54 protein-coding genes and 1 tRNA gene (1 of these 55 only partly in view) are annotated in these 56876 nt (G+C 61.4%); 28 read left to right on the top strand and 27 right to left on the bottom strand.

Annotation, left to right across the window (positions count from 1 at the left end):
* A protein-coding gene (locus tag AC1DWZ_RS10525; RefSeq protein ID WP_477168840.1) for a pseudouridine synthase crosses the window boundary here: on the top strand, positions 1–59 show its final stretch. Its footprint begins 1732 nt before the window's first position; 59 of the gene's 1791 nt are visible here — the last part of the coding sequence; the start codon falls outside the window, past its left edge; it ends in the stop codon at positions 57–59.
* Positions 40–603, top strand: coding sequence for a 16S rRNA (guanine(966)-N(2))-methyltransferase RsmD (rsmD, locus tag AC1DWZ_RS10520; protein ID WP_477168839.1), 564 nt, complete (start codon positions 40–42; stop codon positions 601–603). The genes AC1DWZ_RS10525 and rsmD overlap by 20 nt, the downstream gene beginning before the upstream one ends.
* Here rsmD and AC1DWZ_RS10515 read toward each other — a convergent pair.
* A complete protein-coding gene (locus AC1DWZ_RS10515) occupies positions 591–1736 on the bottom strand; it encodes an MFS transporter (RefSeq protein ID WP_477168838.1) in 1146 nt (381 codons plus the stop codon). The two genes, rsmD and AC1DWZ_RS10515, sit on opposite strands and share 13 nt — an antisense overlap.
* Before the next feature lie 41 nt (positions 1737–1777).
* Positions 1778–3619, bottom strand: a complete 1842-nt coding sequence (mutL, locus tag AC1DWZ_RS10510) for a DNA mismatch repair endonuclease MutL (protein ID WP_477168837.1) — start codon at positions 3617–3619, stop codon at positions 1778–1780.
* Between the two features lie 119 nt (positions 3620–3738).
* On the opposite strand from mutL, the gene AC1DWZ_RS10505 reads away from it, so the two are divergent.
* Complete coding sequence (locus AC1DWZ_RS10505) at positions 3739–4194, top strand: VOC family protein (protein ID WP_477168836.1); 456 nt, start codon at positions 3739–3741, stop codon at positions 4192–4194.
* 157 nt (positions 4195–4351) lie between these two features.
* On the opposite strand, the gene AC1DWZ_RS10500 is transcribed toward AC1DWZ_RS10505, so the two are convergent.
* Positions 4352–5332 (bottom strand): NAD-dependent epimerase/dehydratase family protein, encoded by a 981-nt coding sequence (locus tag AC1DWZ_RS10500; protein WP_477168835.1) that lies wholly within the window; start codon positions 5330–5332, stop codon positions 4352–4354.
* 6 nt (positions 5333–5338) lie between these two features.
* Entirely contained in the window at positions 5339–6697 is a 1359-nt protein-coding gene (locus tag AC1DWZ_RS10495) for a nucleotide sugar dehydrogenase (RefSeq protein WP_477168834.1), read from the bottom strand.
* Between the two features lie 157 nt (positions 6698–6854).
* Here AC1DWZ_RS10495 and AC1DWZ_RS10490 point away from each other — a divergent pair, with 157 nt between their 5' ends.
* Together AC1DWZ_RS10490 and cueR are read left to right on the top strand one after the other, a co-directional pair.
* The gene (locus AC1DWZ_RS10490) at positions 6855–9005 is read left to right on the top strand and encodes a heavy metal translocating P-type ATPase (protein ID WP_477168833.1); all 2151 of its coding nucleotides are present in this window, start codon (positions 6855–6857) and stop codon (positions 9003–9005) included.
* A complete protein-coding gene (gene cueR, locus AC1DWZ_RS10485) occupies positions 9002–9430 on the top strand; it encodes a Cu(I)-responsive transcriptional regulator (RefSeq protein ID WP_477168832.1) in 429 nt (142 codons plus the stop codon). Before AC1DWZ_RS10490 ends, cueR begins: the two co-directional genes overlap by 4 nt.
* Before the next feature lie 3 nt (positions 9431–9433).
* On the opposite strand, the gene AC1DWZ_RS10480 is transcribed toward cueR, so the two are convergent.
* Complete coding sequence (locus tag AC1DWZ_RS10480) at positions 9434–10108, bottom strand: hypothetical protein (RefSeq protein WP_477168831.1); 675 nt, start codon at positions 10106–10108, stop codon at positions 9434–9436.
* Positions 10109–10523: 415 nt separating this feature from the next.
* Here AC1DWZ_RS10480 and AC1DWZ_RS10475 point away from each other — a divergent pair, with 415 nt between their 5' ends.
* The 6 genes from AC1DWZ_RS10475 to AC1DWZ_RS10450 all read left to right on the top strand — a co-directional run bounded on the left by AC1DWZ_RS10475 (position 10524) and on the right by AC1DWZ_RS10450 (position 16339).
* Positions 10524–11648: an ABC transporter substrate-binding protein gene (locus AC1DWZ_RS10475; RefSeq protein ID WP_477169494.1), complete on the top strand. Its 1125-nt coding sequence runs from the start codon at positions 10524–10526 to the stop codon at positions 11646–11648.
* Between the two features lie 94 nt (positions 11649–11742).
* Positions 11743–12663: an ABC transporter permease gene (locus tag AC1DWZ_RS10470; RefSeq protein WP_477168830.1), complete on the top strand. Its 921-nt coding sequence runs from the start codon at positions 11743–11745 to the stop codon at positions 12661–12663.
* Between the two features lie 3 nt (positions 12664–12666).
* A complete protein-coding gene (locus AC1DWZ_RS10465; protein ID WP_477168829.1) occupies positions 12667–13479 on the top strand; it encodes an ABC transporter permease in 813 nt (270 codons plus the stop codon).
* Positions 13480–13486: 7 nt separating this feature from the next.
* Positions 13487–14608, top strand: a complete 1122-nt coding sequence (locus tag AC1DWZ_RS10460; RefSeq protein ID WP_477168828.1) for an ABC transporter ATP-binding protein — start codon at positions 13487–13489, stop codon at positions 14606–14608.
* Positions 14609–14663: 55 nt separating this feature from the next.
* Positions 14664–15893, top strand: a complete 1230-nt coding sequence (locus AC1DWZ_RS10455; protein WP_477168827.1) for a polyhydroxyalkanoate depolymerase — start codon at positions 14664–14666, stop codon at positions 15891–15893.
* Positions 15890–16339 (top strand): YcgN family cysteine cluster protein, encoded by a 450-nt coding sequence (locus AC1DWZ_RS10450; RefSeq protein ID WP_477168826.1) that lies wholly within the window; start codon positions 15890–15892, stop codon positions 16337–16339. Before AC1DWZ_RS10455 ends, AC1DWZ_RS10450 begins: the two co-directional genes overlap by 4 nt.
* Before the next feature lie 11 nt (positions 16340–16350).
* On the opposite strand, the gene AC1DWZ_RS10445 is transcribed toward AC1DWZ_RS10450, so the two are convergent.
* On the bottom strand, positions 16351–16773 hold the full coding sequence (locus tag AC1DWZ_RS10445) for a DUF1178 family protein (protein ID WP_477168825.1): 423 nt from the start codon (positions 16771–16773) through the stop codon (positions 16351–16353).
* Between the two features lie 177 nt (positions 16774–16950).
* Between AC1DWZ_RS10445 and AC1DWZ_RS10440 the strand changes: the two genes are divergently transcribed.
* Positions 16951–17523, top strand: a complete 573-nt coding sequence (locus AC1DWZ_RS10440) for a class I SAM-dependent methyltransferase (RefSeq protein WP_477168824.1) — start codon at positions 16951–16953, stop codon at positions 17521–17523.
* On the opposite strand, the gene AC1DWZ_RS10435 is transcribed toward AC1DWZ_RS10440, so the two are convergent.
* Positions 17423–17773, bottom strand: a complete 351-nt coding sequence (locus tag AC1DWZ_RS10435; protein WP_477168823.1) for a SemiSWEET family sugar transporter — start codon at positions 17771–17773, stop codon at positions 17423–17425. The two genes, AC1DWZ_RS10440 and AC1DWZ_RS10435, sit on opposite strands and share 101 nt — an antisense overlap.
* Positions 17774–17779: 6 nt before the next feature.
* On the bottom strand, positions 17780–18190 hold the full coding sequence (locus AC1DWZ_RS10430; protein WP_477168822.1) for a DUF4170 domain-containing protein: 411 nt from the start codon (positions 18188–18190) through the stop codon (positions 17780–17782).
* Between the two features lie 173 nt (positions 18191–18363).
* Here AC1DWZ_RS10430 and AC1DWZ_RS10425 point away from each other — a divergent pair, with 173 nt between their 5' ends.
* The 7 genes from AC1DWZ_RS10425 to AC1DWZ_RS10395 all read left to right on the top strand — a co-directional run bounded on the left by AC1DWZ_RS10425 (position 18364) and on the right by AC1DWZ_RS10395 (position 26737).
* Positions 18364–19101 carry a hypothetical protein gene (locus tag AC1DWZ_RS10425; protein ID WP_477168821.1) on the top strand — a complete coding sequence of 246 codons (738 nt, stop codon included), beginning with the start codon at positions 18364–18366 and terminating at the stop codon, positions 19099–19101.
* An 8-nt stretch (positions 19102–19109) separates the two neighbouring features.
* The gene (locus AC1DWZ_RS10420) at positions 19110–19613 is read left to right on the top strand and encodes a DinB family protein (RefSeq protein WP_477168820.1); all 504 of its coding nucleotides are present in this window, start codon (positions 19110–19112) and stop codon (positions 19611–19613) included.
* Positions 19614–19706: 93 nt separating this feature from the next.
* On the top strand, positions 19707–21692 hold the full coding sequence (locus AC1DWZ_RS10415; protein ID WP_477168819.1) for an oxidoreductase: 1986 nt from the start codon (positions 19707–19709) through the stop codon (positions 21690–21692).
* A gap of 11 nt (positions 21693–21703) precedes the next feature.
* Positions 21704–22642, top strand: a complete 939-nt coding sequence (locus tag AC1DWZ_RS10410) for a bifunctional Delta(1)-pyrroline-2-carboxylate/Delta(1)-piperideine-2-carboxylate reductase (protein WP_477168818.1) — start codon at positions 21704–21706, stop codon at positions 22640–22642.
* Positions 22643–22812: 170 nt separating this feature from the next.
* Entirely contained in the window at positions 22813–23754 is a 942-nt protein-coding gene (locus AC1DWZ_RS10405) for an ABC transporter permease (RefSeq protein ID WP_477168817.1), read from the top strand.
* Positions 23755–23766: 12 nt separating this feature from the next.
* Complete coding sequence (locus tag AC1DWZ_RS10400) at positions 23767–24615, top strand: ABC transporter permease (RefSeq protein ID WP_477168816.1); 849 nt, start codon at positions 23767–23769, stop codon at positions 24613–24615.
* A 25-nt stretch (positions 24616–24640) separates the two neighbouring features.
* Complete coding sequence (locus tag AC1DWZ_RS10395; protein ID WP_477168815.1) at positions 24641–26737, top strand: dipeptide ABC transporter ATP-binding protein; 2097 nt, start codon at positions 24641–24643, stop codon at positions 26735–26737.
* 113 nt (positions 26738–26850) lie between these two features.
* Here the strand turns inward: AC1DWZ_RS10395 and putA are convergent, their stop codons facing one another.
* Positions 26851–30021, bottom strand: coding sequence for a bifunctional proline dehydrogenase/L-glutamate gamma-semialdehyde dehydrogenase PutA (gene putA, locus AC1DWZ_RS10390; RefSeq protein ID WP_477168814.1), 3171 nt, complete (start codon positions 30019–30021; stop codon positions 26851–26853).
* A gap of 195 nt (positions 30022–30216) precedes the next feature.
* On the opposite strand from putA, the gene AC1DWZ_RS10385 reads away from it, so the two are divergent.
* Complete coding sequence (locus tag AC1DWZ_RS10385; RefSeq protein WP_477168813.1) at positions 30217–31092, top strand: alpha/beta fold hydrolase; 876 nt, start codon at positions 30217–30219, stop codon at positions 31090–31092.
* A gap of 11 nt (positions 31093–31103) precedes the next feature.
* Here AC1DWZ_RS10385 and AC1DWZ_RS10380 read toward each other — a convergent pair whose 3' ends face one another.
* From AC1DWZ_RS10380 to AC1DWZ_RS10335, 10 genes are all read right to left on the bottom strand, one after another.
* Entirely contained in the window at positions 31104–31457 is a 354-nt protein-coding gene (locus AC1DWZ_RS10380; RefSeq protein WP_477168812.1) for a hypothetical protein, read from the bottom strand.
* A complete protein-coding gene (locus tag AC1DWZ_RS10375) occupies positions 31454–31861 on the bottom strand; it encodes a hypothetical protein (RefSeq protein WP_477168811.1) in 408 nt (135 codons plus the stop codon). Before AC1DWZ_RS10375 ends, AC1DWZ_RS10380 begins: the two co-directional genes overlap by 4 nt.
* 117 nt (positions 31862–31978) lie before the next feature.
* On the bottom strand, positions 31979–32779 hold the full coding sequence (locus tag AC1DWZ_RS10370; protein WP_477168810.1) for a creatininase family protein: 801 nt from the start codon (positions 32777–32779) through the stop codon (positions 31979–31981).
* A 10-nt stretch (positions 32780–32789) separates the two neighbouring features.
* A complete protein-coding gene (locus tag AC1DWZ_RS10365) occupies positions 32790–33800 on the bottom strand; it encodes a sterol desaturase family protein (RefSeq protein ID WP_477168809.1) in 1011 nt (336 codons plus the stop codon).
* A gap of 109 nt (positions 33801–33909) precedes the next feature.
* Entirely contained in the window at positions 33910–34836 is a 927-nt protein-coding gene (locus AC1DWZ_RS10360) for a hypothetical protein (RefSeq protein WP_477168808.1), read from the bottom strand.
* Between the two features lie 88 nt (positions 34837–34924).
* A complete protein-coding gene (gatB, locus tag AC1DWZ_RS10355; protein ID WP_477168807.1) occupies positions 34925–36400 on the bottom strand; it encodes an Asp-tRNA(Asn)/Glu-tRNA(Gln) amidotransferase subunit GatB in 1476 nt (491 codons plus the stop codon).
* 5 nt (positions 36401–36405) lie between these two features.
* The gene (gene gatA, locus AC1DWZ_RS10350) at positions 36406–37878 is read right to left on the bottom strand and encodes an Asp-tRNA(Asn)/Glu-tRNA(Gln) amidotransferase subunit GatA (protein WP_477168806.1); all 1473 of its coding nucleotides are present in this window, start codon (positions 37876–37878) and stop codon (positions 36406–36408) included.
* Between the two features lie 10 nt (positions 37879–37888).
* A complete protein-coding gene (gene gatC, locus AC1DWZ_RS10345) occupies positions 37889–38176 on the bottom strand; it encodes an Asp-tRNA(Asn)/Glu-tRNA(Gln) amidotransferase subunit GatC (RefSeq protein WP_477168805.1) in 288 nt (95 codons plus the stop codon).
* Between the two features lie 90 nt (positions 38177–38266).
* The gene (locus tag AC1DWZ_RS10340; protein WP_477168804.1) at positions 38267–38938 is read right to left on the bottom strand and encodes a LysE family translocator; all 672 of its coding nucleotides are present in this window, start codon (positions 38936–38938) and stop codon (positions 38267–38269) included.
* Positions 38939–38940: 2 nt separating this feature from the next.
* A complete protein-coding gene (locus tag AC1DWZ_RS10335; RefSeq protein WP_477168803.1) occupies positions 38941–39411 on the bottom strand; it encodes an Lrp/AsnC family transcriptional regulator in 471 nt (156 codons plus the stop codon).
* A gap of 157 nt (positions 39412–39568) precedes the next feature.
* Between AC1DWZ_RS10335 and AC1DWZ_RS10330 the strand changes: the two genes are divergently transcribed.
* Complete coding sequence (locus AC1DWZ_RS10330; protein WP_477168802.1) at positions 39569–40111, top strand: hypothetical protein; 543 nt, start codon at positions 39569–39571, stop codon at positions 40109–40111.
* A 338-nt stretch (positions 40112–40449) separates the two neighbouring features.
* Entirely contained in the window at positions 40450–43155 is a 2706-nt protein-coding gene (locus AC1DWZ_RS10325) for a PAS domain-containing sensor histidine kinase (RefSeq protein WP_477168801.1), read from the top strand.
* A 7-nt stretch (positions 43156–43162) separates the two neighbouring features.
* Here AC1DWZ_RS10325 and AC1DWZ_RS10320 read toward each other — a convergent pair whose 3' ends face one another.
* From AC1DWZ_RS10320 to glmU, 3 genes are read right to left on the bottom strand one after another with little or no spacing between them, the layout of a single operon-like run.
* The gene (locus tag AC1DWZ_RS10320) at positions 43163–43597 is read right to left on the bottom strand and encodes a cupin domain-containing protein (protein WP_477168800.1); all 435 of its coding nucleotides are present in this window, start codon (positions 43595–43597) and stop codon (positions 43163–43165) included.
* A gap of 23 nt (positions 43598–43620) precedes the next feature.
* Positions 43621–45441 (bottom strand): glutamine--fructose-6-phosphate transaminase (isomerizing), encoded by a 1821-nt coding sequence (glmS, locus tag AC1DWZ_RS10315; protein ID WP_477168799.1) that lies wholly within the window; start codon positions 45439–45441, stop codon positions 43621–43623.
* Positions 45442–45486: 45 nt separating this feature from the next.
* Complete coding sequence (gene glmU, locus AC1DWZ_RS10310; protein ID WP_477168798.1) at positions 45487–46866, bottom strand: bifunctional UDP-N-acetylglucosamine diphosphorylase/glucosamine-1-phosphate N-acetyltransferase GlmU; 1380 nt, start codon at positions 46864–46866, stop codon at positions 45487–45489.
* A 166-nt stretch (positions 46867–47032) separates the two neighbouring features.
* On the opposite strand from glmU, the gene gph reads away from it, so the two are divergent.
* A complete protein-coding gene (gene gph, locus AC1DWZ_RS10305) occupies positions 47033–47710 on the top strand; it encodes a phosphoglycolate phosphatase (RefSeq protein ID WP_477168797.1) in 678 nt (225 codons plus the stop codon).
* Here the strand turns inward: gph and AC1DWZ_RS10300 are convergent.
* Positions 47704–48516, bottom strand: a complete 813-nt coding sequence (locus tag AC1DWZ_RS10300) for a DUF3108 domain-containing protein (protein ID WP_477168796.1) — start codon at positions 48514–48516, stop codon at positions 47704–47706. The genes gph and AC1DWZ_RS10300 overlap by 7 nt on opposite strands.
* A gap of 189 nt (positions 48517–48705) precedes the next feature.
* Here AC1DWZ_RS10300 and AC1DWZ_RS10295 point away from each other — a divergent pair.
* The 4 genes from AC1DWZ_RS10295 (at position 48706) to AC1DWZ_RS10280 (ending at position 52289) form a co-directional block, all read left to right on the top strand.
* A tRNA-Val gene (locus tag AC1DWZ_RS10295) sits at positions 48706–48780 on the top strand.
* Between the two features lie 283 nt (positions 48781–49063).
* The gene (locus AC1DWZ_RS10290; protein WP_477168795.1) at positions 49064–51166 is read left to right on the top strand and encodes a VTT domain-containing protein; all 2103 of its coding nucleotides are present in this window, start codon (positions 49064–49066) and stop codon (positions 51164–51166) included.
* Positions 51167–51178: 12 nt separating this feature from the next.
* Positions 51179–51865, top strand: a complete 687-nt coding sequence (locus tag AC1DWZ_RS10285; RefSeq protein WP_477168794.1) for an endonuclease/exonuclease/phosphatase family protein — start codon at positions 51179–51181, stop codon at positions 51863–51865.
* A gap of 133 nt (positions 51866–51998) precedes the next feature.
* Entirely contained in the window at positions 51999–52289 is a 291-nt protein-coding gene (locus tag AC1DWZ_RS10280; RefSeq protein ID WP_477168793.1) for a DUF1488 family protein, read from the top strand.
* A 6-nt stretch (positions 52290–52295) separates the two neighbouring features.
* On the opposite strand, the gene AC1DWZ_RS10275 is transcribed toward AC1DWZ_RS10280, so the two are convergent.
* The 4 genes from AC1DWZ_RS10275 to AC1DWZ_RS10260 form a co-directional block, all read right to left on the bottom strand.
* Positions 52296–54218, bottom strand: coding sequence for an AsmA family protein (locus AC1DWZ_RS10275; RefSeq protein WP_477168792.1), 1923 nt, complete (start codon positions 54216–54218; stop codon positions 52296–52298).
* 133 nt (positions 54219–54351) lie between these two features.
* Positions 54352–54567 carry a CsbD family protein gene (locus AC1DWZ_RS10270; RefSeq protein ID WP_477168791.1) on the bottom strand — a complete coding sequence of 72 codons (216 nt, stop codon included), beginning with the start codon at positions 54565–54567 and terminating at the stop codon, positions 54352–54354.
* 65 nt (positions 54568–54632) lie between these two features.
* Entirely contained in the window at positions 54633–55136 is a 504-nt protein-coding gene (locus AC1DWZ_RS10265) for a Dps family protein (RefSeq protein ID WP_477168790.1), read from the bottom strand.
* A gap of 118 nt (positions 55137–55254) precedes the next feature.
* Complete coding sequence (locus AC1DWZ_RS10260) at positions 55255–55530, bottom strand: hypothetical protein (protein WP_477168789.1); 276 nt, start codon at positions 55528–55530, stop codon at positions 55255–55257.
* Between the two features lie 212 nt (positions 55531–55742).
* On the opposite strand from AC1DWZ_RS10260, the gene AC1DWZ_RS10255 reads away from it, so the two are divergent.
* Positions 55743–56864: an ABC transporter ATP-binding protein gene (locus AC1DWZ_RS10255; protein ID WP_477168788.1), complete on the top strand. Its 1122-nt coding sequence runs from the start codon at positions 55743–55745 to the stop codon at positions 56862–56864.
* Positions 56865–56876: the final 12 nt, after the last annotated feature.

Below are 56876 nucleotides of genomic sequence, written 5' to 3'. Positions count from 1 at the left end.
CGAAGGGTAGTGGGCCGAAGGGCAAACCAGGTTCCGGTAATGCGCGTCGATTCAGGTAGTCATCGCGGCACAAGGCTGGCAGTCCCGGAAGGCAGTGATGTACGCCCGACCTCGGACCGGGCGCGTCAGGCGATTTTCAACATCCTCGTCCATGGTCACGATGCCGTGGCCGAGGCCAAGGTGCTGGATGTTTTTGCCGGCTCCGGTGCCCTGGGGTTGGAGGCGCTGTCGCGTGGTGCCGCGTCGCTCATCGCGATCGAAAAGGATCGTGGCGCCGCCGACTGCATTAAACTGAACGTCGCCGCCTGCCACGAAGCCCAACGCACGACGATCGTGCTGGGGGACGCGCTCAACCCACCGGAAGCGCATCGCCACGCGCGCTTCACGCCGGCCAATCTCGTGTTTCTCGATCCGCCTTACGGCCAGGATCTGATCGTCCCGGCGCTGACCGCCCTTGACCGCCGTGGCTGGATCGCCGGCAACGCACTTATTGTGGTGGAGATGGCCGGCCGCGACGCCTTTACCCCGCCCCATGGCTTCGATCTGGTCGATGAACGCCGTTACGGTAAAGCCCGCATCGTCTTCCTGCGTCACGACGCCTGAATTTTACGCGGCAGCAGGAACAATGCGAGGCCAGCGACATTCACGCCGGCTGCCAGGATGAAGGCGATCGACGCCCCCAATTGATCCCAGGCCAGTCCCATCGCGGCCGAGCCTGTGAAGATGGCGATACCGGCGGCCAGATTGAAGACACCGAAGGCCGTGCCGCGGAGATGCGGCGGCGCATAGTCCGCGACCAGCGCCGAGAAGATACCTTGCGTGAAGGCAAGGTGCAGGCCCCAGAGCCCGGCACCGACCCATACCAAGAGCGGCCCCGTCGCCAACGCCATGGCGCCGTGCGACAGGATCAATAGGGCAAAGCCCAAGGCGATCACACGGTTGCGGCCAATGCGGTCCGACCAGATGCCGGCAAACGGCGTCAATGGTACCGACACCAAGTTCATGACCACCAGGGTCATAGGTGCCCAGGCGGCATCGACGCCGACATCCTGGGCGCGCAGGATTTGGAACGCTTCGGAAAAGCGCGGCAGCAGCAACAGGAACAGGAACGCCATCGCCAGCCAGAATGGCCCACCGAGAAGGCGCAGTTCGCTCAGCCGCAAGGGAAAGGGGCGTTTCACGCGCGGCTCGGTTGCGGCGGGTTCCCGCACACCCACCAGCATCACTGAAACGGAGAGCAATGCCGGCACGACCGCCCACCACAGGACCGGCGTCACGTCGCCAGCATAAAGCTGCAACAGCAGAATGGCCGCCAACGGACCAAGGACGGCACCTATATTGTCCATCGCCTGCCGCACGCCATAGGCATAGCCGCGATGTTCCGGCGCCACCCAATCGGCAATGAGCGCATCGCGCGGTGCCCCACGGACACCCTTGCCGAATCGATCGGCAAAGCGGCCGACGAACACCATGAAAGGCGTCGCTGCCACCGGAAAGATCGCCTTGGAGCAGGCGCTCAAGGCATAGCCGAAGGCCGCGATATATTTGCGGCTCTGCCAATAATCGCTGAGTGCGCCGGAAAATATCTTGGTGGTCGATGCCGTCGCTTCCGCCAACCCGTCGATGATGCCGACCAGGAAGATGCTGCTGCCCATCGCATTGACCAGGAGCAGCGGCAGCACCGCATGCACGATCTCGCTCGACCCATCCATCAGCAGGCTGGTGAGCCCCAGCATCCAGATCGTTCCAGGAAGCCGGGGCCGGCGCAAAGCCTCGCTCATCGACGCCCGAACAGCCGCTCGATATCGGAGAGCTTCAATTCGACATAAGTCGGGCGGCCATGGTTGCATTGCCCCGAATGCGGTGTCGCCTCCATCTGGCGCAACAGCGCATCCATTTCGGCAGGCAGCAGTTGCCGCCCGGCGCGTACCGAGCCATGACAGGCCATGGTGCCGCAAATGTCCTCAAGCTTTTCCTTGAGGCTCAAGGCAGCGCCGAGCTCGGCGATTTCTTCGGCAAGATCCCGCACCAGGCCTTTGACATCGCTCTGTCCAAGGAGGGCCGGTACTTCGCGCACGGCGATGGCATCATGGCCGAATGCCTCGATGGCGAGGCCCAATTCTTCCAGCTCTGCGCTGCGGGCAAGCAGCGCACCCACCAGCTTCGCCGGCAATTCCACGATCTCAGGGATCAGCAGTGCCTGGCGTTGCACGCCAGTCCCCGCCAGCGCCACCTTCATGCGCTCCAGCACCAGGCGTTCGTGGGCGGCGTGCTGGTCGACGATCACCATGCCGTCCTTGGTCTGCGCCACGATATAGGTGCCGAAAATCTGCGCCCGCGCGATGCCCAGCGGGTAATCCTGCTGAGGCACATTATCCTGCGTCAGATAATCCTGGGGCACATGCGCCATGCCGGAGGGGCGCGCCATTTCCGGTGATAGGGGTGCAAAAGCCGCCATCGCCTGCTGCACCACGCCGGCATTGAAGCGATTGACCTGGCCGTTGCCACCATGCATCGCCTGATAAGCAGTCGGCAGTGGCGCGGAAACGCCCGTCATGGTGCCGAAGGAAGCGATGGCTGCCCTTGCAACGGTCGTCGAAGCACGATGGCCGGCGGCATCCATGGCGCGGCGGATGGCGCCGACGATAAGACCGCGCACCAGGGCCGGATCCTGGAAGCGTACTTCCGCTTTGGCTGGATGCACGTTCACATCGACGAGATCCGGCGGGCATTCCAGGAACAAAGCCACCAGCGGATGCCGGTCGCGCGCCAGGAACTCCTGATAGGCACCACGGATGGCGCCCTGCAGCAGCCGGTCGCGCACCGGCCTGCCATTGACGAAAAGATATTGTGACGCTGCCGTGGCCCGGTTGAGCGTCGGCAGACCGGCAAAGCCGGTGAGGTGCAGTCCCTCCCGCTCAACGGCCAGCGCCACGGCGTTCTCGGCAAAATCGCGCCCCATCACATCGCCCAGGCGCTTCAAGCGCGCGGCGTCCGGCGTTTCCATGAGATCGGCCTGCGCGGCGTCGAGGCGCAAAACTTGTCTGCCGTCGTCAGTGAGTGAAAAGGCGATATCGGGATGCGCCATGGCGAGGCGCTCCAGGATTTCGACCACGGCATTCTGTTCCGAGCGTGCGGTCTTGAGAAATTTGAGACGCGCCGGCACCGCATAGAAGAGATCGCGCAATTCGACCCGCGTGCCGGATGTCAGCGCGGTTGGTTCAGGTCCCTGCTTCTCGCCACCTTCGACGCGGATGATCCAGCCTTCCTCGGCACCCCGTGCGCGGCTGGCGATGGACAGGCGTCCGACGGCGCCGATCGAGGGCAAGGCTTCACCACGGAAGCCGAAGAAGCCGATATGGACCAGATCGTCGTCGGGCAATTTCGAAGTGGCATGCCGTTCGATCGCCAGCGCCAGCTCCTTGGGCGCCATGCCATGGCCATCATCGGTGACGCTGATGAAGCTCTTGCCACCTTCGCGCAGTTCGACGGCGACGCGGTTGGCACCCGCATCGACGGCATTCTCGACCAACTCCTTCACCACCGAGGCGGGTCGTTCAATGACCTCGCCGGCAGCGATCTGGTTGACGAGATTGGCTGGCAAAAGGCGAATCGGCATGGGCAGCAGTCTAGCACCATGCCGCTGACAGGTTGTACTGTGACGATCCCAGACTTGCCCCGCGGTCCCGGCAATGGCTGAATGGCCCGCAACCTCACCAGAACCGGATAGCCAACGCCATGGGTGCTGCTCATCAGGAATTTCCCGCGGCCGACGATTATGGCCGTGGGCTCAAGGGCTTCGGGGTCAATCTGCTGGTCCGTGACGTCATGCGCACGGTCGCTTTTGCGCGCGAAATCCTGCTGGCTGAAACTGCCATAGCCGATAAGGATTTTGCAGTCCTGCGCCACCGGGTGAACGGCCATGTGCTGGCGGAATGGATGCTGCATGCCGACGGCACCTATCACAGCAACCCGCTCCTCGGCCTGCTGCCCGAAAGCGGTGTGCGCGGGGCGGGGGCGGAACTGCGACTCTATCACCTCGACCCCGATGCCGCTGTCGCTCGCGCCAAGAAGCTTGACTATGTCGTGCTTATGGAACCCGCAGACAAACCCCACGGCATGCGCGAAACCTATATCCTGGACCCGGACGGTTACTGCTGGGTGGTGAGCTTGCCGCTGGCGAAGAGGGCATAATCGCAAGGGTCGAGACTGGCATACCCCCCTCCCCAACCCTCCCCCTCAAGGGGGGAGGGAGCTTAGACCCAGATATCGCAATCAACTCGTTCTAGTCCTCTCCCCCCTTGAGGGGGAGAGTTAGAGAGGGGGTGTGGATCGATCAGTCTCTCCACTCTCAAACCTTCGCGTAGTCCCGGTACCAGGCAACAAATTTCTCCAGCCCCTCGGCCAGGGAGGTCTTCGGCTCGTAGCCGAGATCGGCGCGGCTCAAGGTGAGATCGGCCCAGGTTGCCGGCACGTCGCCCGCGGCTGGCGGTTGGATGTTGCGCACAGCCTTCTGCCCGCAAGCCTGTTCCACCAGATCGATCAGGTGATTGAGGCTGACGGGCCGGTCGCTGCCGAGATTATAGAGACGGTGCGGCATCGCCTGGATGCGATCAGGCGGCCGGTCGAGGGACGCGAGCACGCCGGCCACGATATCGTCGATATAGGTGAAATCGCGCTCCACACTGCCATCGCCGAATACCTCGATCTTCTCACCCGCCAGGATCGCCTGGGTGAAGCGATAATAGGCCATGTCCGGCCGGCCCCAGGGACCAAAGACTGTGAAGAAGCGGAGGCCGGTCAGCGGCAGATGATAAAGCTGGGCATAGGAAATGCTCATCAGCTCATCGGCGCGCTTGGTGGCGGCGTAAAGCGAGGTCGGGCTGTCGACCGGATCGTCGATGGCAAACGGCACGCGCCGGCTCTTGCCATAGACCGAGCTGGAGCTGGCATAAACCAGATGCGCCAAGTTCGGCAGGTGGCGACCGAGTTCGAGAATGTTGAGATGGCCCGAAAGATTGGGCCCGACATAGTCCGTCGGATGGTCGATCGAATGCCGCACACCTGCCTGGGCCGCCAGATGAATGATCCCCGTGATCTCGTCGCGCTGCCGCTGCACAGCAGCGTGGAGTGCCGGCGCACGGCCAAGGTCGGCAAACACATAGCGGAACGCTGGATGCCGCTCCAGCCGATGCAGCCGCGCCTGCTTCAATTTGGTGTCGTAATAGGCATTCATATTGTCGACGCCCAGCACGCGCTCACCACGCTCCAGCAGAGCTTCAGCGACATGGTAACCGATGAACCCGGCAACGCCGGTGACAAGAATGGTCATGGCGGCTCAGGCCTTGACGACGTTCCGGCCGCGCCAGCCGGCACGCGCCATGGTGTTGCGGGTATCCACAATAAGTGACGCTTGCTTGCCGACGCGCTTGAAATCGATGGCATCATGGTCGGTCACGATGAGGACGACATCGGCGCGTTTCAAGTTGGCATCCGACAGCGCCTTCGAGCGGCGGCCGGCAAGATGCGGATGTTCCCGCGACGGCTTGATCTGGGTGATAATCGGATCGTGATAATCGACCTTGGCACCCTGCGCTTCCAGAAGCTCGATCAAGGTCAGCGCCGGACTTTCCCGCATGTCGTCGACATTCTTCTTATAGGCAAGACCGATGACGAGAATATGCGCCCCTTTGAGCGCCTTCGCCGCGCGCGCGTTCAAGGCTTCGCCGAGTTTCTCCACGACATAATGCGGCATGAAGGTGTTTATCTCGCCCGCCAGTTCGATGAAGCGGGTGGTGATGCCGAATTCCCGCGCTTTCCAGGTGAGATAAAAGGGATCGATCGGAATGCAGTGCCCACCCAGACCTGGGCCAGGGTAAAAGGGCATGAAGCCGAAAGGCTTGGTCTTGGCGGCGTCGATCACTTCCCAGACGTCGATACCCATGGCATCGAAGATGACCTTTAGTTCATTGACCAGAGCGATGTTGACGGAGCGGAAGATGTTTTCGGTAAGCTTCACCGCCTCGGCAGTGGCCGGACTGGACGCAGGCACTGTCTTCACGACAGCAGCATCGTAGAGCGCCAAGGCAAGCGAGAGCGCGGTAGCACCATCTCCGCCGACGACTTTGGGAATAGCCGCCGTGCCATATGTTTCGTTGCCCGGATCCTCACGTTCCGGCGAGTAGGCCAGGAAGAAATCGCGACCGCTTTTCAGGGCCTTGGTTTCGAGCGCCGGACGCACCACTTCATCGGTGGTGCCGGGATAGGTGCTGGATTCGAGCACCACCAACTGCCCGGCCTTGAGATACTTGCCAATGACCGCAGCCGTGTCGGCGACATAGCTCAAATCCGGTTCGCGCTGCTTCGAGAGCGGCGTGGGTACACAGATGATGATGCAATCCATGGATTTCAGGCCGCGGAAATCGGCACTGGCCTTGAGCGAGCCGGCCTTCACCAGCGGCGCGATGCGGCGCGCTGAGATGTGCCGGATATAGGAGCGGCCGGCATTGAGCTTCGTCGTCTTCCCCTCATCGACATCGAAGCCGGTGACGGCAAAGCCCTTTTCAGCAAAGAGGCACGCAAGCGGCAGGCCGACATAGCCAAGACCGATAATGCCGATCTTGGCGGTCTTGCCGGCGATCCGATCGCTGAGCTTTTTGGCCACTGCGTTCGGGCGGGATTTTCGCTGTTCTGCCATGACTTAGCTGCTTTCCGATTGTGTCGCCGCACCCTAGCAAAGGGCGCCGTCCCAGTCACATCCTTTGGCACATCCTTTGGCACACCCTGTTTCGCCTTGACCTTCCCATGATTGGAAGGACCATATGTAATTGGCGCCAGGATGAAGGAGTAGCTTGATGACCGCCAGCGCCACTGAACTGAGATTGGGTATTACAGGCATGACCTGCGCCGCCTGCGCCACACGCATCGAGAAGGTGCTGCGGCGGATGCCTGGCGTTGCCACCGCCGACGTCAATTTGGCCAGCGAAGAAGCTGTCGTCACGGGAAGCACCGATATCACCCGCGACGCCGTGGCCAAAGCCGTGGAGAAGGCCGGTTATGGCGTCCGCGCCGAGGATGCGCGTGCAAAGCCCGACCATGAGGCCTGGTTCCTGCTGCTGGGCGCCACCCTCACCCTGCCGTTGCTGGCGCCGATGGTCCTGGAATTGACCCTGGGCGGCATGTGGATGCTGGATCCGTGGATTCAGCTGGCCCTGGCGCTGCCGGTGCAGTTCGGGCTCGGCCTGCCGTTTTATCTCGGTGCCTGGCGCGCCATTCGCGGCTTCAGCGGTAATATGGATCTGCTGGTGGCGATGGGGACCAGCGCTGCCTTCGGCCTCAGCCTCTACATGATGGCGATAAACCCGCACCATCTCTATTTCGAATCCGCCGCCGTCATCATCGTGCTGGTGCGGCTCGGCAAATGGCTGGAAAAGCGCGCCAAGCGCCGCACCCTTTCCGCGCTCAGTGCCTTGAATGCCTTGTGGCCGGCCCAGGCGCGCGTGCGCCGCAATGGTGTCGAGAGTGACATCCCATTGCAGCAATTGGCAGCCGGCGACATCGCCCTCGTCCGTGCCGGCGAACGTGTCCCGGCCGACGGCAAGATCATCGCCGGCGACAGCGAGATCGATGAATCCCTCATCACCGGCGAGAGCCGGCCACGGCCGGTGGCTACCGGCGACCGCGTCATCGGCGGGTCGGTCAACGGCATGGGTGCCTTGGAGGTTGCCGTCGCAGCCGTCGGTGCCGAAACCACCTTGGCGCGCATCATTCGCATGGTGACGGCGGCTCAGGGTGCCAAGGCACCCATCCAGCGCCTGGCGGATCGCGTTTCGGCGATCTTTGTACCGATCGTGCTGGTGATCGCAGCGCTCACCTTGGGTGGCTGGCTGCTGCTGGGGGCCGGTATCGAGACGGCACTTATCAACGCGGTCGCTGTCCTGGTCATTGCCTGCCCCTGCGCACTCGGCCTGGCGACACCGACGGCGATCATGGTGGGCGTGGGGGCCGGTGCCAAGCGCGGCATTCTGATCCGTGATGCCGCCGCCTTGGAGATTGCCGGCGACATTACGATCGTTGCTTTCGACAAAACGGGCACGCTCACCGAAGGCAAGCCACGCCTGCAGGCGATCGAGCTCATCCCGGGCAATGACGAGAAGACAGCCCTGCACCTCGCCGCCGCTTTACAGGCAGGCAGCACCCATGCGCTGGCCGACGCGCTGCGCCGGGCTGCGGATGGCCAGGACCTGCCCCGTGCCACGGATGCGAGGGTCGTCGCCGGGCGCGGTGTCGTGGGCATGATCGACCAGCATCAATACGCGCTGGGAACGGCCAAGATGATGCAGGACAATGGTCTTGGCATCACACCGCTCGCGGAAACTGCCGCGAGACTGGCGGCGGAAGGCGCCAGCGTTTCTTATCTTGCTGAGACGGCACCGCAGCGGCGTCTCATCGCCCTCTTCGCCTTTGCCGACCAGCTGCGGCCAAGTGCCAAGCCAGCCATCGACGCGCTGCGCCATCTCGGCATCAGGACCCTGATGCTGACCGGCGACAACCAGGGTGCCGCTGCCAAGATCGCCTCCGAACTGGGGCTCGACGATGTCCGCGCCGAGTTGCTGCCGGACGACAAGACACACGCTATCGCAGCGTTGAAAGCAGATGGTGCCAAGGTTGCGATGGTTGGCGACGGCGTCAACGACGCGCCGGCGCTGGCCGCCGCCGACCTCGGCCTCGCCATGGCGACGGGTACCGACGTTGCCATTGAGACGGCGGGGATCGCATTGATGCGCGGCGACCCGGCATTGGTGCCGCAGGCCATCGGCCTGGCACGCGCCACATGCCGCAAGATCAAGGAAAACCTCGCCTGGGCCTTCGTCTTCAACCTGCTGGGCTTGCCGCTGGCGGCGCTCGGCTATCTCAGCCCGATCCTCGCGGGTGGGGCCATGGCCCTCTCCTCGGTGGCCGTTGTCACCAATGCCCTCACCCTCAATCGCTGGAGGCCGCAATGACCGATTCCCTCAACATCGGCGCTGCCGCCAAGGCCAGCGGCGTGTCAGCCAAGATGATCCGGCATTATGAGAGCATCGGTCTGTTGCCGCCGGCTGAGCGCAGCAACGGCAATTACCGGCTCTATGGTCACCACGATGTCCACAATCTGCGCTTCATTCAGCGCGCGAGATCGCTGGGCTTTCCGCTGGAGACGATCCGCGAATTGCTGGCGCTTTGGCGCAACCGGCAACGCTCCAGCTCACAGGTCAAGAAGCTCGCCCTAACCCATGTTGCCGGATTGGAGGCCAAGATCGCCGAAATGCAGGAGATGGCAGCTGCCTTGAAGCACCTTGCCCATAACTGCCACGGCGACGACCGGCCTGATTGTCCGATCCTGGATGGGCTGGCGTCAGGTGATGGCGGCCGTAAAGCTGGCTGCCACTAAGCCTCAGAAGCGGATCACCCGCTTGAGCAAGGGCAAAGGCGCATCGGTTGCTTCCTTGCCGATGCGGAAGATCAACGTTCTGCCTTTGCCAACCAGGCGATAGACGCCACCCTGGGCCAGCATCTCGTGATCGGCCGTCAGATCGGCAATGCCGTTGACGACCTTGACCGACCATTTGACCTTCTTATCGCGCCAATCTTCGATGGTGACTTCCGTCAAATCCGGCGCGATCACAATCGGCTGGCGCGTATCCATGCGAAACTTCGCCTCGGCTGCCACCGGGTCGCCTGAGATCGTCTTGTCGTCGCGAAATGCCAGCGCGGCACTCTGATTGGCCTGCTCAGGCGACAAGGCCAGCGCTATCGGATCGCAGGAGAGCTTCGTCCGGGCGACACTGCCGCCAGCGACCTCGGATTGCGCCTGGCCGATGATCACCTTGCCGCCACGGATATTTTCGCGCTGGCAGGAATTGAGATAGGAGATGATGAGGCCTTCATCGGATTTGAGCGTGATCGTCTTGCCCGCGCGCAGCAGATCAAGCGGCTCGACACCGGCGACCTTGCCGCTGGTGTCTTCGACGATTGCCACGGCCGCGTCTTCGGCATGCGCTGTCTGCCCGGCCGTCAGGACCCACAGCAAGGCACCGGCAACAGAGACCGTCATTCGAACCGCGCGCATGGTGACCATCCACTCTTTCATAGCCGGGCCAATCTTCCATAGTCGAGATGGCGAGATCGCCCACATCTAATCTCTGCAACCGCCCCGGCAAAGTGACGTCGGTCACCGCCAGGCGTCAACGGCCTGCCCCAACGAGTTCCACAGCTTTCCAGTTTGGCGTAACGGCTTAGATCCCGTTTGGGAAGAATCCTGACCGTTCGGAAAGCATATAACAGTCCGGGCCACTCAGAAATATCAGTGCCGCTACCTCGCCATCACAACATCTTTACGCCGAAACAGAGGTGATTTGAGAAGCATAGTTGCGGCGGTGCCAGGGCAATGGCAAGATCACCTGTACACAGCATGCAAAGAACGCTGGAAAATAATACCGGCGCATAACAAGCAAAATGAAACCGGGACAGGAGGGCGTTGCGTGATGGACAGGCAAGAGTTGATGGGCAAACAGGATTTTCTCAGTGCCATGAAGGCGGGCCGCATGTCGCGGCGCGATATTCTGCAGATGCTGACGGCCGCCGGCCTCACCATGACCATGCTGCCAGTCGGCCGCGCCAAAGCCGCCGATGGCGAAGCGATCTACTTTACCTGGGAAGGCTATAACGATCCGGGTTTCCACCCCGGCTACACCGCGAAATATAGCGCCGAACCGGAAGGCCCGGTGTTCGGCGACGTTGAAGAGGCCCTCACCAAGGTCAGGAGCGGCTTCAAGGTCGATCTGGTGCATCCCTGCAATCTCGATCTCAAGCGCTGGCGCGATGCGGACGTGTTGCAGAAGATCGACACCAGCCGCCTCTCCAATTGGGGCAATTTGTTCGACAGTTTGAAGAAGCTGCCTTATGCGCAGGATGAGCAGGGTGGTCAGTTCTTCATCCCGGTCGATTGGGGCAATACCTCGATCCTCTACCGTCCCGATCTCTTCGATGCGAAGGAAGAGAGCTGGAACATGCTATGGGACGAGCGCTATTCAGGCCAGATTTCCATGTCGGCCGACGCCACCGAAGCCGTCGCCATCGCTGGTATCGTGATCGGCGCCAAGGATCCGTTCAATCTTACCGACGACGAATTGGCCAAGGCCAAGGAATTGCTGGTGAAGCAAAAGCCGCTGGTGCGTTTCTATTGGGACAGCAACTCGGCGGTCGAGCAGGCGCTGGCGTCCGGCGAACTCGTGGCTTCGACCGGCTGGAACAGTTCAGTGGTGACCCTCTCCGGCCAAGGCGTAAACATCAAGTTCGCCAACCCCAAGGAAGGCATCATGAGCTATTGCTGCGGCCTGGTCCTGACCAAGGACGCACCGCATCTCGACAAGGCCTATGACCTCATTGACGCCATGATTGCCCCGGAAGCCGGCAAATGGCTGATCGAGGCGCAAGGCTATGGCCACTCCAACGCCAAATCCTTCGACCTCGTTGAAGAAAAGATCTTGGCCGAACGTGGCCTGCCGAAAGACCCGACGCAGTTCTTCAACCAGGGCATCTTCCAGCAGCCGACGCTCAACACCGACAAGGTGCAGAAGCTGTTCGAGGAAGTGAAAGCTGGCGCCTGACCCGGCCGCGGCAGGAATGCCATCTCTATGACCAGGGGCGGAATCGGCGGTGGTGGCCGCCGGTTCCGCCCCTCTCATAACCAGCTCAAATGACATGACCACGCAAACAGCGATAGATCCCACGGCACAATCGGCCAACCGTCATTCCATTCGCCCTGAATGGCTTGATGGCCTGTGGCTGATAGCGCCCACCCTGCTCATCGTCATCGGCATGATGGTGGTGCCGCTGGTCGGCATCGTTCTGGTCAGCTTCTGGACCCAGACCGGCTTTGACATCAACGCCACCTGGACGCTCGACAATTACCGTGTGCTGTTCACACCCGAAGGGTCGCTCTATCGCATCCTGATCGTGAAGTCCCTGTGGATGTCCTTTACCGCCACCCTCGCGGTCGTGCTGCTCGCCTATCCCATGGCCTATTTCATGGCCTTCCGCATCGAGCGCGCCAAGCTCATCTGGATCATCCTGCTGACCGTGCCATTCTGGACCAGCTATCTGCTGCGCATCTTTGCCTGGAAGGTGATCCTCGGCTTCAACGGCGTCATCAATTCCGGCCTTAAGGCAGTTGGCCTCATCGACAAGCCGCTGGAGTTCCTGCTCTATAATCCAACCTCGGTCACCATCACGCTCGCCCATGCCTGGGCCGCCTATGCCGTGCTGCCGATCTATGTCAGCCTGGAGAAGATCGACCGTTCCTATCTGGAAGCCGCAACTGATCTTGGTGATTCCAAATGGAAGCGCTTCTGGCGCATCACCTTCCCGCTCTCATTGCCCGGCACCATCGCCGCCATTCTGCTGGTCTTCATCCCGACGGTTGGTGACTACATCACACCCACCCTCGTTGGCGGGACGTCGGGCATCATGATCGGCAATTCCATCGTCACGCAGTTCGGCAAGGCCAGCAACGCACCGCTGGGGGCGGCACTTTCCTGCATCATGATGCTGGCGATCACGCTGGCGGTCTGTGCTTTCCTGGCCGCCATCGGTCGCAAGCGCCTCAAGGCCGCGGATATCTGAGCCATGGAAACGATCCGCAAGCATTTCAACCTGCTGTCGCTCTTTGCAGTGCTGTATCTGGCGTTCCTCTATGTGCCGGTGCTGCTCTTGCCCCTCTTCTCCTTCAACGACAACATCTATGTGACATTGCCCTTCAAGGGCTTCACCCTGAAATGGTATGAAAACCTCTTCGCCAATGCGAGCCTGCAAGCGGCACTCTGGGCCAGCGTCAAAGTGGGTATCGGCGTTGCTATCCTCAGCACCTTCTTAGGTCTGCTGGCAGCGCGCGCCATGACGCGCTATCGCCTGCCCTTCCGGCGCTCGATCTATGCGCTCATCATGCTGCCGCTGGTCATCCCCTATATGGTCATTGGTGTGTCGTCGCTGGTGATCCTGCGCCGCGCACTCGATATTGATTTGACGCTGTGGACGGTGGGGCTTTCACATGTTCTCATCACGGTGCCGCTGTCCATGCTGGTGCTGATGGCCCGCATGGAGGGTTTCGATCGCAGTCTCGAGGAAGCCTCGCGCGATCTCGGCGATTCAGCCTGGAAGAGCTTCCGACGCGTCACCCTGCCTCTGGTGATGCCTGGCATCGTGTCCAGCCTGCTGCTCTGCTTCATCACCTCGTTCGATGAATACCTTCTCGCCTTCTTCCTCGCCGGCAGCGAAACTACGCTGCCTATCTTCATTTTCAGCAGCCTGCGCTTCCCATCGAAGATTCCTGATGTGCTGGCGCTGGGCTCCCTTATCCTGATGGTCTCGATCGTGCTGGTGGTGTTTGCCGAATGGCTGCGCCGGCGCGGCGTGTCCGGCAGCGATTCATCTGTCATTTGAGGTCGACATGACGCAGCCTCCGATTTCCCGGCCAATGATCTCACTGCAATCCCTCAGCAAGCGCTTCGGCAATTTCGCTGCCGTCGATGCCGCGACCTTCGACATCGCACCTGGTGAATTTTTCTCGCTCCTTGGCCCGTCCGGCTGCGGCAAGACCACGCTCCTGCGCATGATCGGCGGTTTTGAGCGGCAGAGCGAGGGGGACATCCTCATCGACGGCGAGCCGATGGGCATCCGCCCGCCCAACCAGCGGCCGACCAACATGGTGTTCCAGAGCTACGCGATCTTTCCGCATCTCGATATCGCTGAGAACATCGCCTATGGCCTCATCAATCGCGGTTTTGACAAGGCCACTATCGCCAAGAAAGTGGCGCAGGCATTGGAGATGGTGCGCCTGGGTGGTCTCGGCAATCGTCGCACCAACCAGATTTCCGGCGGCCAGCGCCAGCGCGTGGCGTTGGCGCGCGCCATCGTCTGCGAGCCCAAGGTCCTGCTGCTCGACGAACCTTTGGGTGCCCTCGACAAAAAGCTGCGCGAAGAGATGCAGATCGAATTGCGACAGTTGCAGAAATCTCTCGGCATCACCTTCATCTTCGTGACCCACGATCAGGAAGAAGCATTGTCTCTCTCCGACCGCATCGCCGTGATGGCGCGCGGCAAGGTGCTGCAGATCGATACCGCGACAGCTCTCTATGAGCGGCCCAATTGTCGCGAGGTGGCTGGCTTCATCGGCAACATGAACTTCTTCGAAGGGCGCATCGCCAGCGTCGTGGGTGGTATCGCCGCGGTCGAAATTTCCCCCGGCCAGCATATCCGTGTGGCGGCTTCCGGCGGATCGACCCCTGGCCAGTCGGCAATCCTCGCCATCCGCCCGGAAAAGATCGATGCGGCTGCGACGGCCCCAATCGACCACGGCATCAATAATGGGAATGTCATAAAAGCCCGTGCCATGGCAGGGTCCTATCTCGGCGATCGCAGCCTCATCCTGGCCGAATGGCGCGATGGGGCGGCACCGGTCTCGGTGTCGCTGCAGAACCGAAAAGCGCAGATTGGTGCGGATTCCTTCGCACCGGAGGCGCCAATATGGTTAACTTGGCCGGTTGAAGCGGGCGTTCTTCTTAACAATTGAGTGATAGATCAGGGTTAGGGTTGCCTTATGTCGCACCGCAGCGTAAATAATTAATATGCTTTATCATGCCATCGAGGCGCAGTACCTAGCCCTGACGCCGTTTCGCATTGCTGCCGACACCTGGCGCAACCTGTTGGCCCACCCCGGCAACCCGCTGGCAGAGACCACTCTGCATCGCGCCGGCGCCGCCGCCATGGAAATCATGGCCCGTGCCGCGCGGCGCCATGGCCGCCCCGAATTCGGTATCGACCGTGTCGAGATCGACGGCAAGCCGGTGGCGATCACCGAGAAGCTGATCTATGGCGAGCCGTTCTGCCGCCTCATCCATTTTGAGCGCGTGCTGGAAAAGCCGCGCAAGGATCCGAAGATCCTGCTGGTGGCCCCTCTTTCCGGCCATTTCGCGACCCTGGTGCGTGACACGATCGAAAGCTTGGCCGCAAGCCATGAGGTCTATGTCACCGATTGGCAGGATGCACGCGAAGTGCCCTTGAGCGACGGCCGCTTCGGCTTTGACGATTATGTCGATGTGCTGATGCGCTGCCTCGGCCATATCGGCGCCGGCGTTTCAGTGCTGGCGATCTGCCAGCCGGCACCTGCCGCTATCGTTGCCACGTCATTGTTGGCCGAGGCCAAGGATCCGCTGACGCCGCGCAACCTCATCATCATGGGCGGCCCGGTCGACACCAGGCGCGGCACCACGGAAGTCACGCGTCTTGCACAGTCGCATCCGCTCTCAGCTTTCGAGGCAGCTGCCGTTCATAATGTGCCGCCGCTCCACCCCGGCGCCGGCCGGCGAGTCTATCCGGGCCTGCTGCAATTGACTGGCTTCATGTCACTGAATCCGGACCGGCATTTGAAGGCCCATGTCGACTTCCTGTGGGCGCATGCCAAGGGTGATGATCATTTTGCCAAGGCCCATCGCCGGTTCTACGAAGAGTATCTGGCTGTCATGGATCTCGACGCGCAATTCTACCTGGACACGGTCAGCATCGTGTTCCAGGAACATGCGCTGATGAAGGGAACACTGAAGCATCGCGGCCATCTGGTCGATCCCAGTGCCATCCGCAACGTTGGCCTGATGACGGTCGAAGGTGGGCGCGACGATATCACCGGCGCCGACCAGTGCCATGCGGCGCATGAGGTCTGTTCTCGCATTCCCGAAAAACTGCGCCTGCAGGTGACCGAAGAAAAGGTCGGCCATTACGGCCTGTTCAGCGGCCGCTCTTGGCGTGAACGCATCAGCCCCGCGATCGGCGCGTTCATTCGCGGAAACAAGGCGCCGTGAGCAAGGCTGCTGAAAAGCAGCCCTTCTGGAAGACGACGCCCCTTTCCAAAATGACGCCGTCGGAGTGGGAGAGCTTGTGCGATGGCTGCGGCAAGTGCTGCCTGGTCAAGCTGCGCGACGCCGATACCAACCAGGTCCTCTTCACCAACATCGCCTGCAAGCAGCTCGATCTTCGGAGCTGTCGCTGCAAGGATTACACCAACCGCAAGGACATCGTGCCGGATTGCGTGCAGTTGGGGCCACGCAATCTTGGCCGCATCGACTGGCTGCCGGAAACCTGTGCTTATAAATTGGTGCATCAAAAGCAGGATCTGCCCTGGTGGCATCCGCTGATCTCGGGCGACCCCAAGACGGTGCATCAGGCCGGGATCTCCGTACGCAAACGTGCGATTTCAGAAACGCGCGCCGGCGAGCCCGAGGATCACATCGTCGATTGGATTAGTTAAGCGTCTTTCGCCTAGGCGTCCTCTCTGGGCAGCCAGGGAATGCGCGCGACCTCGATGCCTTCTTCCGACAATTCGCGGTGCTGCTCTTCGCTGGCCTCGCCAAAGATGCCGCGGGCATCCGCTTCGCCGTAATGGATCTTGCGCGCCTCATCGGCAAACTTGTCGCCGACATAGTCGCAATTCTCTTCCACCTGGCGGCGGACCTCGACCAATTGCTCGCGCATGTTCTTGGCCAGGATCGCCATGTTCTGGGCCGGGCTCTTCTCGCCCTTGCTGCCTATACGGGGTGCCATCAAGGCCTTGCCGACCTTGCGGTCGCCACAATCGGGGCATTCCACCAGGCCACGCGCCAATTGGCGGTCGGCGGTGCCGCCGTCCTTGAACCAGATATCGAAGCTGTGGCCTTTGCCACAATTGAGCTGAAACACGATCATCGTCACACTTGCCTTCGCTGCGCGGCTGCCGTCGATGGAAATCCACGCAACAGCTGCGCCAGTCCCAACCGGCTCAGTATCGCCGGTATTTCTTAAGAATATAGAAGCTGGCGGCAAAAATGCTACCCTCCGGCCTGCGACCGCAAGCCTAGTTTGACCACAGTGTGTGATTTGGCCTTGTCCTCCATCATCTCTCCACCCTCGCCTTGGGTCGTTCAGCATGCCCCCCGGATCGCTTCTGCCGGGTGGGTGCTCGATCTTGCCGCCGGCAACGGGCGGCACACCCATTTCCTGCACAACCAAGGCCATCCCGTGATCGCCGTCGACCGCGATGTGGCGGCATTGCAAGCCCTCGCAGAAGGCTGGCGCGACGGGCCGCCGGTCGACATCCTGGCTGCCGATCTCGAGGATGGCGCGCCCTGGCCGCTGGCGGACCGCCGCTTTGCCGGGATCGTGGTCACCAATTACCTGCACCGGCCATTGTTCCAGCATCTGGCATCGGCCTTGGCGCCCGGCGGTCTGCTGATCTATGAAACCTTCGCCGCCGGCAATGAGCGCTTCGGCAGGCCCAGCAACCCGGACTTCCTTCTGGCGCCGGGCGAGTTGCTGGCCTTTTCGCAAAGAGCCGGTTTGACCGTGCTCGGATATTTCAGTGGTGAGGTGACGCAGCCGAAGCCGGCGGTGGTGCAACGCCTGGCTGCAAGGGCGCCTGTCCAGCGCGCGCGGCTGCCGTGTGGTCGCGCAGTTTGAGAAGCAGCACCGACCCTACCAGGACGAGGGCGCTGACATTGGCCAGAATCAGCGAGGCCGAGCCGATCACCAGTCCATAGGTCAGCCACAGGATTTGTCCGGCGAACATCATCAGATACATGATGAGCGAGACATCGCGGGCCGAACCGTTGCGCCAAATCCGCAAAGCCTGCGGCAGGAAGCTCAATGTGGTCGTGCAGGCAGCCAGAACGCCGATCGCCTCGACCCAAAAATCACCGGGAGTAGCCATGAAAGGTCAGGTCGCTTTCCCGGATTTGGGGTGCTCACCCTTGGCCAGTTTCTCGATCCGATAGCGGCACATGGCATCGTCGACTGTCGACCAGGCATGGCGCGACCAGGCGGTCTTGGCATCGTCGTAGCTGTCGAAGGGACCAAACCACTGCTCACCACCGCCGGGTGCTGGTTCGCTAAAGGTGGTGTCGCAATAGGGGCCGCCGACGACCCAGAAGCAGATATCGCCGCCTTCTTCCTCAATGCGGAACCGGGCGTGGGCCTGATCGACCGTTTCCCAGGCGCGCTTCTGCCAGGCAGCTTTGGCTTCTTCATAGGTGGCAAAGGGGCCGATACGCTCTTCCTTGCCGCCGCCTTGGATGCGGTCGAAATTCGTGTCGGCATAAGCACCGCCGATCACCCAGAAACGCGTCATGATCTTTTTCGGTTCCTTTGCGCTTGCGCGGGCTACACACCCCGCCCAAAAACCGTGCTAACCTGCTAATTCTTAACTGGATTTCGAGTCGGCAGCAAAGCATAAATAGCATAAGTGCGTGTGCGCCCACTCGTATTCCGGCGACGATTATAAAAAGCCAAGGTAAAGATCTTATGACCCAGGACATGCGACCGGAAGATTTCAAGGCGGTCTATGATCGCTTCCAGGCCAACGTGTCGCGCTTCGATTGCGGCCGGTTCTGCGCCCCCCTCAATGAGGGCCAGCCGGTCTGCTGCGACACGGGCCATGCCATTCCGGTGGTCGACAAGCCGGAGTTCGAACTGCTGAAAAGCCGGACCGACCTGTGGCACAAGTACAAGCCGACCGATGCCAACGCCCGCAAGATCGTCGCCGAATTGCATAAGGGGTGCATGGCCGTCGAGTGCAAAGGGGCGCGCTTTTGCGAGCGTGACAACCGCACCCTCGCCTGCCGCGCCTTCCCCTTCTATCCCTATTTCGACAAAAAGGGCGAGCTGCTGGGCCTTGGCACGTACTGGATCTTTGCCGACCGCTGCTGGCTGATTTCCAACATGCAGGTGGTAGAACGGGAATTCATCAAGGAATTCATCGACGCCTACGAATATGTCTTCATGCGCGATTCCGAGGAGAAGGACGCCATGAAGCGCCACTCGGCCAATCATCGGCGCATCTCGACCAGGTATAACAAGCCGATCCTGCTCATTGGCAAGAAGGGCGGCTTCCTGAAGATCATGCCGCGCACGGCGGAAGTCCGCCCGGCCAGCACCAAGGACATGGTCAAGACCGGCCCCTACAAAAGCCCCCGCGCCTATGCCCGCGCGGTGAAGGAAGCCGGCGGCGAGATGCCGGCGCAATCGCCCTTCATCGACTGATACCCGCCATGAGCCAGCTTGCAAATACGATGCATTCGCTGCGGTCGTTCCCCGCAACTTTGCGGGCGTTCATCGCCGACACCCCGGCGGATGCCCTGGATTGGCGGCCGGAAAGCTGGGAGGGCATCCCCAGCGAGATGCTGACCGTCCGGCAGCAGGTCTGCCATGTGCGTGATATCGAGATCGATGGTTACGCCCTGCGCTTTCAGCGACTGCTGCGGGAGACCGACCCAATCCTTGAGTCCATCGACGGCTACGAGCTGATCGAGAGCCGGCAATATGATCATACCGAGATAGAGACTGCCTTCAGCGCCTTCGAAAAGGCGCGCGTCGGCACAATGCATATGCTTGAAGCAGTCCGGCCGGATGATCTCAACCGTCGCGGGACCTTCGAAGGGTATGGCACCGTCACGGTGAAGGGTCTCATCCATTTCCTGTGCAGCCATGATCAGCAACATTTGGCCGGCATCCAATGGCTGGTCGGCATGCACGCTGCAGCAGCACGCGTCTGAGAGTGCGCCGATAGCGGCTTGACACTGATTGGCATGGGCTTCCAATCTGGCGCCAGCCAGAGCGGAGCCCTAAAGCGGAGCCAGTGCCAGCAGATGTCGCAATCCTTCCCGCATCTATTCCAGCCGCTGACCCTGCGTCACAAGACGCTGAAGAACCGGATCGTCTTCGGTGCGCATACCGCCAACATGAGCGTCGATGGCTGGCCGAGCGACCGGCATCTCGGCTATTACCGCGAACGTGCCCGGGGTGGCGTTGCGATGATCGTGGTGGAGCCGGTGCCGGTCAACAAGGCTGCCGTCCTCACGCGCGGCAACTTTCGTCCCAATGATGATGGAATCATTCCGCATTTCCGGCGCATCACCGACGCCTGCCATGAACATGGCACGGTGATGATCCAGCAGCTCTATCATGTCGGTGCCCATGGTGATTGGGACAATTCCTTTGAGGCCAGCCATTCGCCTTCCGGCGCGCCCTCCATGCACGATATGGATGGCAGCCACCGCATGACGGTGCGCGAAATAGAGAGCACGATTGCTGATTTCGCCGACGCAGCCGGCCGTGCCAAGGCATCGGGCTATGACGGGATCGAGTTGATGGCGGCCTACAACGCCATCATCGAGCAATTCTGGTCGCCGCAGGCCAACCGCCGTGACGATGCCTATGGCGGGTCGTTCGAGAAGCGCATGAAATTCTCAGCCGATCTCCTCACCGCACTCCGCCGCAAGGTGGGTGAGGACTTCATCATCGGCATGGCGATCAGCCTCGATCCCGGCAGTCCGGCAGCGCTCAGCATCGAACAGCAGATCGAGATCGCCCAGTGGCACGAGGCGCGCGGACTCTACGACTACATCACGCTGGGCACCGGCAGCTATTTCGACTTCACCAAGATCATTCCGCCCTTCGTCTATGAAGATAAAATGGGCGCCCCCTTTGCCGAGGCGATGAAGGCTGCGCTCAAAACCGTGCGCGTGCAGGCGGAAAGCCATATCCGGACACCGGAGAATGCCGATTACGTCATTGCCTCCGGCCAGGCGGATACGGTCAGCATCGTGCGTGGCCAGATCGCCGACCCGCACCTCGCCAACAAGGCGAAAGAAGGTCGGCCGGAAGATGTGCGCGGTTGCATTTCCTGCAACCAGATGTGCTGGGGCAGGCGTTCGCGCGATTACTGGATCTCCTGCCTCATCAACCCCTCGGCCGGCAGGGAATTCGAATGGGGTGGCGATACTTTCACGGCAGCCCCCCGCCCAAAGAAGGTGCTGGTCGTCGGTGGCGGCCCCGGTGGCCTGGAAGCAGCCCGTGTCGCCGCGGAACGCGGCCACCATGTCATCCTGGCGGAGGCCACCGACAAATTGGGCGGGCAATTCCGCCTCGCCGGTCTGCAGCCGCGCCGCGGCCAGATCACCGACCTCATCACCTGGTACGAAGGGCAACTGACCAAGCTGCAGGTCGAGATCCGCACCAACACCTATCTGGAACGAGCCGATATCGCCGATATCGGTGCCGATGAGGTGGTGCTGGCGACGGGATCGCAACCCAGCATGAGCGGCTGGCAGCGCGGCCTCGCCCATCGCGACACAATGCCCGGCGTGGACGGTGCAAATGTCTGGTCGGTCGAGGATGTCATGCGGCGCGCGGCGCGGCTAGGCAAGCGCGTCCTTCTGCTGGACGATTCCGGCAATTGGCGCGGCCCGGGCACGGCCTGGCATCTGGCGGAAAAGGAGCATGAGGTTACGTTGTTGACGTCGGACGCCTATGTTGGCCGCGATCTGGCACGGACGGCCGCCGATTTTCCGATGCGCTCGCGCCTCAAGAAACTGGGCGTCACCTTCATCACCGATTCCGTCATCCTGGCATGGCATGGCAATGCTGCCACGATCCGCGATCTGTCGACAGGTACCGAGCAGCGCCTGCCCTTCGATGCGCTCGTGCTGGCGACCACCAACATGGCGGACAATGGCCTGCAGACAGACATGCAGGCGGCCGGTATGACGCACCATGCCATCGGCGATTGCCTGGCACCGCGACAGGCGGCCGCGGCAATCTTCGAAGGGCGTCGCCTCGCCCTCAGCCTTTAGGATCGTCACTTATGCTGCATCTAGGCCCCGACCGCATCCATGCGCTGGCCGATTATCCGGGGCTGATTGCAGCCCTCAAGACCATGAACCGGCGCGGGGTCGATGTCATCGACCGCATGCTGCTGGGTCAGAAACAGGGGGCAACACAGAATGACTGGCTGTTGCTGCCGGCCTGGAGCTTTGATGCTTATTTCGGCATCAAGCTGGTCAGCGTGTTTCCCGGCAATCCGGCCAAGTCGTTGCCGGCGGTGCAGGGTCTTTATGCCCTGTTCGACGGCAAGACGGGCGCTGCCATCGCGACGCTGGATGGCGCGGCCCTGACCCTGGTCAAGACCGCCGCCAATTCAGCGATGGCAGCCGACCTCCTCAGCCGGCCGGATTCCAGCATCCTTCTGGTCTGCGGCGGCGGCGCTTTGGCGCCGCATCTCATTGCCGCACACTGTGCGACGCGGCCGATCCAACGCGTTCTATGGTGGAACCGCCGGCCGGAGGCGCTCGATGCCGGTCCCTTGCGCGCCCTGGGCCTGCCCGTCGAGATCACGATCGATCTGCCGGAGGCTGCGCAGCAGGCGGACATCATCTCGACAGCCACCAGGGCGACCGCGCCGCTCATCCAGGGCGACTGGCTACAGCCCGGCTGCCACCTTGATCTCGTGGGCGGCTATCTGCCGGAGATGCGTGAGGCGGATGATGCCGCGTTCCGCCGCGCCGCGCGGCATTATATCGACGCGCGCCTGACGACCATCGGTGTCGTCGGCGATGTCTGCGCACCGATCGCATCGGGACTGGCCGCCGCCGAGGATTTCACCGACATGTTTGAGCTCAACCGCGGCGAAAGGCCGGGACGATTGTCGACGGACGAGATCACCTGGTTCAAATCCGGCGGCGGCGGCCATGAGGATTTGGCCGTGGCTCAGTACCTTTTTGAAAAGCAGCGGGCTGCACCTTAAGGATTCCCCACCATTTCAGCCCTGCACCCGGTCACGGGCCGTTATGCCGCTATTCGATATTAGAGGCTGGCAGGGTGAAATTTTTGTGCTTTAGTTGACGTCAAGAGCTACCTCCCGGCAAAGATCGGGGCCCGGCAACGGGTTTTGGGCTCAGGGATGGCTGAGGGGACATGCTGGCATTTTTGTCCAAGCGGATAGCTTTGCTCATTTTCACGATGCTGGTGGTCTCGGCGCTGGTCTTTGCCGCGTTCGAGTACACGCCGGGTCAGGTGGCACGGAAGGTCCTGGGGCCGTTTGCGACCCAGAACCAGGTCGATATCCTGACGGAAAAGATGGGTCTCAACCGACCGGTGATCGTCCGCTATGGCGAATGGCTGGGCAACACCTTGTCCGGCGATCTCGGCTATTCGACCCTCTATAAGACCGAGGTCAACACCATCATCTGGGACCGGCTGGGCAACACTTTGCTGCTCGCCGGCACGGCCTTTGCCGTGATCGTGCCGCTGTCAATCATTCTGGGCATCGCCGCCGGCATGCGCGAGGGGTCGTTTCTGGACCGAAGTATCTCGGTCGCCAGTATCGTCACCACATCGGTTCCGGAATTTGCCTCCGGCGTGTTCCTTGCCAGCATCTTTGTCATCTGGCTGGGTTGGCTGCCCGGCACCTCGCCCCTTGAGACCGGCACCGGCTGGTCCATCTGGCAGCAATTGGTCCTGCCTGTCGCCGTGATGGTGCTTTATGATCTGGGTTATGTCGTGCGCATGGTGCGCGCGTCCATGGTCGAGGTGATGACGCGGCCCTATATCCGCACCGCCGTCCTCAAGGGCCTGAGCTTTCGCGCCGTCATCATGAAGCATGCTTTGCGTAATGCCATGATCGCTCCCTTCACCGTCATCCTGCTACAGATCAACTATCTGGTCACCGGCGTCGTCGTGGTCGAAGCGGTCTTTGCCTATCCCGGTTTTGGCCGCATGCTGCTGGAAGCAGCCCTGTCCCAGGATGTCGCCGTGGTCGAAGCCGGCGCCCTATTCGCAGTGCTGATCTCGGTCTGCACGCAGATTGCCGGTGATCTCGGCTATATGATGCTCAACCCACGCATTCGCTTCAGCTAAGGCAGGGCAATAATGGCTAAAGACGGCGTTATCGCCTCGACATGGAATCGGGTGAAACTGCTGAAGGAATCGCCAGTCGGCATGATTGGCGCCTTCCTGGTGTTTTTCTGGGTCTTCGTGGCGATTTTTGCGCCGCTCGTTGCCCCGTTTGATCCTAATGCCAACAATATGGACGCCCTGATGTCGCCACCGACCAGCACTTACTGGCTCGGCACCGACAATTCAGGCCGCGATATCCTGTCACGCATCATCTGGGGTTCGCGCACCGTGTTCGAGGTGGCCCCGATCGCCGTGCTTTGCGCCTATATCATCGGCTGCATGCTGGGCCTGATGGCTGGTTATTATCGTGGCTGGGTCGACGACCTCATCAACCGCATCTCGGATATCGTGCTGTCGTTTCCGGCCATCGTCCTCTACATCATCGTCATCATGAAGCTGGGCCCGTCGGGCATCAATATTATCATCGCCGTCATCTTCATTTCCTCGCCGCAAATCACGCGTATCGTGCGCGGCATGACGCTGGAGCTGCGCGAGCGGGAATATGTCGCCGCAGCCAAGATGCGTGGTGAGTCGGCACTCTACATCATGCTGGTGGAGATTCTGCCCAATGCCCGCGGGCCTCTCATCGTGGATGCCTGCTTGCGCCTTGGTTACACCACCATTGCCATCGGCGTGCTTGGTTTCCTGGGACTGGGCCTGCCGCCGCCCGATCCCGATTGGGGCGGCATGGTCAAGGAAACCTATGCCATGATGTCAATTTTCCCGCATATGTCGCTGTTTCCTGCTGCCGCCATTTCGTCACTGGTCGTTGGCCTCAGTCTGCTGGCCGACGGCGTGCGTGAGATCAGMATCCGCGACTAATTGGTAGACGAAGGGATCGCCGAAGATGAGCACCAGCGCCGCCATTGCCGAACGCCCACCGGAGCCCCAGGCTGGCCGGAAGCCGATCCTGGAACTGCGCAACGTCTCGATTTCCTATTTCGTCCGGGCGGGTGAACTGAAGGTCGTCCCCAATATCAGCCTCACCCTCTATGAAGGCGAAGCATTGGGTCTGGTCGGCGAGTCCGGTTGCGGCAAATCAACCGTCGCTTTCGCCATCATGAAGTATCTGGGTGGCGCCGGCCGCGTCACCGGCGGGCAGATCCTGTTCGAAGGACAGGATATGACCAAATTGTCGGATGCCGAGCTGCGCAAGATTCGCGGCGGCCGCATGGCGATGGTCTACCAGGATCCGATGAGCAGCCTCAATCCGGTCATTCCGGTCGGCAAGCAGCTGATGGAAGTGCCGTTGGTCCATTCCAATGTCAGCGAGGCTGAGGCTTATAAGCGCGCGCTGCTCATGCTGACGGAAGTCAATTTGCCCGATCCGGAGCGCATCATGACGCGCTACCCGCACCAGCTCTCGGGTGGCCAGCAACAGCGCGTGGTCATCGCCATGGCGTTGATGTCGGAACCTTCCTTGCTGGTCATGGACGAACCAACCACCGGCCTCGACGTCACGGTCGAAGCTGCTGTCCTCGATCTGGTGGCGCAGCTGCGGCGCACGCGCAACAGCTCCATCGTCTTCATCAGCCACAATCTGGGTACGGTGGTGCGCATCTGTGATCGTATCGGCGTCATGTATGCCGGTGAGTTGGTCGAAGAAGGCCCGATCGGCGAAGTGTTCCGCGACCCGCGGCATCCCTACACGCGCGGCTTGCTGAATTGCATCCCGACGCTCAATGCCGACAAACGCAGCCGGCCGCTCAGCGCCATTCCGGGCCAGGTACCCCCCATCCTCAATCGTCCGGTTGGCTGCATCTTTGCGCCGCGCTGCCCGGATGCTGACGGCCCGCGCTGCACCGCCGCTGCCATCCCGACCAGCACCTACGGCGAGTCCGGCCATCACCGCGTGAAATGTGTGCGGATGAATGAGTTGCCGAAGCATGCCCGACCGACTGCAAACGCCGCCATGGCTGCCAACACCGATACCGGCAACCATCAGGAGGTGTTGACGCTGGACGGACTGAAGAAAACGTATCATCAGTCCATCGGCATGTTCGGCGCCACTGGCTACGATGTGCATGCAGTTGATGACATCACCCTTGCGGCCCGGCATTCCGAAACCCTGGCAATCGTCGGTGAATCGGGTTGCGGCAAGTCGACCCTGGCCAAGGTTCTTACCGGCATCGAATTGGCGACCGGCGGCAAAGTGACCCTGGCCGGCAAGGATATCGGCAATACCGCGGTCGAGAACCGCGACGGTGACACCAAGCGGTCAGTCCAGATGGTGTTCCAGAACCCGGAAAGCACGCTCAATCCCAGCCATACCATCGGCTATGTGATGGAGCGTGCCATTTCCAAGCTGAAGCGGATCAGCAGCAAGGAAGCGCGCACGCAGGTCAACGGGTTGCTGCAGACCGTGAACCTGCCGCTGGAATTTGCCAATCGCAAATCGCGCCAATTGTCGGGTGGGCAGAAGCAGCGTGTCGCCATCGCGCGTGCGCTAGCTGGCGAACCTGAATTGATCCTGGCGGACGAGCCCGTATCCGCCCTCGACGTCTCCGTCCAGGCCGCGATCATCAACCTGCTGGTCGATATCCAGAAGAAACGCGGCTCGACCCTGCTGTTCATCAGCCACGACCTCTCGGTCGTGCGGTACCTGGCTGACCATGTCGCCGTCATGTATCTCGGCAAGGTGATGGAATTCGGGTCGGTGGCCGACGTCTTCGCACCACCCTACCATCCCTATACCGAAGCGCTGATGTCGGCAGTGCCGATTGCCGATCCGGACGTGAAGCAGCGCCGCATCATCCTGGAAGGCAATATCCCCAGCCCGCAGAACCGGCCCAAGGGTTGCCCCTTCGCAACGCGTTGCCCACGCAAGGTGGGAGCGATCTGCGACGACACCCCGCCGCCCGAGCAGGTCTCGCCCGCCGGCCACCGCATTGCCTGCCATATCCCGATGGCGGAACTGGCGACCGCGACGCAGGTGGTGTTCTAGGCAACCCCTCACCCCAACCCCTCTCCCCAAAGGGGCGAGGGGCTTAAGGATGAGGCTCGGTCGAAACTCCCTCGCCCCGCGCTTGCGGGGAGAGGGGCGGGGTGAGGGGTGCTTTAAACGCCACCCTCTTCTTCCAAGCTCAGCAGACTCGCATTCCCACCAGCTGCCGTCGTGTCGATGGTGAGGGTGCGCTCTGTCGCGAAGCGGTGCAGGTAATGCGGGCCGCCGGCCTTGGGACCGGTGCCGGACAGGCCTTCGCCACCGAATGGCTGCACGCCGACGACCGCGCCGATCATGTTGCGATTGACATAGGTGTTGCCGACCCGCAGCCGCTCGGCGATGTATTTGACCTTGCCGTCGATGCGGCTGTGGATGCCGAGCGTGAGGCCATAGCCGGTGGCATTGATCGAGGCCAGCACGTCGTCCAGTTTGTCGGCGGCATAATGCACCACATGCAGCACGGGCCCAAACACTTCGCGCTGCAGGCGATGGAGACCATCGATGCGATAGGCGACCGGGGCAAAGAAGTGTCCCTTGCCGCTGTCGCGGCCCGGACCCACCCGGTAGATCAGCTTGCCCTCGCGTTCCATGCGCGCGGCATGGGCATCCAAAACCGATTTCGCCTCAGCATCGATCACCGGCCCGATATCGGTTGCGAGCAAGGCCGGGTCGCCGACGCGCAGTTCGGCCATGGCACCCGACAGCATTTCCTCAAGCTTTACGCCGATGTCCTGCTGCACGAACAGCACTCGCAAAGCCGAGCAACGCTGGCCGGCACTCTGGAAGGATGAGATCAGCACATCGCGCACCACCTGTTCAGGAAGCGCCGATGAGTCGACGATCATCGCATTCTGCCCGCCGGTCTCGGCAATGAGCGGAACGATCGGCCCGTCCTTGGCCGCCAGCGTGCGGTTGATAAGACGTGCCGTTTCCGTGGAGCCGGTGAAGGCCACGCCAGCGATGCGCGGATCGCGCGTCAGCGGCGCACCGACATTGGGTCCATCGCCGGGCAGCAGATGGAGGACATCGCCGGGAATGCCGGCAAGATGCAAGAGCTTCACCGCGAATGCCGCGATCAGCGGTGTCTGCTCGGCAGGCTTGGCGATGACGCAATTGCCGGCCGCCAACGCCGCACTCACCTGGCCCATGAAGATCGCCAGCGGGAAGTTCCAGGGCGAGATGCAGGCAAAGACGCCGCGCCCCTGCATCAGCAGCTGGTTACGCTCGCCGGTCGGTCCGGGCAGCACCAGGGGTGCCCCGAAATCGGCACGCGCCCGGGCGGCGTAATAGCGGCAGAAATCCACTGCCTCGCGCAACTCAGCGATGGCATCGCCGATCGTCTTCCCGGCTTCGCGGATGCAGAGAGCCAAGATTTCACCGCGCCGCGCTTCCATGAGATCCGCGGCCCGGTCGAGGCAGGCTGCACGGGTGATGGCGCCGGTGGCGGCCCAATCCGGAAACGCGCGCGTGGCGCGCGAGATGGCATCGTCGACATCGGCCTGGGTCGCCTGGACGACGCGGCCGATGACCTGATGGATATCGGCCGGATTGACGACATCCTCGGTCTTGCCGGTCTTCTCGACGCCACCGATGATCGGGCCGGCGCTGACCGGGTTGGCGGCTGCCTTGGTGACGTCCCCTGCCAGCGCCAGCATTACCTCGGGATCGGTGAGATCGACACCGGCCGAATTCCTGCGTTCCGGCCCGAACATGTTGCTCGGCTGCGGAATACCCGGATGCGGTTTCGTTTTCAGCTTGCGCACTTGCATGATCGGATCGGCGACGATGGCATCGAGCGGTGCCTTCTCATCGACAATGCGGTTGACGAAGGAAGTGTTGGCACCGTTCTCGAGCAACCGGCGGACCAGATAGGCCAGCAGATCTTCATGGCTGCCGACCGGCGCATAGACGCGGCAGGGAATACCCATGGCTTCCGCCGGCGTCACCTGGTCATAAAGCGGTTCGCCCATGCCGTGGAGACGCTGGAACTCCAACTTCTCCCGCGCCGCCGCCTCGCCGCCCGCCATCTCGATGACGGCAGCCAGCGTATGCGCGTTGTGAGTGGCGAACATCGGATAGAAAGCCTGGCCGTCCGAGAGCAGGCGCCTTGCGCAGGCAAGATAGGACACGTCGGTCGAGACCTTGCGCGTGAAGACCGGATAATCCGGCAGGCCGCGCTCCTGGCTCCACTTCACCTCACTGTCCCAATAGGCACCTTTCACCAGGCGCACCATCAGGCGGCGGCGATTGCGGCGCGCGCAATCGGCCAGCCAGTCGATGAGTGGCAGACAGCGCTTCTGATAGGCCTGGATGGCAAGGCCCAACCCATCCCAATCCTTGAGCGAGGCGTCGCCGGCCACCGCTTCGATAATGTCGAGGGAGAGATCGAGCCGATCCGCTTCCTCGGCATCGATGGTGCACCCGATGCCGGCCTTCTTCGCGGCCTGCGCCAGCGCCACCACCTGCGGCACCAGTTCGCGCATGACGCGGCCTTCCTGCGCAAATTCATAGCGCGGATGGAGCGCCGAGAGCTTGATCGAGATGCCTGGGCCGACAATCGCACCTTTGCCCTTCGACGCCTTGCCGATGGCGGCGATGGCGTTGACGTAGGAGGCGAAATAGCGCTCGGCATCCTTCATGGTGCGGGCTGCTTCGCCCAGCATGTCATAGGAATAGCGATAGCCGCGCTTTTCCGCAGCTTCCGCCCGGTCGAGCGCCTCGCCGATGTCGCGGCCCATGACGAACTGCTTGCCAAGGATCTTCATCGCCTGCGTCACCGCCTGGCGGATCACCGGTTCACCACTGCGCGTGACCAGACGCTTCAAGACACCGCGGAGGTCGCTGCTGCTCTGGTCAAGCTGCATGATGCGGCCGGTGAGCATGAGCGCCCAGGTCGAGGCATTGACGAACATCGAATCCGATTCACCCAGATGGGCCGCGAAATCGGCGTCCTTCAATTTGTCGCGAATAAGCTGGTTGGCAGTCTCATTGTCGGGAATGCGCAGCAAGGCCTCGGCAAGGCACATGAGCACCACGCCCTCGCGGGACGACAATTCATAAGCATGCATGAAGGCGTCAATGCCGCCCTGGCCGACCCGGTTGCGTCGCACTTCCTCCACCAGTTTCCGGGCGCGGGCCGCGATCCGGTCCTGGGTCTCGGCCGGCAATTCGGCCTGCCCCAGCAGCATTTCGACGATGCCGGTCTCATCGGCACGGTAATGGGCACGCAGGCGCTGGCGGAGCGGGCTGGGTTCAGGGCTGGCAGCAGCGAAGATCATCGTCATGATTTGGATGGAGGACCTTGAAATTTCCCAGAGAAATCAATCTGTGACTAGCGTCCTGGGAGGGGTTGACCGGGAATCGCGGCGCACAGTCTAATCCGTTCCGCGGCAGAAGAAAGTGGGCGGCCCAGATCTTCCATAGGCAGGGCCGGCCCGCAGGCAAATACCCGGCACTTTGGGAAAGTGAGGAGTGGCAGCATGTTCGATGGCTTCAGCCGCTGGCAGGTCCAACTGAATGACCTCAGTTTCAAGGTCATCAAGGGCGGCGACGGCAGCCCGGTCGTGCTGCTGCATGGATATCCGCAGTCCCACCTGATCTGGCGGCACCTGGCGCCTGAGCTCGCACGCTCAATGGCCGTGGTCTGCATCGACCTCAAGGGCTATGGCGACAGCGCCGCCCCGGCACCGCTTGCCGATTCCAGCAACTATTCCAAGCGTCAGATGGCGGCCGAAGTGGTCGAAATCATGAAAATGCTGGGCTATGAGAAGTTTTCTGTTATCGGCCATGACCGTGGTGCCCGGGTCGCCTATCGGCTGGCTCTGGACTATCCCGATCAGGTCCACCGGCTGGTGCCTCTCGATATCATCCCCACGGCAACCTATTGGGAGCAGGCCGACCAGAAATTTGCCCTCGGCACCTTTCATTGGGGGTTCCTGGCTCAGCCGGGCGGCCTGCCGGAACATTTGATCGGTTCCGACCCCGATTTCTGGCTGGAATGGATCATCCGTCATTGGGCCCAGGACATGGCCGCTTTTCCCGACGATATCATGGCGGAATACAAGCGCTGCTTCCGGCGGCCGGAAGTCATCGCCGCCACCTGCGCCGATTACCGTGCCGGTGCCACCGTCGACGTTTCCCACGACCTTGCTGATTTGAAAGCGGGCCGGATGATCGAATGCCCGACGTTGGCATTCTATTCCGGCACCTTCGTCGATGACCAACGCGATCCGCTGAAGCAATGGCAGCGCTGGGCAAAGAAGGTGATGGCCGAGCGCGTCAACTCAGGGCATTTCATCCCCGAGGAAATCCCCGACCACATTGTAGGTAAGCTGCGCCAGTTCCTGTTGAGCTAGCGGGACCGCGTTCAGCAGCCCTGCTTGTCGGCAAGTTCGACCAGGCGCACGTTGCGCTGACGCACGACATTGGCTTCCTTGTTCGCCTCATCGCGCAAATCCAGGGTCAGCATGTTGGGCGGCACCATGACGCCATCGACAACGGTAAAATGGACATTGCGGCGATGAATCTGATCGTCGCGATCGACCAAGCGTGCCAAGGCCAGATTGTTGTCACTGGTTTCCCGCAGCAGATCCATGCAGCTCATATCCCTGTCATTGGGTCTGATCACCTGCGCCAGTTGCGGCACTTCGCCACCGCAAGCGCCGAGCAGCAAGGCAGCCATGCCCAGGACAGTGACTGTGCGCGTTCCCAACGGCGTCATAGCGGGCTCCATTCCTTGGGGTCCGGCCAACATTGTTCTTCCTGTGCCTGAGCGATGAGATGGCGCGCGCGCGTCGCAAGGGCCGATCCTTCGATCTGCTGCGGCGACGTGCCATAATCGCCCTCGACTGTCTGGTCCACCGCGAACCAGCCCGGCGGAAAGGCCAGGGACAGGCCCATGATCATGTCATTCTTTTCCTCAGCCCAGACCTGTTCCCGGACCAGGGCCGATTGAGCTGCATAATTGCTGGCGACTTCCTGGCGAATGTCTTCGCAGCTCATATACCGGTCGAAGATGGAAACCTCTGGCGTCGGATTGGCCATCCGGCCGCCGCAGCCAGCCAGAAGCCCAGCGCTGATCAGCGCCAGGGCCGCAAATGATGTCGACAGAGAAATTCTCGGCATGGCACATCCCCTTCCCCAGACGGGCCCTCCCCCATCAAGCTGAGCGGTCGCACTGTCTGGAGCCATTTCCGTAACTTACCTATTTTACGCCAGAAATTAGTTAATACAACCTTACGATCATTCCGTCAGCCGCCGGATCTGGCGCAAAGCTGCCTCGATTTTGAGTTCCAGCAGCTTCCGGCCCCGTGCAGCGCTGGCGCGTTCCGGTCGGCCGCTGGCGCCTTGCGCCGGCCAATCGGTGCCCGGTACCAGCAGGTCCCGGCGGACGGCGGCAGGGTCGACCGCCAGCAATTCCGAGGTCTCGCGGATACCGGCATGGCCGCCGATATCGGTTTCGCTTTCACCCTCACCCTTCAGCCATTCGACCTGGCCGTTGGTGGTGTAGTACTCATCGATCGCAAAGACACGAATGCCGGAGGCCTTGAAGGCGCCGTCCAACCGCGCAGCGACCACCGTTTGTGCCGCCTGATTGCCACCGGAATCGCCAATGAACAGGACCGTCTTGAAGCCGGTGGCAATGAAGCTGCGGGCGCTCGCTTCCAGGACCGCCGCAAACACCGGCTCCGGGAGACTGATGGTCCCTGGCGATGTCATGTGTCCTTCCGGTGGATCGATGTTGCCCTCCGGCACATAGGCCATCACCGGCGCCACCAACGTCTTGCCCAAGCGGCGTGCAATCTCGTCTGCCGTGTCATGCACGATGACATTGTGCTTGCCCAGAATGAGCTGAGGCCCGTTCTGCTCGGTGCCGCCCGTCGGGATGATGATGGTGGTCCAGCCCTGCGTCTGCAGCGCCTGGACCTCCGGGCTGGTCAAGCGCTCGAGGTCGACCTCGGGCGCGGCATGCGCCTGGTTGGACATGGCAGCGAGACCCAGCAACAGAACTCCCGCCAGGAGGTACGTTGGCCCCGGAATCATGTGACAGGAATCATGTCGATTTGTGGGTCGACTTCGCCGCCGACTGCGCGGCAAAACGCGCCATGATGTTGCGGAACGGCAGCAGGTAGAGCGCGCCGACATGATGGAATTTCGGCGCTTCGCCGGAATCGAGACCGATGGCAAATGTCTCGTCTCGTGCCGGGATATAGAGGGTTCCAAACATCCAGTCCCAAATCGAGAAGATGAACCCCATATTCGTGTCGAGATGGCGCTTTTCCATGCTGTGATGCACTTGGTGCATCCACGGGCTGATCAGGAGATAGCTGATGATGCGCGGATAGGCCATGGGGATATGCGAATGGCGCAGGTTGAAGCCGATCACATAGAACAGGAACATGACGACGTTGACGCCGACCACTTCATAGGTCACGACGGCGCCGGCGGTCAGATAATCAAAGACGGCAAAACTGATGCCACCTGCGACATTGGTCAGGTTGAAATTGAGAATGATCTCGACCGGATGCATGCGGTAGGCGGTAATCGGCGTCATCACCTCGGCCGAATGATGAACCTTGTGGAACTCCCACAGGACCGGAATGCGGTGGTGGAGATAGTGGAGCCACCACAACACCAGATCAACGAGCAGCACGGTGACCAGCGTGATGAGTATGGTCGTCGGCATGCCACGCGGCAGGATCGCGACATCGGCCGGCCCGAAGGTTGCTTCCAGCAGCCTGCCGACGGGGTCGGCAATCCATATCGGCAGGATGACGAAGAATGGGATCGCCAGGAACGACAGAATGCGATCGATCAGGAAGAATTTGTAGTCGGCCACCGCCGAGGGATGCAGATAGATCTGGCGCGGGAAGATATAGGCAAAGAGGCGCCCGGGAATCCCCGCCGCGTGGCGCCGCCTGGCAAGCGCATAGACGATCGCTGCACACAGCAGGCCCGTGCCGAGATAGAGCACGAAAACGCGCTCGTTCGGGTCGAAGAAATAGCGGGCCGGCTCCATCGCCGACGCCTGAATCTGCTGCCAAATGTCTTGCCAGTATTCCATGAGGGCGAGATTAGGCGACGATGGTGAAGAAAGTGCAAACGCCGAATTCGCCGCAATATGGCTCAAATTGCCGGGAATCTTTCCGCATTATCGGGAGCCCGTTGCTTTATCAGGCGTAAACTTCGATCCGCGTCTCAGAAACGGTGATCGTCTCGATCGTGATGTCCAGCGACGTGCTGGTGAAGGTCCCGCCGTCAAAGCTGCCGCCGACCTCGCCATCCTGCGGCAGAAGCAGTTCGCCGATCGCTTCGCGCTGACCAGCATCGATGTCGTTGAGGGCAGCATCCGCCTCTTCCTGCAGTTTGCGGAAATAGCGGTCTTCCTCGTCATCACTGCCGCGCCGCTTGGACCGGGCGAGTTGCGCCGCGAGTGCGATGATCCCCTTGGCTTGTACGACCGCACTCCGCGCATCGCTGCTGAGTTCATGGAGCGCCTTATAGGATTGCTCCAGGGTGCTGCCAGTGGGCTCGCTGATGCTGACGTCGGTCTCCGTCCCGCCACTATCGGGCGCTGCAGCGCTGCCTGAAGCCGATTGGGCCGCCGCGTTGGCGGCACTGGCCGTTGCCTGTGCGCTGCTGGCATCACTCGAAACACTACCGGCGCCAATGCCTTGCGCAATGCTGCGTGCGGCGGCGCCAATTTCCCGTGCCAGGCTCGCCGCTTCGGCCGCGATGCGGCGCAGTTGGCGCACATCACCGCTGGCGGCCAGCATCTGCAATTGCCGCCGCAGCCCATCCAGCTTGGCTTTTGCCTGACGCATCTTTTCGGCTGAGATGTCGGCATTGTCGTCGTCGGCCATCTTCTCCAGCCGCTTGACCGTGTCGAGCGTCGGTGCGTTCTTGGCCGCAGATTCCGGCGCCAATCGCCAGTAGCTGGCGACGGCGCTTTCATTCTTCTTCAGCGACCAGGTCAGCGGATTGCTGCTGGTTTCGCTCTTGTTTTTGGCGATCTGCTGGGTCGCATGCATATTCGCGTTGGTGGCAGCATGAAGCTGCCCCCGCTGAATAATATTGAAGATGCCGCTGCTAACGCCCATCGAGATACCCGTGTCACGCGTTCTCTCTAGGAATTAGTGTCGCACAAATAGCCTGTTGGCGCAAACGCCCGCCTTATGGCCGAACGTCTTAGGCCGCCAGTTTTGCCTTTAACCGTTCGTTAAGCATAGCCGGATTGGCTTTGCCGCCCATGGCGCGCATCACCTGGCCAACGAAGAAGCCGAACAATTTGTCCTTACCGGAGCGGTACTCGGCGACCTTGTCAGCATTGGCTGCCATGATCTTGTCGATCTCGACATCAATGGCCCCGGTGTCGAGCACCTGCCGCAGGCCCTTCTCATCGACGATGGCTGAAGCCGACTTGCCAGTCTCGAACATCTCGGTGAACACGTCCTTGGCGATGCGGCCGGAGATCGTGTTGTCCTCGATGAGACCGACGAGCTCGCCCAGCGCCTGGGCAGAGACTGGACTTTCCGTGATCGACTTGCCGACCGCATTCAGGCGCCCGAACAATTCCGAGGTCAGCCAGTTGGCCGTGAGCTTGGCGTCATGCCCCTTGGCCGCAAGCTCATAAAAGTCAGCGGATTCCTTTTCCGAGACCAGCACGCCGGCATCGTAATCGGAGAGGCCCAGATCCTTCACAAAGCGCGCGCGCTTGGCGTCCGGCAGTTCCGGCAGGCCGGCCTTCAAGCCTTCCACCCAGGCCGCGTCCAGCTTCAAGGGCAGCAGATCAGGGTCCGGGAAATAGCGGTAATCATGCGCCTGCTCCTTGGAGCGCATGGYGCGCGTCATACCCTTGCCCGGATCCCACAAGCGCGTTTCCTGGCGGATCGTACCGCCTTCCTCGATCACCTCGATCTGGCGCCGCGCCTCATGCTCGATGGCGGCCGCCACATAGCGGATCGAGTTCACGTTCTTGATTTCGCAGCGCGTGCCAAGAGGGTCGCCGACCTTGCGCACCGAGACGTTGACGTCGCAGCGCATCGAGCCTTCGTCCATGTTGCCGTCGCACGTCCCGAGATAGCGCAGGATCGAACGCAGCTTCTTCAAGTAAGCCGCCGCCTCTTCCGACGAGCGCATATCGGGTTCCGAGACGATCTCCATCAGCGCCACACCAGCGCGATTGAGATCGACATAGGTCTTCGAGGGATGCTGGTCGTGAAGGCTCTTGCCCGCATCCTGTTCCAGATGCAGGCGTGTGATACCGACCTCACGATGTTCACCCTCAGCGAGATCCAGCACGATGGTCCCTTTGCCGACGATCGGCTGCAGGAACTGGCTGATCTGGTAGCCATTGGGCAGATCGGCATAGAAATAATTCTTCCGGTCGAAGACGGAGGTAAGGTTGATCTGTGCCTTCAACCCCAGGCCTGTCTTCACCGCCTGCTCGACGCAGACCTCATTGATGACCGGCAGCATGCCGGGGAAGCCGGCATCGACCAGGCTCACCTGTGTGTTCGGCTCGGCGCCAAAATCGGTGGCGGCCCCCGAGAACAGTTTTGATTTCGAGGTTACCTGCGCGTGGACTTCGAGGCCGAGCACGACCTCCCACTTGCCAGTGCGGCCGTCGATCAGATTCTTGTCGTTGATCAAGGTATCGCTCATGTGCATCACACTCCCGCCGGCAGGGCGGTGAAATTGGCGGCCTTTTCCAGGGCCTGGGCGGAACGCAGCAGCGTCTCTTCATCGAAGGCGCGGCCGATCATCTGCAGCCCCAGGGGCAGGCCTTTGCTGTCGAGACCCGCCGGCACGGAAATACCCGGGAGGCCAGCCAGATTCACGGTCACGGTAAAGACGTCTTGGAGGTACATCTGCACCGGATCGTCCTCATTCTCATGGAAGCCGAAGGCCGCCGATGGCGTCGACGGCGTCAGGATCACATCGACATCTTTGAAGGCGTCGGTGAAATCCTTCAGGATGAGGGCCCGGATCTTCTGCGCCTGCAGATAATAGGCGTCGTAGTAGCCGGCCGAGAGCACATAGGTGCCGATGAGGATGCGGCGCTTCACTTCCTTGCCGAAGCCGGCGGCGCGGGTGAGTTCATACATCTCATCCAGCGAGTTGCCAGGCACGCGCAGGCCAAAACGCACGCCGTCATAGCGCGCGAGATTGGACGACGCTTCCGCGGGCGCAATGATGTAATAGGTCGGCAGCGCGTATTTGGTGTGCGGCAGCGAGATCTCCTTGATCTCGGCGCCCTGCGCCTTCAACCAATCGGCACCCTTGGCCCAGAGATCGCTGATCTCCTGCGACATGCCATCGACACGGTATTCCTTCGGGATGCCAACGCGCAGGCCCCGGATATCGCCAGTCAGGCCCTTGCGGAAATCCGGCACGGCCATTTCGACCGACGTCGAATCCTTCGGGTCGTGGCCCGCCATCGCACCCAGCATGATGGCGCAGTCTTCCACCGAGCGGGCGATCGGCCCGGCCTGGTCGAGCGAGGAGGCAAACGCAACGATGCCCCAGCGCGAGCAGCGGCCATAGGTCGGCTTGATCCCGACCGTACCGGTCAAGGCAGCAGGCTGGCGGATTGAACCGCCGGTATCGGTACCCGTGGCCCCCATGGCGATGCGCGCGGCGACCGCGGCTGACGACCCACCGGACGAACCGCCGGGAACGAGGTCTGTGCTGTCGCCTCTCCGCTTCCACGGGTTGATGACGTTCCCGTAGTAGGAAGTCTTGTTGCTGGAGCCCATAGCGAACTCGTCGAGGTTGAGCTTGCCCAGCATGACCGCGCCTGCCTTGAACAGGTTCGTGGTGACGGTCGATTCGTAGGTCGGCTTGAAGCCTTCCAGAATGTGCGAGCCCGCCGTCGTCTGCACACCCTCTGTACAGAACAAATCCTTGATGCCGAGCGGAATGCCATCGAGTGCGCCGACCTTGCCGCCGGCAGCGCGGCGCGCGTCGGACGCATCGGCCTGGGCCCGCGCCTTCTCCGGCGTCTCTGTGATGTAGGCGTTCAGGCCTTTCGCTGTGCCCATCTTTTGAATATGGGCATCGGTCAACTCCCGCGCCGAGAATTTCTTGGCAGCGAGCCCGTCGAGGGCCGCAGCAATGGTGAGATGCGTCAAATCGCTCATGATGCGCTCCTCACTCGACCACTTTGGGGACGGTGAAGAAGCCATGGGCGGGCTCCGGCGCATTGGCCAGCACCTTATTGGCGTCGCCACCGTCATTGACCACATCGGGACGGCGCGGCATGTCGCGCGCGAGCACGCCGGACATCGGTTGCACGCCCTTGGTGTCCACCTCGTTCAATTGCTCGATCCAGGTCATGATGCCGGAAAGTTCCTGGGCAAGGCCCGGAAGATCGGCTTCGGGCACCCGGATGCGGGCCAAAGTGGCGATGTTGGCGACGGTCTTGCTGTCCAATGACATGGCGTGGGATCAGTCCAATCTATGCGGAAAACGACGAAATCGGGCCGGAAACTAGCATCCAGGCCCATGATCGGCAACCTGCCGGATGACCTATTGGCCGCCCCCGAAATAGGTGCCGGCCAGATGTACCAAGGTATAGAAGCCAAAGGCTACCAGCAGGCCGCCGGCGATGCGGTTGAGCCAGATGAAGACCGTCTCGGAAATCATGTGGCGGATGAGCCCGACCACGATCGCCAGGGTCAGCCACCAGCCGGCGGAGCCCACGAAGACGCCAACGGTCAGGAGCGGCATCATGCCAAGCTCGATCCGCGCCATGCCGGGCACGCCGGCAAAGATCGCGATGAAGGACAGGATCGTCACCGGATTGGCGAGGGTGAGGATCAAGGTCTTGGCAAAATCGGCAAGCAGGGTCTGTGGCACTTCCTGGTCGTCGCTGGTGATGATCGGCCGCTTCAGCCCCAGATGCACGCCAAAGGCGATCAGGAACAGGCCGCCTCCCAGTTCAAACCAGGTGCGATAGGCCTCGATGGAATTGCCGCCGGCTGTGAGGCCAAAGGCGCCGATGATGGCAAAGGCGCCGATCGCTGCAAAAATCGTGTCGGCCACCGCGGCGCCCAGCCCGCCACAAAAGCCCGCCAAGCGGCCTTTTTCCAGCGTCAGCCGGATGCACAGCATGCCGATCGGACCGACCGGCGCCGCCACGGCAAAGCCGATGCCGACTCCCTTGGCAAGCAGCAGCAGTTCGTGGATCAACGGGTCCATGGTCAGGCCCCTTCTTTCACGACATTGGTGGGCAGCGCGCGGCTGTCCTTGGGGCTAGACAGGGCTATGAGACTTTGCGTCCGCCGGATGCCTGCCAAATTCTTGATGTGGCTGTTGAGAAAATCCTCATAGGCGCCGGTCGATGCCACGCATACCTTCAGCAGGTAGGAGAAGTCGCCGGCAATGTGATGGCATTCCATTACGGCAGGAACATCCTGCATGGCGGTGAGGAAGGCGCGTTCAGCCTCGATCCCGCCGACCTCTACCAGCACGAAAACCAGAAGGTCGAGACCCAGAGAATGCGGATCAATCTCAGCGCTGATGCGACGAATGATCCCTTTCGCCCGGAGCCGCTTCAATCGATCATTGATCGTCGAGGCGGACAGGCCAACGCGTTCACCAAGATCGGCATAGGCCAAGGTGGCGTCGGCCTGCAGGAGGCTGACAATGGATCGGTCGATATCGTCCAGCATGGACAAGAACCAGCATTATGGCTTGTTTTCCGGATTTAATTCGGAATTCATGGCTCGTCAACGTTTTTTATGCGGCTGCGAGGTTCGCTTTTCCACCGGCGCCACCATTGTGCCAAGATTGTCGCGTTAAAATGCCCAAACAGCCGGAGATGGAATCGTGAAACTCAGCCTGGCGCAAAGTGTTGCTCGCCTGTTGCGCCTTGGTCTCCTCGGCCAGATGTTGGCCGCCGGCCTGGTGTTGCCGCTGCTCACGATCCCCACCCGTGCCGAGACGCCAACAGACGTCCCCGACCTCGCGCCGGACACCGTCCCGGATCTGGCCCCCGATGCCGTCGCGATCACCAATCCCGCCGAAATTCGCAAGAAACTCGACGAGCTCACCATCTACGGCCGCTATTACGATGGCGAGGATTGGATCGAATATCATCTGGCCGACGGCAGGACCGCCTATTTCGAGAAAGGCTGCACCTATCCTGGCAAATGGTGGCTGCAGGATGGCGAGGTTTGTTACGCCTATCCCAACTACCGCGACGGTGCGCCGAACTGCTTCGTGATGTTCGTCCGGCCCAACGGCGCCATCCAGTTCGTGGCCTTCGGCGCTGACGGTGTTCCCTATATTGCCTCGTCCTCGCTGAAGACGGCGCCAGGGAATGACGCCCATTTGCCCCTCAATGGGGTGAGCCCTTGCCTCAGCGTTTGAGGCTGGCATCCGGAGGGCGATAACACACCGCGAACGGGGGATTTCGTGGCCCTGACGCCCTGAATCTGCGCCAGATCCCTGCGAAAATCCTCAATTTCCACCATATCCACAGCTTCTTCACAAATAGTGTGCGCTTGCTGTATGTTTGTGTTGGTTAACAGAACGTTAACATGCTACTTTTCATGTTAGGGATTAGGTCTCGATTCGTAAACAAGAGATCGATTGAGTTTGTAGCGATTGGGTTTGTCAGGGGGGCGCGGGTCGGGGGCTGCCGATCCGCGCTCAGTTATACGAGAGGTTATCTCTTTTGGGGGCGTGGCGGTGCCACGGAGGATGAATTGACAGAACCCAGCCTCGGCGAGGCCGGCTTGTCCCGAAATGTCTTTGCTGCGCCGGCATCGTCACGCCGGCCGTCGCCGCATCGAGCATGGACGGGCGGTCTTGCCCTGCTTTCCACCACCGCACTTGCCAGCATCGGCTTGCTTGTCGCGCGGGACCAATTTTCACTTGAGACCGGCATCGTCGTTGGCGCCATGGCCGCCATGGGCGCCTGTGCGCTTGGCATCATGGGCCGGCACATGCGCCCCCTTGGCCCGCCCACACCGGCACCAGCCGATATCGCCAGACCTGCAGAAGCAGGGGGCAGCGGCATGCACCGGTCTGAAATGGCCCTGCTCCGCGCCCACCGGATCGCAAAACTGGCGCATTGGAACTGGGTGCCCAAATTCCCCATCGGCCCGAGGATCGCGCAGGACAGCGATGGGGAATACAGCTACGCCGCGGAAGCCGCCGAAATCTTCGACCAACCGATGGCGGTGCTCAACAATGGCGACGATTCCGCCTATGCCGCCCTCATTCATCCGGAAGACCGGCTCGTGGCGATGGAGGCCTACCACGCCTTCATCAGATCCGACGAGGATCACCTGACCCAGGATTATCGCATCCGGCGGCCGGACGGCAGCCATCGCCATATCCGCGTCATTTCGGAAAAATTGCGGAACGCCAAGGGTGACATCACCGAAATGACCGGGATCGTCCAGGACCTCACGGAAATTCGCCGTGCCGAACTGGCGGTGCAGAAGGTGCAACTGATCCTGACCGCAGCACATAAGCTTGCCGGGATCGGCTATTGGTTCTGGGAAGAGGCCGGCCACCAAAACGACGAATCGAAGGCCCCCACCACCAACTTCCATTATTCGCCGGAGGCGCAGGCGATCAGCGGCATCTCCGAGCATCAGATGCAGGCGCTCTCGACCGAGGAATTCTGCCATCGCTTTGTGCATGAAACCGACCGTGCCCGCGTACTCGATACCTTGTTGCGCTTCCGGCACGGCAAGACCGATCACTACACGGTCGAATATGATTACCTTCATCCGCTGTTAGGTGATCGCACCTTGCGCTCGGTAGCCCTCCGGGAGCGCGATGCTGCCGGGACGGCACTCCACGCCACCGGCATGATCCACGACATCACCGACATCCGCCGCGGCGAACATCAGCTGCGCGACAAGGAACACCAGCTGGAAACGGCGCATCATCTGGCCCGTCTTGGCTATTGGTCCTGGCTCAAGGATAGTAGCAGCACCGGCACGACATTGCGCAACGCCATCTGGTCCAAGGAAGCGGCCGCGATCACCGGCATCGACATCGAGACAGCACAGACCTCGATGATGAATGGCGAATTCGAGCAGCGCTTTCCGCATCCGGACGACCGCCTGCGGCTGATGCGGGTGATCGAGGAAATGCGCGAAGGCCGCCGTGCCGGCTACGACATCGATTACCGCCTGCGCCGCCCCGATGGTGCTGAAATCTGGCTGCGCTCGCTGGCCGAACAGTTGAAGGATGCCGAGGGCAAGGTCGTCGGCGCCTTTGGTGTCCTGCAGGATATCAGCGAACGCAAGAACGCCGAAGCCGACCTGCGCCGCGCCCATCAGAGCCTCGCCAACGCGCAGCGCATCGCCCATGTCGGTAATTGGTCGCGCAACATGACTACCGGCGACGTGTTCTGCTCGGACGAGGTCTACCGCATCTTTGGTTTTCAGCCTGGCAGCCTTACTTTCACCTTCGAGCGCATGCTGGACTGCGTCCATCCAGCCGATCGCGACATGCTTCTGAAGGGTATTCAGCAGACCACCGAGCATCCAGCACCGTTCCAGGTCGACCATCGCATCATCCTGCCCGACGGGTCCGTCCGGTTCGTCCGGCAACAGGGCGAGCCGATGCTGGACAGCGACGGCAGACTGGTCCGGCTGGAAGGGATTGTACTCGACATCACCGACATCAAGGCGCGCGAAAAGGCCATGAACGAGGCACGCATCCGCGCCGAGTCAGCCGATCGCGCCAAGACCGAGTTCCTGGCCAATATGAGCCACGAACTGCGCACCCCGTTGAATGCCGTGATCGGTTTTTCAGATGTGCTTGCCCAGCAGATCCTGGGACCGGTACCGGCAACCTACAATGAAAGCATTGATGCCATCCGCACCAGCAGCCGGCATCTTCTTGAAATCATCAGCGACCTTTTGGAAATGTCGCGCATTGAAAGCGGTGCTCGCCATCTGCAGGAATTCCCGTTCGATGTGCCTGCCGCGATCCATGAATGCAGCCAGCATTTTGCCAACCAGGCAAAGCGCGATGGCATCAGCTTCACCATCGACAAGACGGGACCCTTGCCCGCGCTACTGGGTGAGGAACGCGCCTTCAAGCAGATTCTGAGCAACCTTCTGTCCAATGCCCTCAAATTCACGCCGCGCAACGGCAGCGTCACGGTGACAGCCACCAACGCCGGAGAAGATGGCCTGCTGGTCGCCGTGTCGGACACCGGCAAGGGCATCGATCCAGCCTTGCTGCCGCAATTGGGCAAGCCCTTCGCACAGGGTGAATCCAGCCTGTCGCGCCGCTATGGCGGCGTGGGCCTTGGCCTTGCCATCAGCCGGCGGCTGATGGACATGCATGGCGGCCGCCTGGAAATCACCAGCCTGCCGGGCGCCGGCACGCGCGTGATCATGGTCTTCCCGCCGGAACGGGTGATGTCGGAGAATACCCGCTGAGCCGCAATTAGACGCCGCCCGGCGCTGCGGGCACCAGACCGTAGCGTGTCATGATTGCGACAAAAGCTGCCTTGTCCGGCGGGCCGTCGACATTCACCACGCCGGCAATGTCTTGAAAATACTGTGCCCCGATATCGGGTGATTGTACGATCAGCGCCCGGACATTTTCCTGAAACGGGTTGCTGAACCGATGCACACTGCCCTTTGGCGAGTACATGAAATCGCCGACGCCAAGGTCGCGTGTTTCCGCATCGACCGAATAGCGCAATTTTCCTTCGAGAACGTAAACGACTTCGTCATTCAGACTGTGGCTGTGCGGCGGTGGCACATTTGAACCCGGCGGCACTTCCAGCTCGAACATGCCCACACCGCCGACCTTCGAACCGTCGATGAGATAGCGCACGGAGAGCTGGCCCAGCTTGATTGCAGCAGACGCCGTCATTTCAAACCTCCAAACGAAGTTACTTATTCCACCGTGACACTCTTTGCGAGATTGCGCGGCTGGTCGACATCCGTCCCCTTGGCAATTGCCGCGTGATAGGCAAGCAACTGCACCGGAATGGTGTAAAGGATCGGCGAGACGAAGGGATCGACCTTCGGCAGTTCCACCACCGCCATCGCCTGGCTGCCGAGTTTCTTGACGCCATCGGCATCCGACAGGAACACGACGCGGCCGCCGCGCGCCATCACTTCCTGCAGATTCGAGAACGTCTTATCGAACAGCTCGTCGGTCGGTGCCACAACAATGACAGGAACGCTTTCATCAATGAGTGCAATGGGACCGTGCTTCATCTCGCCGGCGGCATAACCTTCGGCATGGATGTAGGAGATTTCCTTGAGTTTCAGCGCACCTTCCAGCGCCACCGGATAGGAGGTGCCGCGGCCGAGGAACAGCACATCGCGCGCTTCCGCGACCTTCAACGCGATCTCGCGCAGATGCGCATCATGATTGAGGACTTCTGCCACGCGCGCCGGCAATTCCATGAGGGCGGCCGACAGTTGCGCTTCGCGCGCGGCATCAATGGCACCGCGCGCCCGCGCCGCTGCCAGCGCGAAGCAGGCGAGCACCACCAGCTGCGTCGAGAACGCCTTGGTCGAGGCAACGCCGATCTCAGGCCCGGCCAGCGTGTGCAGCACCAGATCGCTTTCGCGGCCGATGGTGCTTTCCGGCACATTGAGGACGGAGATCACCTTCTGGCCCAATGACTTCGCGTAACGGAGGGCTGCCAGCGTATCCGCCGTCTCGCCGGATTGGGAGATCACCAGCATGGCACCGCCCGGATCCATCGGCGCCTGGCGGTAGCGGAATTCGGAGGCGACATCGAGTTCGACCGGCAGCCGCGCCACGCTCTCCAGCCAATATTTGGCGACGAAGCCGGCCAGATGCGCTGTTCCGCAGGCAACGATGGTGAGGCGCGTCACCGTGGCAAGATCAATGGGCAGCGGTGGCAATTGAACGCGCCGCTCCAAGGGATTCATGAAGGCCTGAAGCGTATCGCCGATCACCGTCGGCTGTTCGGCAATTTCCTTCATCATGAAATGGCGGTAATTGCCCTTGCCGATGAGGGCACCAGAAAGCGCCGTCTGCTTGACCTCGCGGTTGACGCGGCGGCCATCGTTATAGATGACGGCACCATCCATGGAGAGGACGGCCCAATCGTCTTCCTCAAGATAGCAGATGCGGTTGGTGAAGGGAGCAAGGGCCATCGCGTCCGACCCCAGGAACATCTCGCCATTACCATACCCTACGGCGAGTGGCGAACCACGCCGGGCACCCACGATAATATCCGGCCGATCGGCGAACAGGATCGCCAGCGAAAAGGCACCATGGAGCTTGCCCATGGCTCGTTCCATCGCCTGTTCCGGGCTGTGGCCGTGTTCCAGGTAATGCGTCAGCAGATGCGCTACTACCTCGGTGTCAGTGTCGGTGGTGAACTTGACCCCGAGCTGACCCAGTTCCTCACGCAATTCCTGGAAATTCTCGATGATGCCATTGTGCACGATGGCGACCTTGTCGGTCGCATGGGGATGTGCGTTGTTTTCGGACGGACGCCCATGTGTCGCCCAGCGCGTATGGCCGATGCCGATGGTACCGGGCAGCGGCTGCTTTTCCAGCACGGCACCGAGATTGCCGAGCTTGCCTTCGGCGCGGCGGCGCTCGATGCGGCCATCCACCAGGGTTGCAATGCCAGCCGAATCATAACCACGGTATTCGAGGCGCTTCAGGCCATCGAACAGCAAGGGGGTGACTTCTGCCTTGCCGATGATACCGACAATACCGCACATGCGCTTTAGCTCCCGTCTACTTGCCCGTTTACTGGGGCGACCCGCTTACTTGCGGGACTTGTCCTGTTTCATCTTCTGCCGCTGAGCGCGGAAATCGCGCGCACGGCCGGCGCGCGAGACCTGCTCGGCGCGCGACACGGCAATGGCGTCCGCCTCGACATCGCGCGTGATAACACTGCCAGCACCGACGATGGCGCCGTCGCCAACCTTGACTGGCGCTACCAGGGCCGAATTCGACCCGATGAAGGCGCCAGCACCGATTTGGGTGCGCGCCTTCACATAGCCATCGTAATTGCAGGTGATGGTGCCGGCACCGATATTGCTCTTAGGCCCAATGTCGGCGTCACCGAGATAGCTCAGATGATTGGCCTTGGCACCCTGGCCGAGGATGGAATTCTTCACTTCGACAAAATTGCCGACATGGGCATCCGCCCCAATCTCGGCCCCCGGACGCAGTCGCGCGAATGGGCCGATCACGGCACCGCTCGCGATCTTTGCACCTTCGATATGGCTGAACGCTCGGATCTCGACATCATCGGCCACAGAGACACCGGGGCCAAAGAAGACGTTGGGACCGACGACCACATCGCGGCCGAGCCTGGTATCGGCAGCGAAGAAGACTGACGAGGGGTCGATCAGCGTCGCCCCCTCTTCCATCGCCAGCGCACGGCGTTGGTCCTGGAACAAACGCTCGGCCATGGCGAGCTCGGCCCGACTGTTGACGCCCATCAGTTCGGCCTCCGGCGCCTCAACCACGGCGCAGAGACGGCCATCGTGGCGCGCCAGCTCGACGATGTCGGTCAGATAATATTCGCCCTTGGCGTTCTTGTTGTCGACGCGATCAATGAGCGACCACAGCACCTGTCCATCGATCGCCATGACACCTGAATTGCACAGATTGATCGCGCGCTCCGCCTCAGTCGCATCCTTCCATTCGACGATGCGCTCCAGCCCGCCGCTGGAATTCTGGACCAGCCGGCCATATTTTGCCGGGTCTGCCGGTCGCATGCCGAGCACGACGACGGCAGGATTGTCAGGCGCCGCACGCCGCGCCACCAGATTGGCAAGGGTTGCCGTCGTGATGAACGGGCTGTCGCCATAGAGCACCAGCACCGTGCCCGTAAATGACGCTCCCGTTGATCCACCCAGCGCTTGGCGCGCACAACCGACCGCATGGCCAGTGCCCAACTGATCTGCCTGGATGGCGATGGGCAAGGGCGCCACTTCGGCCGCCACCTGGTCCATGCCGGGTGCCACCACCACCACATTGGGCTGGCTGCCCAGGGGTGCGAGGTTGGCCAGCACATGGCCGATCATCGAGCGGCTGGCGATCTGGTGCATGACCTTGGGCAAGGCCGATTTCATACGCGTGCCCTTGCCGGCGGCAAGGATGATGGCGGCAGTGCGGATTGGTGCTGCTGACATAGACTGGATCGATCCTGAACTTGCGGGCCCGAATGTCCCGCCCCCACTTGCGATAGGCCGCAAAATGCCATATCCACCGCCGGCAATCCAATACCAAGATAGAGGCCCAAGAGACGGGCCAACCCCAAGATCATGAGCCTAGAATAAGGGCCAAAAGGGCGGAATTATGGCGTGGCGGCGATATCTGGTGTTCGATTTGGACGGGACGCTGATCGATTCGGCCCCGGACATCGCCGATGCCGTCAATGCCTTGCTGGGTGAAATGGGCAAGGCGCCCTTGGCACTTGCCGCCATCAAATCCATGATTGGGGACGGCGCACCGATCCTTCTTGCGCGGGCCCTGAAGGCTGCCGGCAGCGCCGAGACTGCAGAGCAGTTGATGCCGCGCTTCAAGACACTCTACGAGGCCGCCTCAACCAACCGCACCGAACTCTATCCCAAGGTGCGCGAACTTCTGGAAGAGTTCCGCCGCCAGGATCGCCAACTGGCGCTTTGCACCAACAAGCCCTTTGCCGCCACGCAAGTGGTGTTGGATCATTTCGGCCTGTCGACCCTGTTCCAAGCCGTGATCGGCGGGGATTCGCTGAAGGAACGCAAGCCGGCCAGAGAGCCATTGCTGGCAGCGATCACCCGCGCCGGTGGCGACGCGGCATATGCCATGGATGAGGCGCTGATGATCGGCGACAGCTTTACAGATCTCGCCACCGCCAAAGCGGGAGGCGTTCCCGCCGTGATCATCCCGTCAGGCTATGGACAGCCCGCCGACCGGGCGACGCAGGGCGATTTTCACGAGATTGCGCGCTTTGCCGATCTGCCGATGGCACTCTCTGCACTCGATCACTGAACCTGGATGAGGTCGAGGGTCATCAGGCCCAGCGCATTCTGTGCTTCGATCCGCACCGGAATGGCCGGCAGGCCCGTCACTGCCGGCGCCAACCACAGCCGCGCAGATTGCGGATAGAATTGCGACTGCGTCGCGGCCTGCGAAAAGCCCTGCAGCAATTGCGGTTCCGCGCGGCATTCGGTGGCCGATCCGTCGTAATAGGATTGCTGCAACGGGTTGAGATCAACGAAACCGGCCTGGCTCAGCTTCAGATCATAGCGGCGCACGCCGTCGAACAATTTGTAGGTCCCCTGGCATTGGTGGGTCCGGGCAAAGGTCGCAACCAGCGCCACCACGGCGCTCGCCGGATCCATCGTGCCGTTGGCAAAGCCCTGCGCCGCCGCTTCCTGTGCCTGGCGCGTCAACGGCTGGGCGTTGATGCCGACCTTGCCGCCTGCATTGTAGGTAAGCGTCACAGCCTCCTGGCGGCCCATGATCTGGGAGACCGAGCGGAACTGCTGAGGTGCAGCCGCCTGGTTCTTCAGCGCGCCGTTGGCATTGATGCTGGCCTGGTAGGGATAGAGCAGGCGCAGATTGCCCGCGGTCTGTCCGTCAGCCGATATGCTGTAGCCGCCATTCCCCGGCACGGTCCCGGCCGGCAGGGTGAAAGTAGCGGACATGGTGAAGACCGGCAGGCCTGCCATGTAACCCGCATAGGTGAGGGTCACCGGCTTGGCCGCCCTGGCCTCCCGCTCCTCGCTGAGGCCGACCCAGGTGAGCCCCAGGACAGCAGCACCAAGAACGAGCGACCTTGCAAAATAACGCATTGAACGGCCTCGATGATTTGGGAACACAGGCATTATCAACTCGGCTCCTTGCGGCCATCTGTCAAGGGCAGGACGCCGCCGATCACGGCAGATTGACAAGCCTGCATTGACATTGTGGGGGGGCCAAGGCTAAACAACGCGCCTTGACGCCAGCGGCCGCCTGTTCTCGTTCGGCTGCGTCTTTAGGGCGGGTGCGTAGCTCAGCGGGAGAGCACTACCTTCACACGGTAGGGGTCACAGGTTCAATCCCTGTCGCACCCACCATTAACTAGCTGAAATATAATAGAAAATATGGCGGCCTTGCTTAGCGAGGTTTCCTGCCGCAACTCATCCCCCGACAAATCACCACTCTCTGCCCCTTAAGCAGCGGCAGCTTGCCAGCCTGGGCACTTTTAGGCCGTTTTGGTGTTGGTCCGTCACAAGGAAATCAAGGCGGACGTGATGCATGCACGATATGGCGACGGCGCGTGACGCGCGGGAGGCTAGGCGGGAAGCTGATAGGCAACCGCGGATCGCGCGCGGGCATACCAACGACATGATGGGCGACATGATAGGGCCACTCTTCGCGCCTGGACGGAATGTCTGGCGGACCGAACAGGCCCATCGTGCCGCAGTCCTGATCGATGCGGCGGCTTATTTCGAAGCCGTGCGCGCGGCGATGCTGATGGCTGAACACAGCATCTACATCGTCGGCTGGGATGTCGACAGCCGGACGCCCTTGGCGGGGCCCAGCGGCGTGGTCGATGACGGTCTGCCGGTCCCGCTCGGTGATTTCCTCGACGCGCTCGCTGCGCGCAAGCCACACCTTAAGATCCGCATCCTGCTATGGGACTATTCCGTCTTCTTCACCGACGAGCGCGAGCCGCTGCCGTCCCTGGCGCTGCGCTGGAAGCGCTTGCCGCAGATCGATCTCTGCCTGGACAATACCGTGCCGCTGGGTGCGGCACACCACCAGAAGATCGTGGTCATCGACGACGGCCTCGCTTTCTCAGGCGGCCTCGACCTCACGATCCGGCGTTGGGACGATGAACGCCATCTGCCGGATAGCGGCCTGCGCACGGATCCCGCCGGCAAGGCCTATCCACCCTTTCACGATGTGCAAGCCCTGGTCGACGGCCCGGCGGCGTTGGCACTGGCGAACCTGGTCCGCATGCGGTGGCAGCGCGCCGCCTGCGAGACGCCGGCGGCTGCAGCCGAAAGTGCAGTGTCTTGGCCGGCTTATCTCACGCCGGACTTTGAAAACGTCGCCGTGGCGATCGCCAGGACCGAGCCAGCCTTCGACGCGCGACCTGAGATTCGCGAGGTGGAATACCTATTTCTTGACATGATCGCCTGCGCCCAGCGCAGCATCTATATCGAAAGCCAATATCTTACGTTGGCGCCGGTGGCAGCTGCCCTAGCCGCGCGTCTCAGGGAAAATGCGGCCTTGGAAGTCGTGATCCTGTGCCCGCACAGCTATCACGGCATCCTGGAACGCCAGGCCATGCTGCCTGGCCGCAACGACTTTTTGCGGCAATTGGAAGATTGCGAACAGCCGACCCGCTGGCTGGTGATGGCACCCAGCACCGGCGGCGAGCAGGATATCGATATCTCGCTTCACTCCAAGGTGATGATCGTCGACGACCAATATCTGCGGATCGGCTCGGCCAACCTGTGCAACCGCTCCATGGCAACCGATAGCGAATGCGATCTGGTGGTCGCCGCTTCGGATGCGAAAGCACGGCGGGCCATCCGGCAAATCCGCCACCGCCTGTTGGCAGAACATTGCGGCTGCACTATTGCAGCCTTTGAGGGGGCGCTGCAGCGCCAGGGCTCGCTGATCCTCGCCATCCATACGATGTCGTCTCGTTCCGGCAAGGTCAAATTCATCGCCGCCGAGGACGAAATTGCGGCCATGCCGATCCTGAAATCAATTGCCGATCCCGAGCGGCCGATGGCGCTCCAGCGTTATGTCAGCCCGCTGTCGCAATGGTTTGCCGGCAAGAAGACCGCTTGGGCCTTTACCGCCATGATGCTGATAGGCTTCTGCGCCTTGTCGGCCGCCTGGGGCTTCAGCCCGAGCGAGACCGAGCAGGTTGCTGCCTGGGAGCAGTGGCTGCTGGCGGCAGGTGGCCCCTGGACAGGGCTGCTGGTCGTTGGCACGTTCGTGCTGGCGGGCTTTGTCGCCTTCCCGATCGTCATCCTGATCGTCGGCACTGTGGCGATCTTCGGTCTATGGCCAGGCCTTGGATATGCAGCGGCCGGTGCCATGGCCAGCGCCATGGCGACCTATGCGATCGGCCGCTGGCTTGGTACCAACGCGCTGCGGCGACTGTGCGGGCCACGGCTCAATCGCATCTCCGAAGCGCTGCTCGAGCGTGGTATCATGGCGGTCACAATCATCCGGCTGATCCCTGCAGCACCCTATACCCTGGTGAATCTGGCTGCCGGTGCCCTGCGCATTCACCCCCTCGACTACGCCCTCGGCACGGCGTTGGGACTGGCGCCGGGCTTCACTGTCATGGCACTCCTCGGCCGGCAGATCCTTGATGTCGTCAAGGATCCAAGCCCGCTCGGGATTGYCGCCCTCGTTACGCTGCTCATTCTGTCAATCGGCCTCTCCTATGGCTTGCAACGCGCCATCGGCGCTCTCCGCAAACGCAGTTCCTGAACGGCCGCCCCCGTGACCTTGCCGAACAACCGCCTGCGCCTGCTCACTTGGAACATCCATGCCGGAATCGGCGCCGACCGGCGCTACAATCTTGCCCGCATCATCGACCTCATTCGCGGCCACGCGCCGGACATCATCGCCCTCCAGGAAGTGGATTCGCGCGGTCGCAGCGACAGCTTGCCGCTGGCAGCCCTGAGCAAAGCGTTGGGGCAATATGCTGCCGAAGCGCGCACCATCGTGGCGCCGGACGGTCATTACGGCCATGTCCTGCTCAGCCATTGGCCCATGCATGATGTGCGCCTCCACGATCTCTCCGTCGCGGGTCAGGAAGCGCGCTTTGCCATCGAGGCTGGACTGGAGACGCCGCTGGGCAGGCTGACCGTCATAGCAACGCACCTTGGCCTCCGCTACGCCGAATGTCGTCAGCAGATACCACGCCTCCGGGACATCGTCGGCGCTATCGCCGGGCCGCTTGTGATGGTGGGCGATTTCAACGACTGGCATGGCCATGTGCGCCGGGCATTCCTGCCGTTGCTGCCGGGGCGCTCCCGTCAAAAATCCTTTCCCGCGCGCTATCCGCTGCTTGATCTTGACGGCATCTACTGCCGGCCGGCGCAGGCTCTCCTCAAAAGCTGGATCGACCGCGACGGACGTCATGCGTCAGACCATTTGCCCGTCGTCGCGGACATCACCTTCTGAACGCTCCCGAATTGCACATTCGGGAAATAGTCCTGTCGGGTATTTCGTCAGCGATCCGACATTAACAAAAAAATCACTGTGACCGCCGCGATTAAGTTGCATAGTAGTCAGCAACGAAATGAGGGAGGAAAAATTGGCCCTGACATTTCTCAATGAGACGCCAATCTACAATCCCAATCGGGAGACATTGCGCGTGATCGGCATCGCGTCATCCGGACATGTGGTGTGCCGCGTCACCAAAGCGGCGCTCCTCGCCTTCGAGCAATTGGATGATGCCTCGCCCATGCAATTGCTGGAGATATTTGAGCGACACAGGCGGACCTTCGAACAGGCGCTTCGGCATAAGTTTCTGACGGGTGGCCAGCAACCGGATGGGTCGATCCTGATCGCCGCGGAGCCGATGGTACAGCGCCTGATAGCTTAGGGTGACCTAGTTCTGCGGTGCGGTCATCACCGTGCGAACCAGCGCATCGCAGGAAACTTCTTTAGCGTCCCCTGGTTCGATGAGCGGGATTGGCACACCTTTTCCGATCGAGATCTCAGGCTTGCGGATTTTTCCTTTGAGATCGACGGGCGCATCGATATCGAGCAGACTGAAATCCTTGGCATCGGCCTCAATCTCGACGTCGATCGCCTGGGATTTGAGATTGGCATGGCCGCGGAAGTACAGCACCGAATCCGTGGTATCGATCACGAAATGACCGAGTTTCGCGTCGCCCTTATTGAGGACAATGCGTCCGGCGCCGCACAGGATCGGGATCCTCGCATCATCTTCAACATATAGAATGAGGGCTTGGCCGATATCGAGACCTGCCAGCTCGATCAGGAGGCCGCTCAGCGCGCCGCCATTCATGGCCAGGCGAACATCACCAACCGCCGTCCCCATGACGTCTGCCAGGGATTTTCCGGCGCCATCGACGTTGACCTTTGCCTGCACCTTGCCACCGGTCGTTTCAAAGTAAGGCGAACCTCTGAAGAAGAGAGCAAGGTCCAGATTGGAAAGGGCCAAATCGGCGGTGACACCCGGCACAGATTCCCGGGCGTTCAGCACCATCTTGCCTTCCACAGTTCCATTGGCGACTCCCATCTTCAGCGGATCGAGCACAGCCCGACCGTTGTCGATCTTCACCCGACCGTCCAGCGATTGGATTGGCAGATAGTTCTCGGCATTGACCTTCTTGGCATCGAGCGTGACATCCATATCCATCACCCGCAGCTTTTCCATCTTGAGCGGCACGTCAGGGAAAAGCTCGCCTTCTGCTTCCATCGTCTTGGCAGTCTGTTCCTGCTGGGCGGAGGCCGCCTCACCGCCTTCTGTCGCTGGCGGCATACCGACGAGCGGGCCAAGATCGTCGAAATCCAAATTCTTGGAGGCCAGTTTCGCAGTCAGGAATGGCCGCTTCGGCCCATAATCGACCTTCACATCGCCCGACAGATCGCTGTTGCCAACAATACCGGCCATTTTCTGAAGCTGCCAGACGTTACCCTTGCGCGTCAGATGCCCGGCGAGGCTATAAGGCGGCGTTGGCGGTGCCGGCACGCCAAGGACCGGGAAGATGTCGGCAAGATCCGGGCCTTTCAACTTCATCTCGAGATCGGCACCCTCCATTTTGAAAGGATCGTCAATCTGACCGGCAACATCGATCGAGGTCTTCCCAAAGTCGACCGACAGTTTCAATGGATAGGGCTTTTCACCATTCTGCAGTAGCTCTATGGACCCACCGTTGAAATCCACTTTCAGCGGTTTCCCTTCTAGTTTGCCATCTGCATGAAATTCCACTCTGTCTTTGCCTTCCGCTTCGCCGGAGCCGATATGCACATCACCCGATAACGCCAGATCTTTCTGGCGATCGAGATATTTCATTTTGCCTTTGGTGATGATCAGCTTGTCGATGGTCGGCGCTTCATCGCGCTCCTCCGGTGCGGCAACACTCGCCGCCGTCGCGATCGTTGGACTTTCCTTGAAGCTCCAATTCTCGGCACCGTTCTCATCCCGCTCCAACGCGATCTTTGGTGCATTCAACGCGATGTCATGAAAGACGAAAGACCCGCGCAGGAGAGGCAGCAACTCAATCTGGAAATCGACCAGGCCCGCTTCCAGCATATAAGGTTCCTTGCCCCATTTGGCATTGGCGATCTTGACGTCCGCAAGCTTCACATGAGTAGTCGAGCCCCATTCGATATCGGTCGCGGCGATGGTGGTCTCCCGGCCGAGCGCGCTGCCGATACGGGACTGCGCCTCACTGCGCAGATAGTCTGATTGCAACACGCCATAGATCGCCCCGGCACTCACGAGGAGCAGGCCCACAACTACGCTGAGGACGATGGCGGTAATCTTTATGAATCTGGGCACTGCCTTTCTCCGCGCTGAAGCGCCGCAATAGTCAATGCGGGCATGCCGCGTGGGTTCCCCAAAACGCACTCGGCCCGCGCTAGGCGCGGGCCGAATTTGATCATCCCAACCTGATCATCCATGTCGAACCGAATTAGTTCGGCCACAGATCTTTGTTGGCGGACCGGAAGGTATCGATCTGCTTCTCGGCTTCTTCCTTGGCAACGCCATAGCGTTCCTGGATCTTGCCCACGAGTTGATCCTGATGACCTTCGAGCTTGGTGATGTCATCGTCGGTGAGCTTGCCCCACTGTTCCTTCACCTTGCCCTTGAGCTGCTTCCAATTGCCTGCAATCTGATCCTGGTTCATGGCTTTCTCCTTCCGCAATGTTTTAGACACCTGGTACTAACGAACGCTCAAACAGATGGTTCCGCTCAGCTCACCAGCGCACGCAGCATCCACACGGCTTTTTCGTGCACATGAAGGCGGCTCGTCAAAAGATCAGCCGTCGCCACGTCGCCGACGCTATCCGCCACCTCAATGAGCTCACGGAACGAGCGCGAGAGGGTTTCATGATCGACGATCAACGCATTGATCATGATCTCGCCGGACTGGGTCCCGTCGGCATCCTTGATCTGCGTCAATTTTGCAAACTGGCTGAAGCTGGCCGGGGCCGGATGGCCCAACGCACGGATGCGCTCGGCGATCACATCGATGGCAGCGCCCAGTTCTTCATATTGCGCTTCCGTCAGCTTGTGCAGGCCATAGAAGAGTGGCCCGACGACATTCCAATGGAAGCCCTGCGTCTTCACATAGAGCGCATAGGTATCGGCGAGTGCCTTGGCGACACCCTCCGCCACCGCTTTGCGGTCGCTGTTTTGAATGCCTGTCTTGACGTTTTCGACATGCGTTTTCGCCTGCAGAATCTCTGCACTCATTTTATCTCTCCTTGTTGGTGGTCAATCCGCGCCGCACGTCGCTCTGCGGCTCTCCCATAAGAAACAGGGCCGGGCGGGGAAGGTTCCCCACCGCGGCATCCTGCCCGATTGGGTCGATTTAGCGGCGGCCGAGCAGATACCCGGCAATGGCGCCGATCGCCAGGGTTGCGGCCAGCGCGGTCAGCGGACGCTCGGAAACGCGCTCGCCCACTTTTTTCGCCGCAGCACCGGCCTCACCCTGTATGCGTTCGGCACTCGCCTTAACGCGCTCAGTGCCTTCTTTCAGGGCATCACTGGCTTCTGCAAACTTGTCGCGCATCGCATTGGTCGCGGCCTCGGCAGCATGCGTTGCGCCATTTTCCACAGTCGATCGCGCGCTTGAATAGTTGCTCATGAGCTACTCCATTAATTTCATCGGCGTTGAACGGGGCCAGGTCGTCCGAGGACCTGCGTCCATGCAGGCGCCTCTGGGTTATGAACCGAAGGCATCTGGAAAAGTTGCCAGCTCATTTTGATGTTTGACAGGATGTCGCAATCGGTGTCCCATCGGCCCGCAATCCGGGGGAATTTCCGGAGAAAACAACGCTGACAGGGTGGGTTCAGGAAATGGCGCGTCTCAGCATTAATAATGTCAAAAAGCATTACGGCCAGATCGATATCCTCAAGGGTATCGACATCCAGCTGGAGGATGGCGAATTCCTGGTGCTGCTCGGGCCATCGGGCTGCGGCAAGTCCACCCTGCTCAATATCATCGCAGGCCTGACCGACGTCAGTTCCGGCGAGATCCGCATCGGCGACCGGCTGGTCAATGACATCCACCCCAAGAACCGCGACATCGCGATGGTGTTCCAATCCTACGCGCTCTACCCCAACATGAATGTCGCGAAGAACATGGAATTCGGGTTGGAAATGCGCGGTGTCGGCAAGGATGATCGCGCCGCCGCCATCGCCAAGGTGGCCAAGCTGCTGCAGATCGAGCATCTGCTGACCCGGCGCCCGGCGGAGCTTTCCGGCGGCCAACGCCAGCGCGTCGCCATCGGCCGCGCCCTGGTGCGCGAGCCCAAGGTGTTCCTGTTCGACGAGCCACTCTCCAACCTTGATGCCAAATTGCGGGTCGAGATGCGCACCGAGATCAAGAAGCTGCATCAGCGCCTGGGGACCACCATCGTCTATGTCACCCATGACCAGATCGAAGCGATGACCCTGGCCTCACGCATTGCCATCATGAAGGATGGCCTGGTCCAGCAATTCGCGACGCCGGCCGAGATTTATGACCGCCCGACCAACATGTATGTGGCTGGCTTCATCGGCGCCCCGGCGATGAACTTCGTGCGCGGCCAGATCGCCCAGCAGAACGGCGAACTCGGGATCTCCGCCTTGGTCAAGGCCAATGGCACCCAGGGTCCGCGCTTCCTGCCTCTTGGGCAGACCCAGCCGCATTTTGGCGATTGGGTCGGCCGCGACATCGTGCTGGGCGTTCGCCCGGAGGCGATCTCGGTGGCCGGCAGCCCCGAGCGCGCCCCGGCCACCGCCCAGGTCGAGGCGGAGATTGACGTCATCGAGCCCACCGGCGCCGACACTCTGGCTTATTTCACCATGGGCGGGGCTACCACCGTGGCCCGGGTTCGGCCGCAGGATATCCAGGGGGCCGGCGGCACCATGCGCTTTGCCCTCGATATGAGCCGTACCAGCCTATTTGACCCGCAAACCGAGGCCCGCCTGAACTAATTCAGGGCGCAT

The sequence above is a fragment of the Dongia sp. P2_B8 genome, from assembly GCF_056404715.1.
The sequence above is the reverse complement of the archived record's forward strand: the minus strand, read 5'-3'. Positions and strand labels throughout refer to the sequence as shown.

Bases quoted from the DNA above. Each gene is read 5' to 3' on its own strand.
- rsmD (WP_477168839.1), top strand. From the start codon at position 40: ATGCGCGTCGATTCAGGTAGTCATCGCGGCACAAGGCTGGCAGTCCCG.
- AC1DWZ_RS10515 (WP_477168838.1), bottom strand. From the start codon at position 1,736: ATGCTGGGGCTCACCAGCCTGCTGATGGATGGGTCGAGCGAGATCGTG.
- mutL (WP_477168837.1), bottom strand. From the start codon at position 3,619: ATGCCGATTCGCCTTTTGCCAGCCAATCTCGTCAACCAGATCGCTGCC.
- AC1DWZ_RS10505 (WP_477168836.1), top strand. From the start codon at position 3,739: ATGGGTGCTGCTCATCAGGAATTTCCCGCGGCCGACGATTATGGCCGT.
- AC1DWZ_RS10500 (WP_477168835.1), bottom strand. From the start codon at position 5,332: ATGACCATTCTTGTCACCGGCGTTGCCGGGTTCATCGGTTACCATGTC.
- AC1DWZ_RS10495 (WP_477168834.1), bottom strand. From the start codon at position 6,697: ATGGCAGAACAGCGAAAATCCCGCCCGAACGCAGTGGCCAAAAAGCTC.
- AC1DWZ_RS10490 (WP_477168833.1), top strand. From the start codon at position 6,855: ATGACCGCCAGCGCCACTGAACTGAGATTGGGTATTACAGGCATGACC.
- cueR (WP_477168832.1), top strand. From the start codon at position 9,002: ATGACCGATTCCCTCAACATCGGCGCTGCCGCCAAGGCCAGCGGCGTG.
- AC1DWZ_RS10480 (WP_477168831.1), bottom strand. From the start codon at position 10,108: ATGCGCGCGGTTCGAATGACGGTCTCTGTTGCCGGTGCCTTGCTGTGG.
- AC1DWZ_RS10475 (WP_477169494.1), top strand. From the start codon at position 10,524: ATGGACAGGCAAGAGTTGATGGGCAAACAGGATTTTCTCAGTGCCATG.
- AC1DWZ_RS10470 (WP_477168830.1), top strand. From the start codon at position 11,743: ATGACCACGCAAACAGCGATAGATCCCACGGCACAATCGGCCAACCGT.
- AC1DWZ_RS10465 (WP_477168829.1), top strand. From the start codon at position 12,667: ATGGAAACGATCCGCAAGCATTTCAACCTGCTGTCGCTCTTTGCAGTG.
- AC1DWZ_RS10460 (WP_477168828.1), top strand. From the start codon at position 13,487: ATGACGCAGCCTCCGATTTCCCGGCCAATGATCTCACTGCAATCCCTC.
- AC1DWZ_RS10455 (WP_477168827.1), top strand. From the start codon at position 14,664: ATGCTTTATCATGCCATCGAGGCGCAGTACCTAGCCCTGACGCCGTTT.
- AC1DWZ_RS10445 (WP_477168825.1), bottom strand. From the start codon at position 16,773: ATGATCGTGTTTCAGCTCAATTGTGGCAAAGGCCACAGCTTCGATATC.
- AC1DWZ_RS10435 (WP_477168823.1), bottom strand. From the start codon at position 17,773: ATGGCTACTCCCGGTGATTTTTGGGTCGAGGCGATCGGCGTTCTGGCT.
- AC1DWZ_RS10430 (WP_477168822.1), bottom strand. From the start codon at position 18,190: ATGACGCGTTTCTGGGTGATCGGCGGTGCTTATGCCGACACGAATTTC.
- AC1DWZ_RS10425 (WP_477168821.1), top strand. From the start codon at position 18,364: ATGACCCAGGACATGCGACCGGAAGATTTCAAGGCGGTCTATGATCGC.
- AC1DWZ_RS10420 (WP_477168820.1), top strand. From the start codon at position 19,110: ATGAGCCAGCTTGCAAATACGATGCATTCGCTGCGGTCGTTCCCCGCA.
- AC1DWZ_RS10415 (WP_477168819.1), top strand. From the start codon at position 19,707: ATGTCGCAATCCTTCCCGCATCTATTCCAGCCGCTGACCCTGCGTCAC.
- AC1DWZ_RS10410 (WP_477168818.1), top strand. From the start codon at position 21,704: ATGCTGCATCTAGGCCCCGACCGCATCCATGCGCTGGCCGATTATCCG.
- AC1DWZ_RS10405 (WP_477168817.1), top strand. From the start codon at position 22,813: ATGCTGGCATTTTTGTCCAAGCGGATAGCTTTGCTCATTTTCACGATG.
- AC1DWZ_RS10395 (WP_477168815.1), top strand. From the start codon at position 24,641: ATGAGCACCAGCGCCGCCATTGCCGAACGCCCACCGGAGCCCCAGGCT.
- putA (WP_477168814.1), bottom strand. From the start codon at position 30,021: ATGACGATGATCTTCGCTGCTGCCAGCCCTGAACCCAGCCCGCTCCGC.
- AC1DWZ_RS10385 (WP_477168813.1), top strand. From the start codon at position 30,217: ATGTTCGATGGCTTCAGCCGCTGGCAGGTCCAACTGAATGACCTCAGT.
- AC1DWZ_RS10380 (WP_477168812.1), bottom strand. From the start codon at position 31,457: ATGACGCCGTTGGGAACGCGCACAGTCACTGTCCTGGGCATGGCTGCC.
- AC1DWZ_RS10375 (WP_477168811.1), bottom strand. From the start codon at position 31,861: ATGCCGAGAATTTCTCTGTCGACATCATTTGCGGCCCTGGCGCTGATC.
- AC1DWZ_RS10370 (WP_477168810.1), bottom strand. From the start codon at position 32,779: ATGATTCCGGGGCCAACGTACCTCCTGGCGGGAGTTCTGTTGCTGGGT.
- AC1DWZ_RS10365 (WP_477168809.1), bottom strand. From the start codon at position 33,800: ATGGAATACTGGCAAGACATTTGGCAGCAGATTCAGGCGTCGGCGATG.
- AC1DWZ_RS10360 (WP_477168808.1), bottom strand. From the start codon at position 34,836: ATGGGCGTTAGCAGCGGCATCTTCAATATTATTCAGCGGGGGCAGCTT.
- gatA (WP_477168806.1), bottom strand. From the start codon at position 37,878: ATGAGCGATTTGACGCATCTCACCATTGCTGCGGCCCTCGACGGGCTC.
- gatC (WP_477168805.1), bottom strand. From the start codon at position 38,176: ATGTCATTGGACAGCAAGACCGTCGCCAACATCGCCACTTTGGCCCGC.
- AC1DWZ_RS10340 (WP_477168804.1), bottom strand. From the start codon at position 38,938: ATGGACCCGTTGATCCACGAACTGCTGCTGCTTGCCAAGGGAGTCGGC.
- AC1DWZ_RS10335 (WP_477168803.1), bottom strand. From the start codon at position 39,411: ATGCTGGACGATATCGACCGATCCATTGTCAGCCTCCTGCAGGCCGAC.
- AC1DWZ_RS10320 (WP_477168800.1), bottom strand. From the start codon at position 43,597: ATGACGGCGTCTGCTGCAATCAAGCTGGGCCAGCTCTCCGTGCGCTAT.
- glmS (WP_477168799.1), bottom strand. From the start codon at position 45,441: ATGTGCGGTATTGTCGGTATCATCGGCAAGGCAGAAGTCACCCCCTTG.
- glmU (WP_477168798.1), bottom strand. From the start codon at position 46,866: ATGTCAGCAGCACCAATCCGCACTGCCGCCATCATCCTTGCCGCCGGC.
- gph (WP_477168797.1), top strand. From the start codon at position 47,033: ATGGCGTGGCGGCGATATCTGGTGTTCGATTTGGACGGGACGCTGATC.
- AC1DWZ_RS10300 (WP_477168796.1), bottom strand. From the start codon at position 48,516: ATGCGTTATTTTGCAAGGTCGCTCGTTCTTGGTGCTGCTGTCCTGGGG.
- AC1DWZ_RS10270 (WP_477168791.1), bottom strand. From the start codon at position 54,567: ATGAACCAGGATCAGATTGCAGGCAATTGGAAGCAGCTCAAGGGCAAG.
- AC1DWZ_RS10265 (WP_477168790.1), bottom strand. From the start codon at position 55,136: ATGAGTGCAGAGATTCTGCAGGCGAAAACGCATGTCGAAAACGTCAAG.
- AC1DWZ_RS10260 (WP_477168789.1), bottom strand. From the start codon at position 55,530: ATGAGCAACTATTCAAGCGCGCGATCGACTGTGGAAAATGGCGCAACG.
- AC1DWZ_RS10255 (WP_477168788.1), top strand. From the start codon at position 55,743: ATGGCGCGTCTCAGCATTAATAATGTCAAAAAGCATTACGGCCAGATC.